Here is a 57,142-nt window from a genome sequence, read left to right on the forward strand (position 1 = left end):
CTCGGTCAGCAGCCGGTTGGTGTCCGGGCCGGCGGACGGGGCCGCGGACGAGACGGCGAGGAGGGTGCGCGCCGTGTCGAAGGGCTGGCCGACGGCGCGCGCCAGGGACAAGGCCTCCGCCGTCTCCGCCGGGGTGACCCGTACGCCGGGGAGCGGGCCGACACCGCTCGCGGCGACCGTGAGGGAGGTCCGCAGAAACAGCAGGCGGGCGCTCTCCGTGCCCAGGGTGGCGGCGGTCCGGCGCAGTTCGGTCAGGCTCTCCGCCGCCCCGTCGGGGCTGCGCCGCTCGGCCTCGACGGAGGCCAGGGCGGCCCACATGTGCTCGGTCCCGAACACGTTGCCCTGCTCCGCCGCGTCGGCCACACCCCGGCGCAGGGTGCGTGCCGCGAGTCTGGTGTCGCCGAGGAACTGGTGGACGGACGCCTCCTCGGCGTCGAGCAGATGCGGCATCGGCGCCGCGGAGGCGCGCGCCGCGTCGAGGACGGCCCGCGCGCGCAGCGGCCAGCCGCGGGCGCGCAGCATCGTGGCGACCCGGGCATGCGCCAGTACGCTGATCGGCGGCCGGGCGGTGGCCAGGCTGTTCAGCAGGAGCGAGCGAGCGGAGACCATGCCGTCCTGCCAGGAGCCGTTCAGGAACTGTGCGAGGACACGGTCGCGGGCCGGGAACTGCTCCATCGTCAGCCCTCGTTCCTTCATCACGTCGACGGCCAGGCGCAGTTCGCCGAGCGCGAGCAGGTACTCGCACTGCTGGAGCGACAGCGCGTACGCGAAGTGGGTGGCGATCTCCTCGCCCGGCCGGAGCGCCAGGGCCCGGTGCAGGGCGCCGGAGTCGCCCGCCATAAGCTGGGCCGCCGAGTCGAAGACCGACCCGAAGTACCGTGCCACGGGACCGAGTTCACGGCCCAGTACGGCGTCGGCGAGCAGGCTCCGGCCCTCCGTCCAGCGGCCCAGGAGGCACAGGGCGAGGGCGCCCGCGACGGCGGCGACACCGTCGGGCTCGTGCACCCGGGGCAGGTACTCGTCGGCGACCGCGTCGAGGCGGACCATGTCTCCGGCCGAGGCCAGTGCGGCCACCCGCGCCACGGCCACCTCCTGGCGGGTTCCCGCGTCCAGTTCGCGCACATGGACGCGGAGGATCTCGTCGGCGGCCTCGAACGCGGCCCGGTCCTCGCCGGCCACCAGCGCCATCGAGGTGTAGCGGGCCAACGCCCGCGCCCGGTCGGCGGGATCGGCCATCAGATCCGCCGCCGCGCGCAGCCAGCGGGAGGCCCGCCCGCTGTGCGTGAACCACAGCCGCTCCGCGATCACCGGCAGCTCGCGCACGGCCCGCTCCGGATCAACAAGCGCCCCGGCGTCCGCAATCCGATCCGCAAGACAGGCATCGGCTTCATCGGCGTCCGCCGCGAGTGCCTCCCCGGCGACAACACCGGGCACTCCGCCGGCCCGGGCCACCGTGCTGCGTGGAGCCACCCCGCCGGCCCCGGCCGCCGTGCCGTCCCGGAGCGCCCAGAGACGTCGTACCACCGCCGCCGAGATCTGGCGGCGCTCGTACGGTCCGAGTCTGGCTCGGGCCGCGGAGGCGACCAGGGGGATGCGGAAGGCCCAGCCCTGGGGGCCGGCGGCGGGGTGCGGGCCGGTGAGCCGGTCCACGGCGCCCGATGCCACCAGCTCCGCCAGCGCGGCCCGTACCTCGTTCTCCGGCATTCCGGTCGCCCCGGCGAGCACCTCGGGGACGCGGGCGCCGACGGGTTCCACGATGCCGAGGGCCTTCGCCACCCGCCAGGGCGACTCCCCCAGCTCCCGCAGCCCGCGTACGAAGCGGTCGTCGTCGGGGAGCACGGGCACCGGCGCCCGGGCGATCCGGTGGGCGCGGCCGAACAGCAGCCGGATCCCGCCGGTCTCCTCCCACCCGGTGACGGCGGCGGTCGCCGCGGCGGGATTGCCCCGGCTGAGCCGGTGCACCTCCTCGACCAGGTCCTCGTCGGGCGGCGCCCCCAGTCTGCGGGCGAGCAGGCGCCCGACGCCGGGTTTGTCCAGCGGCGGCAGATCGACGACGCCGACCATCAGCGACCGTCCGGAGGCGGCGGCTCGCGCGGCCGGCCCGGCCCCGCCGAGCCAGGTCCCGTCGGCGAGGACGTGCACACCGAGGACCAGCCGGGCCGACGGACGGGTCAGCGCCGGTACCCACGACAGCAGGAACTGCACCGACTCGGCGTCCGCGTACCGCAGGTCGTCGATCACCACGACCAGCGACGGATGGTCCCGCAGGGCCCGCCCGAGCGCGGCCGGCACCGACGCCGCCGAGAACCGTGCCTCGACCGCCGGGCCCGTGTCGCGTGCCGGGCCGGGCAGCTTGGCGAGCGCCGACAGCAGCCGGTAGGCGAGCAGTTGGGGAGGCTGGTCGTCCCCGGGCAGACAGTCCACCCGGCACACGGGTGTGCCGGCGGCCCGCAGCCGCTCCGTGACCGTGGCGAGGACGGTGCTGTGGCCCGCCCCCGTCTCCCCGCGAACCAGCAGGACGGCGGGGCCGGTCGGCCCGGTGACGGCGTGGGTCACCTCGCGCAGGACGTCGTCCCTGTCGACAAGCCCGGCCTGCGTACGGGAACCGGGTCCCTCTTCCGCGGTGGCCCCTGGTTTTGGCTCACTTCGGCCTGCCACCCGGCTCCTCACGCCTACCGTCACGGCCATCGCATGGTACCCAGTCACATGCCCAAAACGCCCACGCAACAAGAGAGTTGACCGGACAAGTCCGAAGATCCACGGGAAAGGGACCGAGGATGAAGACGTACCGCAGGACCATGCCAGGGCGGGAGGCGGAGGTCAGAGCCGTCGAGTCCGCACTCCGGCGGACCGGCGGCACCGCACCGCTCCTCGTCCTGCACGGCGAGCCGGGCATCGGCAAGACCGTGGTGCTGGAAGCGGCGCTCCGGGCGCCGATCGGCGAGGGGCTGCTGACGACCCGTCTGACCCCGGCGGCGGACGAGGCGTTGGGGCTGCACGCGGCCGCGGACGCCGTCTGCGACCTGCTGACGGCGGCCTCCGACGACGTGTCCGGCCGGGCCGCGGCGCTGCGGCGCGCGCAGTCCGCACTGGACCGGCAGGGCCCGCTGCCGCTGCTCCAGGAGGTGCAGATCGCCGTACGGCATCTCTCCTCCCACCGTCCGGTCGCGGTGGTGCTCGACGACGCCCATCTGGTGGCCGACGACGCCGTGGGGGTGTTCCGGGCGCTGCTGCGCGGCTTCTGCGCGGACGGTGTTCCGGTGCTCGTCGCCGGACGGATGCCGGAGCACCGGCCCGGGCCCGTCCGGACACTGGCGGAGATCGCCGACCGGGTGATCGGGCTGGCGCCGCTGGCACCGGCCGAGACCGGGAGTCTTCTCGGCCGGTATCTGAGCCTGCCGGCCGAGCCGGGGCTCGTGGCCGCGGTCCATCTCGCCCTGGGCACCCTGGCGGGCAATCCGGGCGCCGTGCTGTCCGTGATCGGCGCGCTGCGGGAGGACGGGCGGCTGCGGACGGTCGACGGGATGGTGTGTCTGCTCGATCCGGGAACGCCGCTGCGGCTGTCCCTCGGGCCGGACGGCTCCGCCTGGTTCCCGTGGCTGCGGCCGGCGTCGCCGCCGGAGCGGGACCGGCCGGGCGCCTTCGAACTGGCCGTGCTGCTGGCCCGGTTGACGGCGAGCGCCGAGCTCCGCGTCGACGATCTCGCCGTCCTCGCCCCGGCGCTGGGCCACTCCCTCGACGCCGTCGGCCGCGCCCTTGACCTGCTGGCCGAGCACGGTGTGGTGACCGTCGGCCCCGGCCAGCGGCTGGCGTTCGGGGTGCCCGCCCTCGGTACGGCGCTGCGGGACGCCCCCTCGCCGTACGACATCCCGGCCCTGCACGCCCATCTGGTGCGCGGCGCGGTGGAGCGGGCCGGCGGGGCGACCGGATGGCTCGATCCGCGGCTGTGCGACCACGCGCTGGCGGCGGGGCCGGCGCTCGCCGCGGACCTGCTGGACGAGGTGCTGCTGGCGGTGGCGGGCCGCGACACCGCCGGCGACGGCAAGGCGACGACCCGCGCCTGCGTCGCGGTGCTGCGCCGGCTGCCGCACGGTGACGCGCGCGTACCCGAACTCCTGCCGACGGCCGTGGACCTGATGCTGCGCCAGGGCGACACGGCCGGGCTGCTGGAACTAGGCAACCAGTTGCTCCCCCGGGTCGCCGGCGACGGCCCCGAGGACGCCGTACTCCTCGACACCCTGGCCCCCGCCTGGGCGTTCGCCGCGCTCCACGAACACTGGCTGAGCATCGAGCCCGACGGTGCGAGCCGCACCCCGGCCGTCCCGGTGGCCCGCCGGGTCCCCGCGGCAGCGGCCCTCCTGGACATCCCACCCCGCCTCATCGGCGCCGACACACCCCCACCGACACCCCCCGGGCAGACGACTCCCACGCCCCCCGGACCGTCGACCCCCACGGCCCCAGGGCCGATGCCTCCCACGGCCGCCGGGCCGCCAATGCCCACCGTTCCACGACCGATGCCTCCCACGGCCCCCGAGCCACCAATCCCCACCGCCCCACGACCGACGCCTCCCACAGCCGCCGAGCCACCAATCCCCACCGCCCCACGACCGACGCCTCCCACGACCGCCGAGCCCACGGCTCACACCGCCCCACGACCGATGCCTCCCACGACCGCCGAGCCCACGGCTCACACCGCCCCCGAGCCGACGGATTCGGCGCCCGCCGGGCCGGTACCCCCCACGCCCGCCCCAACGGCACACCCCGCGCCCCCCACCCCCCACTCACCTCCCGCCGCCCCGCGGTCCGACGGCCGGCACCACACCCCCGACCGGCAGCACGGTCGGAGCCCCACCCCCCTGCGCTTTCCCCTCGCCGCCGAGAGTCGGCTCGTGGCGTGTGCGGCGGGGACCGGGGTGGAGTTCGACGCCGCGCTCCGGGAGGTGCGGGCCGTCCGGTCGGCGCACGGACTCGAACCGCTCGCGGACCCGGACAAGTTGCGCGAGGCGGTGGCGTACGGGGACTGGGCGACGGCGTCCGAGGTGCTGCTCGGTGACCGGTACACCGCGCCGGAGGACAGCCCCAGCCAGCTGTACCAGGCGCTGATCCAGGAGTACCTGACGGGCTCGTGGCAGACCGCGCTGTCCCTGGCGAGGCAGATCGAGCTGCGCCCGCAGACCAACGGCCGCAGCTGTGTCCGCAACCTCGGCCGCAGCCTGGCGGCGGAGATCTGCCGCTGGAACGGCGATCTCGAACGGGCGACGGAGTGGCTGGACCGCATCCCCGGCTCCGCCGCCGACTGCCCCTGGGTGAGCTGGGCCCGCTGCGGTCTGCGCCACGACAGCGGCAACCGCGAGCTGGCGTGGGACGAGGCGTGGCGGGACTACCGCCGGCTGCGCGGAAGCGGCCGCCTCGTCGGGCTGGAACGCCTGCTGCTGCGGCTGGTGACGTACGCGACGCTGGACGGGCACCGTGACGCGGCCCTGGAGATCCTGCGCGAACTCGACGAACTGAACGCGCTCGTCGGCTCCCGGCAGACCCGCGAGGTCGCGCTGCTGGCCCGCGGCGGCGTGCACCGCGACATCCGTTCCGGTACGGCCGCACACGCGCTCATCTCCCAACGCGGCGACCAGTACCTCCTCTTCCGCACCTGCGAGTGGCTCGCGCGGATCACCGACGCCCCGGAGCAGTGGCTGCGCGCGGCGGGCGACCTGGCGAGCCGCCTGTCGTCGCCGCGCGCCCGCAGACAGGTGACCGAGACGGCCCAGCTGCTGGGATCGCCGCTGCCGCGCAGACGCGCGGAGAGTCCGCTGCTCAGCCCACTGGAGCTGAGTGTGGTCGACATGGTCAGCACGGGGGCGACGAACCGGCAGATCGCGACCGCGCTGACCCGCAGCGAGAAGAGCGTGGAGACCTACCTCAGCAAGATCTTCGAGCGGACCGGCTGCCGTTCCCGGCTCGCACTCGCCACGGCCTGGCTGGACGGCAGCCTCGCCTGGCTCGTACCCGATCGCCCCGACTCAGGAGACTGACACCGCACATGATCGCGTACACGGACACGGGACGCACGGGCCTCAACATGCTGGGCCCCCTGGAAGCGATGTACGAAGGGCGGCGGCTGGCCCTGGGAGGGGTCCGCCAGCGTTCCGTGCTGGGTTTTCTGCTGCTGCACGCCAACACCTCGGTCACCACGAGACGGCTCATCGGCGCCCTGTGGAACGACGACGAACCGGCCACCGCGCGCAAGGTGCTTCAGAACGCCGTCTCGGGCCTGCGCCGGGCGCTCTCGGACCGCGACGGACCGACGGACGCGCCGCCGTGGTCGCTGCTGGCCCGCCACGAGGGCTACGTCCTGCGGGTGCCGCCCGACCACATAGACCTCTCCCGCTACTCGCGCCTGGCCGGCCAGGGCCGGAGCCGGCTCGCGGCCGGGGCGTGGGAGGAGGCGTCCCGGTGTCTGGGCGACGCGCTGGATCTGTGGCACGGCCGGGCGCTGGCCGACCTGGTGGAGGCCGGGGTCGCCTGGCCGGAGCTGGCCGCGCTCGGCGAGGACCGGTGGGACGTGCTCGCGGACCGGATCACGGCCGATCTGATGCTCGGCCGCCGCGCGGAGGTGATGGCGGAACTGAACGTGGTGACGGCGGCGGAACCGGCCCGGGAGCGGCTGTGCGCGCAGCTGATGCTCGCCCTGTACCAGAGCGGCCGGCAGGCCGAAGCCCTGTCCCGCTACCGGCGTACCCGGGCGGCGATCGCCGAGGAGTACGGCGCCGCGCCCGGCCGGGAGCTGCGGGAACTCGAACAGGCCGTACTCACCCAGTCCCCCGCCCTGAGCTCCCCCGGCGCGGCGGCCCGGCTCTTCGCATGACGGTGACCGCGACCGTGATCCGCCCGCCGACACCCCTGCACGCCGGGAGGTTCAGGGTGCGCCCGCGCGGTGCGCCGAGGGGCTGACGCCCCGGGTGCGCTTGAAGGCCGAGCTGAAGGTGAACGCGTCCGTGTAGCCGACCTCCCGCGCGACGGCGGCGACCGTCACGCCGGGACGCCGCAGCCGGTCCGCGGCCAGGGCCATCCGCCACTGCGTGAGGTAGGCCAGCGGCGGGCGGCCCACCATCGCGGTGAATCGGCGGGCGAACGTGGTGCGGGACATCCCGGCCTCCGCGGCGAGCGAGGCGACGGTCCAGGGCCGGGCCGGCTCCTCGTGCAGCCGGCGCAGCACATGGCCGAGGTACGGGTCGGACAGGGCCCGGTAGCCGGGGGGCGGTTCGGCGTCCGGCCGGGCGAACCAGCAGCGCAGGGAGCGGACCAGGAGCAGGTCCAGCAGCCGGTCCAGGACGATCTGCTGCCCCGGGTTGTCGTCGGCGGTCTCGTCGGCGACCAGGTCGAGCAGCGGGGCGAGGCTGGTGTGGGCGGGGACCGGGGCGACGGGCGGCAGTGCGTCGAGCAGCGGCAGGGAGAGGTCGCCGCCGATCCGGTAGCCGGCCGTCACCAGGAGGTCGCCGTCGTCGCCCGCCGGACCGTCGTCGGGGCTGGAGGTGCGGCCGGTGACACGCCAGTTGCGCCGGGGCGCCTCGGGGTCGCCGGTGACGGTGCAGTGGTCGTCGCCGTCGACGAGGATCCGCGGACTGCTGGTGGGCCGGTCGGCGACGGTGTACGGCAGTTCGCTGCGGATCAGTACGATCTCGCCCTGGCGCAGCGCCACGGGCTCTCCGTCGGCCGGCACGATCCAGCCGTTGCCGCGCAGCATGACGGCGAGGGCCAGCGGCGCGGGTTCGACGAAGCACAGCCCCCACGGAGGGGCGCTGACCGTACGGCAGAAGACCGCCCCGTGGGCGCGTACGCCGGCGAGGTAGTCGTCGAGGATGTCCACGCCGATACGATCGCACATGCTTCCGGTCGTTTCGGCCATGGTTCGTGCCACGCCGACGGGGTTGGCTGGTCGCCATGACAGAGATCCTCGTAATCGGCGCCACCGGCAAGACCGGCGGCGCCCTGGTGCCCCGCCTCCGGGCGCTCGGGCACACCGTCCGTGCCGCCTCCCGCTCGGGCGAGACCCGTTTCGACTGGTCGGACATCTCCACCTGGACCCCCGCCCTCACCGGCGTGCGGGCCGTCTACCTCGTCCCGACCGAGACCCTCGGCCTGCGGGAACGCGCCGAGTTCGTGGCGAGCGCGAAGGTCGCCGGGGTGCGGCGCCTGGTCCAGTTGTCCGTGCGCGGCATCGACGAGGACGGCACCCATCCCACCGAGGCGGCGGTGCGGAACTCGGGCCTGGAGTGGACGATCCTGCGGCCGTGCTGGTTCGCGCAGGACTTCGCCGCGCCGGACTTCTTCCTGCCGGGCGTCCTCGACGGCGAGGTCCGCTCCCCCGCCGGTGACGGCCGCGAGCCGTTCGTCGACACCCGGGACATCGCCGACGTCGCCGCCGAGGTGCTCACCGCCGACGGCCACCACGGCCGGACGTACGACCTCTCGGGGCCGCGGGCCCTTACCTTCGCCGAGGCCGTCGCGCTGATCGGCAAAGCGACGGGCCGCGAGGTCACGTACCGCTACCAGACGCCGCGGGAGTACGTCGCCGAGCAGGTCGCGGCCGGGCACCCGAAGGCCGACGCGGAGGCTGTCGGCGGCTTCCTCGACCAGATCCGCCAAGGCGCGGACGACTACCTCAGTGACGGTGTCGAACAGGTCCTCGGCCGTGCGCCGCGCACGTTCGAGGAGTACGTCCGCACGGCCGCCGAGAGGGGCGACTGGGCGCGCTGACGCCCGGTCGCTCCCCTCAGCCGCGGGGCGGCGGTCAGTTCCGGAGTGAGGCCATCACTCGCTCCGGGGTCAGGGGCAGGGTGCGGATCCGTGCCCCGGTGGCGGCGAACACCGCGTTCACGATGGCGCCGGGGACGGTACCGACGGTCGGCTCGCCGGCGCCGAGCGGCGGCTTGTCCGGACGGTTGAGCAGGATCGTCTCGACGACGGGTATCTCGTCGAACCGCAGCACCTCGTACTGCGGACCCGGGTTGAAGGTGCTGGACTCCCACACCACCGACGTGACGCGGTCAGCGGTGTAGCGGACCTCCTCCTTGAGTGTCCGGCTCACCCCCTGCATGACGTTCCCCTCGATCTGGTTGCGGACCCCGTCCGGGTTGACGATCAGCCCGCAGTCGTGGGCGACGACCACCCGCCGCACCCGGACCCGCCCCGTGCCGGGGTCCACCTCCACCTCCGCGTAGGTGGCCGCGTACGCGTCGTGGACCTCGTACTGCTGGAAGGCCACGCCCGCGCCCACCCCCTCGGTGCCGCGCGGGCGGGCACGCCAGACGTCCCGCAGGGCGCGGCAGACGTCGGCCGCCCGTGGATCGGGCAGGGACGTGATCCGCAGCTCCAGGGGGTCGTGACCGCCGGCGTGGGCGAGTTCGTCGAAGAACGACTCGTTGGCGAAGTTGTTGGAGAAGCCGCCCAGCGAGCGGAGCGCGGAGGTCCGCGGGATCCGGTAGACGAGAGGGCTCGACGGAATGCCGGCCGGCGTGCCGGTGGTCTCGAACGTCTTCACGAGCCGGGCCTCGACCCGCTGCGGGAAGCCGTACACCACGGGCGCGTTGCGGCCCGAGTTGTTGACCGAGGACTGCGGCAGGTTGGCGGGCAGCCGGCCGGAGAGCGCGCCGGCCAGCAGGGTTCCGGAGTTGCTCTGCTGGGGGCGGCTGGTCGCCGGTGGTGCGTAGAACAGATGGGACCAGGCCGTGATGCCGTCGGGGCCCAGGGCTCCTCGCATGTCGTGGGCCTGGGCTGCGCCGAGGGGCTCCCACGCGTGCTCGTTCTGCCGGGTCCACTGGACGCGTACGGGGCGGCGGGTGGCACGGGAGAGCAGGACGGCGTCCGCCGCGCAGTCGTCGGCGCCGTTGTGGCCGTAGCAACCCGAGGCCTCCGTGAAGAGGACCCGCACCAGCTCCGGCGCGATGCCGAGCAGGTGGGCGAGGGAGCCGCGGAGGTTGGTCACGTTCTGCGAAGCGGCCCACACGGTCACCTGGATGCCGGTCTCCGGGTCGGGGCTCTCCCGCACGTCGGCGACCGCACTGGAGGCGCCCATCGCCCCGTGCATCTGGAAGGGCGTGAAGTACTCCGCGCTCAGCACGGTGTCCGCGGTGTCGAATATCGGGCCCACCCCGTCGTCCTGTTCGAGGATGGTCCGGTAGTGGTTGGCCGGGTCGCGCAGTGCGGCGGGGAGTTCGGCCTGCGGGATGAGCGGGGGTCCGGCCGTCCAGCCGACGGTGATGCCCGTCGAGGTCGACGCCGCGCGGGCCGCCGCCCACTCCGACCCGGCCACCACACCGACGAACCGGCCCTCCTGGACGGCGGTCACGAATCCGGGGATGGCCCGTGCACGCTCCAGCTGGCCCAGGACGGGTGCGGTGGCGTTGCGTCCCGGTGGCCTGACGACCCGCCCGTGGAGCATCCCGGGCAGCCGTACGTCCGAGAGGTAGCGGAAGCCCCCGTCCAGCTTGCCGGGGAGTTCGACCCGCCGGACCGACCTGCCCACCACTCGGTAGTCGGCGGGCGCGACCAGGGGCGCCGTGGAGTCGAGCGGGACGACGTCGACTCCGGACTCCAGGAGCCGCCGGTAGGAGACGCTCCTGGCGTCCCGGCCGGAGCCCACCCGGAACGCCCCGTTCTCGGCGGTCAGCCGTTCGGCGGGAACCCCGAGGTGTTCCGCGGCACGCCGCCGCAGCTCCCGGTACGCGGTGGCCGCCGCCGCCCGCAGCTCGATGCCGCCCTCCTGAAGGCTCTTGGAGCCGGTCGTGCCGTCCTGGCTCACGCTCAGCAGCGTGTCGCCCTGGACGTACGTCACGTCGGCGACGTCGAGCCGCAGTTCCTCGACGACCATCTGGCTCAGGGCCGTGCGGATGCCGGTGCCCAGTTCGACCTTGCCGCTGTACACCGTGATCCGGTCGGCCGTCAGCACGAGCCACGACTCGCGCGCCGCCGGTGTGGCTCCCTCGGCGTGGACACGGACCAGGCCGTCGCCCGCGGAGGCGGACGAGGCGGACGAGGACGCGGCCCTCGCCGACGGCTGGAGCGAGAAGGCGACCACGAGCGCCCCCGCTCCCGCGAGGAACCCGCGCCGGCTGGGCGTGCTCAGGGTGTCGGTCATCGGACCATCTCCTCGGCGGCGCTGCGGATCGCGGCGACGATCCGCTGATGTGCTCCGCACCGGCAGATGTAGTTCTCGGCGCCCTCCCGGCCGTCCGTCCCCGACAGGAACGCCTTGATCTCCGCCTCGTCGGGCACACTGCGGTCCCCTGCCGCGATGCGCTCCTCCATCCAGGCGAGGACACCCATGACGATCCCGCTGAGGCAGAACCCGCACTGCCCGGCCTGAAGGGACACCACGGCCCGCTGGAGCGGATGCGGCCGGCGACCGGCCAGGCCGTCCAGTGTGCGGACCTCGGCGCCCTCGGGCACGGTGTGCATCTGCCGTGTGCAGGAACGCACCGCCGCCCCGTCCACCAGAACCGTGCACGCGCCGCACTGCGAGACACCGCAGGCGTATTTGGGGCCGTACTGGTCGTGCTGTTCGCGAAGCCAGTACAGGAGTTGTTCCGAAGCCTCGGATTCTCCCGATCCCACCGACGCGTAATCGGCGGAGATCTCCGCGCCATTGAGCCGAACATTACGTAAGGGCACGTCAATTCCTCACGTTTCTCCCCCCAATTGCCGCCCCCAGCCGTTTCATCATCGGATGGCGGCGGCGGAGCCGTCCAGAATGGTTCGGGCCAATCGAATCGCGAAATCCCGCCGCGCGTTTGCGGGCGGCGACGCCATCAAGCAAGGTGACCGAAGCTACGTCCAGAACACGGAACGTCCGAAGGGCCCGAAATGCTCAAAGTAGGGATCATCGTCGGCAGCACCCGCCCGAACAGGGTCGGGCGGATCGTCGGCGACTGGGTCGCCACCGTGGCCGCCGGACGGGACGACGCCGAGTTCACACTCGTCGATCTGCTGGACGTGGACCTTCCCCTCCTCGACGAGGGAATGCCGCCACTCGCTGCCCAGTACACGCATCAGCACACCAAGGACTGGGCCGCCACCGTGGCCGACTTCGACGCCTTCCTGATCGTGAGCGGTGAATACAACCACTCAATCCCCGCGGCCCTGAAGAACGCCCTCGACTTCGTGTACGCCGAATGGAACAACAAGGCGGCGGGGTTCGTCACCTACGGCGCGGACAGCGGAATCCGGGCGGTGGAACATCTGCGCACCGTCCTGGCGGAATTGCAGGTCGCCACGGTCCGCGAGCAGGTCGCGCTCAACTCGTACACCGACTTCGAAAACTTCTACGAATTCCACCCGACGGCCCGTCACGAGGCGGCCCTGAACCGGGTGATCGACCAGGTTCTCGCGTGGGGCGGCGCGCTCAGGTCCCTGCGCTGACCACCGGCTGGGTCCGTGCCGCCCAGTGGCCGGTGAGGCCCGCGTACGCGGGTGACGCGGCGAGGAGTTCCTCGTGGGTGCCCAGGTGGGTCTCGGCGCCGTCCAGGAGAAGCGTGTGCCGGGCCCGCCGGGCCGACGCGAGACGGTGGGCTATCACGATCAGGGTGCCCGGGCGGGCTGCGAAGGCGCTCTCGGCGCGGGCTTCGGCCGGCGGGTCCAGGTGGCAGGTGGCCTCGTCGAGGATCACGACCTCGGCCGGGGACACGAAGGCCCGTGCCAGGACCAGGAGCTGGCGTTCTCCGGCGGAGAGCCGGGTCGCCGGGTCGGAGAGCTCGGCATCGAGGCCGCCCAGGCGATCGAGCAGCGTACCGGCGCCCACCTCCCCGGCCGCGCGGGTCAGTTCGGCGTCGGTCGCGCCGGCCGCCAGATACCGGAGGTTCTCCCGGACCGTGCCGTGGAAGACGTAGGCCTCCTGCGGGATCAGGGCGATGCTGCGGGCCCGGCGAGCCGGGTCCAGGCGGGTCAGGGCGGCCGTGCCGAGCCGGACCGTGCCCGAGTCGGGGGTTTCGAGGCCCGCGAGAAGGCCCGCCAGCGTCGACTTGCCGATGCCGCTGGCCCCGACGATCGCCAGGTGGTCACCTTCCGGGACCTCCAGGGACAGGCCTCGCAGGACGGGTTCGGCCTGTGGTCCGTAGCCGAACGTGAGGCGGTCGACGGTCAGGTGGAAGCCGTCCGGTGAGCAGGACGGCGGCTCGTCGGGCAGGGCCTCCTTCGGGGTCGTCACGACCTCCGCCAGGCGGGTCAGTGTGCTGCCCAGCTGGGTCCAGTAGCCGCCGACGGAGCCCGTGACCGAGGAGAGCGCGCCGATGAGTGAGCCCGTCACATAGGTGATCGCGCCGACCAGTTCGCCCGGGCTGATGCGGTCCGTCGACACCAGCCAGGGACCGGCGAGCAGCAGTGCCAGGAGCGGCAGATGGCCGCCGAGGAGGACGAGCAGCACCCGTATCGCCCCGAACCGGGCCGCCGCGACGCCGGCCCGGACGTAGGTGTCCGTCGCCGCCGCGACCTGCTGGACGGCGTGCTCCCGCGCGGCGAGGGCGAAGATGTCGCGGGCGGCGCCCAGGGACTCACCGGTCCGTACGGCGACCTGCTCCTCGGCCAGGATGAGCGCGCGGCGGCGGCGCATCATGGGGCGCAGCGTCAGCGGGAACACCAGCAGGGCGCCGACCAGGGGCGGCAGTACGACGGCCGCCGCGACCGGGTCGAGCAGCAGCAGACCCGTCACCGAGGCGACCAGGGAGATCGCGAGTGGGCGGGCCGTGCGCAGCAGCGTGGCGACCAGATTGCGCACCAGCTCCACCTGCCGGGTCAGCCGGGACACCACCGCCGCGTCCGCCCGGCCCCGCCCGGCGGCCTGCTCCACCGTGGCGCCGACGAGGACACGGACGAGGTGGTCGCGGAGCGGTTCGACCACGGCGGCGAAGTGCGGGAACATCGCCCGCTCCGCGCCGGCCCGCGCCCCGTAGAGGCCGGCCAGCAGCGCCAGCCAGGCGATGCCCACGAGGGGGCGGCCCGCGAGGAAGCCCCGGTCGATCGCGGCGGCCGTCACCCATCCGGAGGCGAGGGCGGGTGACGCCTCGACCAGCGACCACACCGCGAGGCGGGTCAGCGGGCCGCGGCTGCCGGCCAGGCCCGTTCTCAGCAGCCGCAGCCCGTCGTCGCTCACCACGCTAGACACCGGCCGTCTCCTGTCCGTCGAGTGCGGGTGTGCCGGCCGCGGCGAACACGGCCCGGTAGTTCTCGTCGCGCCACAGCCGCGCGTGCGGGGCGAGCGCCACGATCCGTCCGCCGTCCAGCCAGGCGACCAGGTCGCAGCGGGCCGCGGTCGCCGCCCGGTGGGCCACGATCAGCCGGGTGCGGCCGTGCAGCCTGGTGGTGAGCGCCTCGGTCACCTCGGCCTCGGTGACGGTGTCGAGGCCGGAGGTGGCGTCGTCGAGGACGTACACGCGGGCGGGACGGACCAGCGCGCGTGCCAGACCGATGCGCTGGCGTTCGCCACCGGACATGGGTGCCGCGTCCAGCGGGGTGTCGTAGCCCTGGGGAAGGCGGCGGACGAAGGCGTCGGCGTGTGCGGTCCGGGCGGCCTCGACGACGTCGGCGCGTTGTGTTCCGGGCCTGCCGTAGGCGATGGCCTCGTGGACGGTGGTGCCGGTGAGGGCGGGGCGGTCGAAGGCGTAGGTGACCTGGCGGCCGAGTTCGGTCAGGGGCAGTTCGTCGACCGGCACTCCGTCCAGCAGTACCTGTCCGCCGTCCGGGTCGCAGAGCCGCCCGACCAGGCCGGCGACCAGGCTCTTGCCCGCGCCGGACCGGCCCACCAGGGCGGTCGAGCGTCCGGCCGGCAGCACCAGGGACAGCCGGTCCAGTACGGGCAGTCCGTCCCTGGTGAGCGAGACCTCCCGGAACACCACCTCGCCCGCACCGGGCGGCAGGTCCCGCCGCGTGCCGTCGACGGGTCCCGGGCGGTCGAGGATGTCGGCGAGGCCGGCCGCTCCGGCGCGGACCTGGGCCACCTCAAGGAGCACGTCGACCTGGGCGAGGGCAGCGCAGGCCAGGCCCAGATAGCCGGAGATCGCGAGGAGTTGCGCCGGTCCGGTACGGCCCGACGCCACGCCGAGTCCGGCCACCGCCAGGACCAGGACCTGGGTCAGCGGGATCAGCAGCTTCAGCTGCCACACCGTGCCGCGCTGGAGGTTCCACAGGGCCATGCCCGCGCCGGCGAGAGCGGGCAGCGGGTCGAGGACCCGGTTGGTCTCGGCGCGTACCGTGCCGGCGGCCCGGATGCTTCTGGCGCCCGCGAGCGCCGAGAGGAGCCGTGCGGAGAGGGCGGACTGGGCGCGCATGTAGTCCGTCTGCGCCGCGGTCGCGCCGCCGACGAACCGCCGCGACACCACCACGACGAGCGGCACGGCGAGGGTGAACACCAGCCCCGCCCACGGGTCGATCCACCACAGCAGACCGAGCGCCACCACGGAGCCGGCCAGGGAGATCACGGAACTCGCGATCGTCACCATGAGCCCCGCCACGCCGGGTGCGGCCTGCACCACCCGGGCCGTGGCGTCGCCGGGCGGCAGCGACGGACGGGTGCCGAAGGTCAGGAGATGCCCCACCGCGCGGGACTGGAGCCGGGCGCCCGCCCGTCCGACCACCGAGGCGCTCAGCGGTGCCGTGGTGGCGTCCAGCAGTCCGGACGCCACCACGGCGGCACCTAGCAGGGCCACCGGGCGCACGGCCTCACCACCGTCCAGCGCGGCCTTCACCGACGCCGCGAGCAGCGCGGGCGTGGCCAGGCCCAGCAGCGTCCTGGTGACCATCAGGGTCACCAGGACGGCCAGCCGTCCACGAACCCGGACCGCCGTGCTCAGCAGCAGTGCGCGGCTTCCGTCCCGGGCCATGTCCGTGTCTCCTTCGGGTCGTTCGGTGGTGATGAGCCGGTCGGGCACACCCCCTAGGGGATGGAGAACCAGCAGGTGATCTTGCAGGAGGCGGTGCAGGGTTCCTGTTCCAGGTCGCCGACGTACAGCCGGTTCTCCTCGGCGAGCAGGAGCTGGAGCGCGTCCGTCTCGATCTCCATGGCGCAGATCTCCTTTCGTCCTGGGCTGATCGTCAGCCGGTGATCAGACAGGTCTGGGTGCAGGTCTGCGAGCAGGTCTGCGCGCAGGACTCCACGTCCCGGTCGCCGATGTGCAGCCGGGTCTCCTCGGCGGTGAGGAGCTGGAGCGCGTCCGCGTCGATGTCCATCACTGTGTGTGCCTTTCTTCTTCGCCGGGCGGGGTGGATGTTCGGCCGGGCGCGCCCGGTGTGCGCGCCCGGCCGGTGCGTCAGAAGACGTTGCTGACGTTGCACGTGATCTCGCAGCTGTAGCCGCAGCTCGCCGCGCAGGTGAACGTTCCGCAGTCGCCCGCGTCCCGTTCGCCGATGTAGAGCTGCGCCTCCTCGCTGCCGAGCAGCTGGAGGGCGTCGAGCCCGAGGTCGATGGTGGTGTCCATGTCCGTGGTCACCTCCTCTCCGATGCCGATGCCGTTGCCGTTTCCGTCGCTGTTCCTGCCCGGTCGGCCGGTCAGCCGGTCAGCCGGTGACGGTGCAGGAGATGCCGCAGGTGCCCTTGCAGGTGGAGCCGTCGCACGTGATGCCGCAGGCCTCGTCACCCAGGTCGCCGATGTACAGCGACGCGTCGGCGGCGCCGAGCAGCTGGAGCGCGTCGATCTCGAATTCCATGTCCATGAATTCACCCCCTTTCCAGCGGAGTTGTGGTCGTCAGTGGGCGATGGCCGCGAGAAGCGGCCGGTGTCCCTGACTCGCCGTCGCCGTGGGAGGTACGTCCGGGCGAGTCAGGAAGTCGGTGATTTCTTGCAGTTGGGGGGAGCCGGCCAGCGGGCTGAAGGCCATGTGGCCGCGGTCCGCGGGTTCCCGGTAGGTGACGTGGCCGTGGCCCGTGTCGACCAACCGGTATGCCAGGGCCCGTGAATGGGCGACCGGAATGGTCTCGTCGAGGCGCCCGTGGAGCAGCAGCACCCGGGTCCGGATGCGCTCGGCCAGCCGCAGCAGGTCGCGCGGTCCGAGGGCGTCGGCCACGTCACCGTGCCCCGCCAGCCGGTCGACGAGATTCCGGGTCGGCGTGGGAGCGTCCGCGTACAGCGCGGGTACGGAGGTGAACGGAGCCACCGCCGCACACGCCGACCATCCGTCCGGATCGGCCGCCGTCGCGAGCAGCGCCAGGAAGGCGCCGTAGCTGCTGCCGTACACCGCCGGCCGGGGTGCGCCCGGTCCGCGCGTCTCCTCGACGAAGGCGCGCAGCGAGCGGATGTCGGCGAGGTCGGGGCCTCCCCACGCACCCCGGATGGCGTCGGCGTGCTCCCGTCCGTAGCCGGTGCCGCCGCGTTGGTTGGGCGCGATGACGGTCAGGCCGGCGGCGGCGAACAGCTGGAACAGGGCGTCGAAACCCAGCGTCCAGTGCCGGTCCGGCCCACCGTGCAGCGCGACGACCACCGGCCCGTCACCACCCCGCCAGTCGGGCCCGTGCACAACGGCTTCGAGCAGACCGTCCGCACCGGGCAGCCGCTCCAGGCGGGCGGGGTGCCAGGCGGTCGTGTACGGGGCGGGACACCGGGCGGTGCGGTCCGCTGCGGGGTGCCGAGCGGTTCCCGCCGATCCGGGCTGCCAGGCGGCCCCGTCCGGTACGGGGTGCCAGGCGGCCTGATCCGGCCCCGCGTGCCAGGCGGCACCGTCCAGCTCGACCCCGTCCGGTCCGGCACGCAGAGCGTCCTGCTCCGGGCCGGCGTCCAGGGCGGCGCCCCCGTCCGGTCCGGCGTACAGGGCGTTCCCGCCTGCCGGGACCCATCCGAAGGACGTGGGTCGGGCCGGGTCCGAGTACGTCGACCACAACCCCCGGTGTGTCCACGCCGCCTCGGGCCCGACGACGCCCGACGCCCCCGTCACCCGCCGCAGCGTGCCGGACTCGAGCTCGTACACGGCGAGTTCGGACCGTGCGCCCCGGTTGACCGCCAGGGCGAGCCGGTCTCCCGTCGGGTCCAGGGCCAGCGGGGTGAGCGTCGAGCCCTCGGTCTCCGGAATGTCCAGGAGGCGTACGGCCGTGCCCGTGACCAGCGCCAGGCGCAGTCCGGCGCCGGTGTCCGCGGCGAGGAGCACCCGCCCGGCCCGGGACAGCAGGACATGGGCCCCGGCACCGGCGAGGTCGCCGGTCAGTGGAGCGGTTCGGGAGCCCTCGGGCGCGGCCGGGTCGATCCGCAGTGGGGTCGGTGTCCCGTCGACGACCGCCGTCACCGCCAGCGTGGCTCCGACGGCGGCCGCGCCGCCCAGTCGTCCGGGCAGCCGGGCGACGGGTGCGAGCCAGGGCCCGTCGCCGCCGATCCGGTGGACCGTGGAGTGTCCGTCGGCTCCGTACGCGACGGCCGTGGCGATCCAGCCCGGCAGGTCGAGGCCGGGCAGGAGCCGCAGCGGTGCCGCGGAGGGGCCGAGCGCCCGGCGCCCGCCGGCCGGGTCGAACAGCTCGAACCGCTGGCGGCCCCCCGGTTCGTGCCAGGAGAGCAGCGCGCGGCCGTCGTCGAGGGCGACGCTCTGGGTCAGCGGCAGGTCCCGGCCGAGGCCGACCCGCAGCCGTACGCGCGGACCGGTCTCGGTGAGTTCCCAGGTCTCCAGGTGGCGGGCGCCGATCTCGTCCTGTGCCACGCAGACCGCCCGCAGTCCGTTCGGTGAGAAGGCCCTGCTGCCGCGCTGAAGTGTCCGGTGGTTCATACGGGCACCTCGTCGCGCGCGACGGGCCGCCGGGCGCCGTCGAGGAGCGGGCGGGGGCCGCCGTGCCGCAGTCGCAGGAGGAAGGAGACGGTGCCGGCCAGGCCCACGCCGTAGTCGACCGTGACCCGGCTGCCGCTCTCGTCGGGCAGCAGCGCGAGGCCGTTGCGGAGCGTGTGCCGGGTGTGGAGGGTGGCGGCGAGATCCTCGGCCATGGCGTGGTACGGGCCGCCGAGGGCCTGGTCCATGTCGAGCAGGAAGTCGCCGTTGCCGGCCAGTCCGTGGCAGACGGCGGTGCCCGTGAACCAGCGGGCCCGGTGCACGGCGGTCGCCGCCTCCTCGGACAGCTTCCGCAGGGTGTCGTCGCCGGTGGCCTGCCACAACCGGAGCAGGAAGGTGCCGACTCCGGAGGCGCCGCTGCACAGGTGGTACAGCATCCCGGTGCCGTTCTCCGCCGTGCGGTCGGTGCGCCAGCGGGCGCCGCGTTCGTCGCGTTCCGCGGCCCGGGCCAGGGTGTCGCCCGCCTCCACGGCCAGTTCGAACAGGTCGGCACGGCCGGTGGCCAGGGCGGCTTCCAGGACGAAGGTGCCCACGCCCGCCACACCGTGGGCGTAGCCGAGGTGGGTGATGCCGGCGAGCGCGGAGTCGAAGTCCGCGGGGACGGGCCAGAACACCCCGTCGTCGCCGCGTACGGCCGCCGCGGCGAGGCCGTCGGCGCAGTCCGCCGCACGGTCCAGGAACTCCTCCCGGCCGGTGGCGTGCCACAGCTTCAGCTGGGCCAGACCGGCTCCGGCGGCGCCATGGAAGAGGTCCGGGTTGGGCCAGCGCAGCGGAAGGGTCAGCGCGAGCCGTTCCGCCCGCTCGGCGAGTGCGTCGTCGTCGAGCCGCCGGGCCGCGTCGTGGAGCGCCCAGGCGGTGCCGGCGCGGCCGAAGTGGAGGCCGGGCAGGGGCGGTGCGGCGGCGGTGAGGTCGAGGCGGGCGGTGAGCCAGGAAGCGGTGGTGGCCAGGGCGGTCCGCAGGTCGGGGCGGGCGAGTGCCGCGTCGGCCTGGGCGAGCGTGACGAGGACCCCCGCGGCGCCGTGCTGCACGTTGCACGGGTCCGTGCTGTCGCCGAACGGGGTGCTCTGCCAGAGCCGTTCGGTGCCGTCCTCGGCCAGGGTGGCGAGCGTGTGGGTCAGGCCGTCGTCCACGAGCCGCCGCACCGGGTCGCCACCGGCGTCGCGCGGGCCGGGCAGCGGGACGTGGGTCGAGCGCGGAGCCCGCACGTGCTCGTCCAGCCGGGTGAGCAGCCGTGCCGTGCGCCAACGGTCCTCCGGCGCCTGCGCGCACAGACCGCGCACGGCCGGGGCCAGTGTCCGGGCCGCCGCGTTGTGCGGGGTGGCGAGAGCGAGCACGCCGTCGAGCCGCTCGACGACGGAACGGAGGTCCGCCGGCTCGTCGGCCGCGAAGGCCGGGCCCGTGCCGGTGCACAGGAAGAAGAGGGTGGCGCCCAGGGCGAAGAGGTCGACGGCGATGTCGGGCACGGGACCGTACCGGGGGCCGTCGACGTACTCGGGCGCGCCGTAGCCCGGGGTGTAGGCGCGCGTTCCCCATGTGCCGGGGCGGGCCGCGAACTCGGGGTCGATGAGGCGGAGCGTTCCGTCCGTCGTGACCATCACGTTGTTGGGTGTGAAGTCGCGGTATACCAGGCCGCGTTCGTGGACCGCGCCGAGGAGGTGGGCGAGCCGGCGTGCCGTGGAGCGGACTTCGTCCACGGGCAGTCCGGTGCCGAAGTCGGGCAGTGCGGCGTACCGTTCGCTGATCCAGCGGGCGAGGGTGACTCCGGGCACCACGGTCTCGACGAGGAATGTACGGTCCTCGTGGTCGAAGATCTCGACGAGTTCGGGGCCGAGGCCGTCGAGGGTGGTCAGTGCCGCGGCCTCCGCGCGCAGCCCGTCGCGCGCGTCGAGTCCGGTGTACCAGCTGCCGACATGGGCGCGGGCCTCCTTGACGATGACCTCGTCGCCGGTGTGCTGGTCCAGCGCCCGGTAGACACCGCCGCGTGCGGAGTGCCGGATCGCGTTGTGGACGGCGTAGCGGTCGCGCAGCAGTACCTGCCGGGGTACGGCCGGTGCTTTGCCGGGCCTGCCGGGCGGGCCGGGGAAGGGCAGTTCCGCCCAGGTCGGCGGGGAGAACCACGGGTTGCGCAGGTCCTCGACCGCACGGCCGTCGGGTGCCTGGAGCCTGGCCTGGTGCACACCCTCGTTGCTGAGGTGGGGTACGCCGCGGAACGCGCCGTAGCGGTAGTGGACCAGGCTGCCGGGGCGGTAGGGGCGGTCGGACAGGATGCGGGGGCCGGGCAGTCCGGCCGTGGCCCGGTCCAGTTCTTCGGCGAGGGACCGCAGTTGGTCGTCGTCACGCGGATAGGCGGTGAGGAACTTCCCGCACTGCGCGCGGTCGAACCGGATGCCCGTCAGTTCCTCGACGTACTCGGCACGCGCGGCGAACTTGAACGGACACCGCTGCTGTACGAGCACCCGCGCCGCCCGCAGCAGCACCTCCGGCGCGGAGAGCGGCGTCGCGGAGACGTGGAGTTTCCAGCCCTGCACCCGGTGGTGCTGTGCCGTCGGCCCCACCCGGCACCAGAAACCGCCCTCTTCGGTCTTCCAGTCGGCGGCGCCCGCGTCGTCGATCACGGAACGCACCAATGCCTGGAAGGGAAAGCCGGTGCCTTCGGTCCGAGGGTGCCCCAGTGCCACGAGAACTCCAAGATCGCGCGAGCCAGTGATGCCGAGGGAGGGCCGGGGCAATCCGTCACCGGCCGCCCGTCCCCCTCAGCAAGATCGATTGTTCGCGCACCCGCCGTTCACAGCATTGGGGAGACCCCTAGGCGTGAGGACCTCGTGCGGAGTCCGAACTCGCGGCGGGGCCAGCCGGGTTGGGCCGGCCGGGCGGCCCGGGTTGGATTGAGTTGGGTTGGCCGGGCGAGGCCGTACCGGCCCGGCGTCGCGGTCTCGTCGCCGCAACCGATCGCCCCGGCCGGAAGGTGATGCGCCGGCCGCCCGGCCCGAAGGGCACGCGCCCGCCGGCCCGCCCGAAGGGCACGCGCCCGCCGGCCCGTCCGAAGGGGGCGCTACGAGTCGCGGCGCAAGGCGTCGGACAGGGCGACCCGGGACGAGACGCCGAGCTTGCGGTAGGCGCGGGCGATGTGGGTCTCCACCGTGCGCGGGCTGAGGAAGAGCCGTTCGGCGATCTCCCGGTTGCGCAGCCCGGCCGCGGCGAGGCCGGCGATCTCGCGCTCGCGGTCGCTGAGCAGGTCCAGGGCCTGCGCGCCGCGCTGGTCCGCGGAGAGTTCGGCCCGCAGGTCGGCCACGCGTTCCCGCACGAGCCGTGCCGCGTGGGTGCGGGCGACGAAGTCGGCGGTGTGCAGTTGGCGCAGGGCGGTGTCCGGGCGGTGCGCCTCATGGAAGGCGCGGGCGCCGGCCGCGAGGGTCCAGGCGTACTCGACGGGCATGGTGGCCGATCGGAAGGTCTCCGCGGCGAGTTCGAAGAGCTTGGCCGCGACGCCGTGCTCGCCCTCGGCCAGGTGGAGCTGGGCGCGGGCGCGGCGTACGTATGCCTCCTGGACCGCCAGGCCGAGCCGCTCCGACTCCGCCTCGGCGATCCGGAGCAGTCGGTCCGCCTCCGCGTGGTCGCCGCTCTCCAGGGTCGCCGTCACCAGCAGGGACAGCAGCAAGGGCCGGGAGAAGGGCCTGACCTGGGGCAGCCGCTGGACGCCGATGGCGTCGAGGAGCGTACGCCGGCACCCGGCCGCGTCACCGGCGAGCAGCTGGGCCTGGGCGAGCAGGCCGGTGGCCGACGCCGCCCACCAGCTGTGGCCGGGTGGGGCCGCGGCGCTGGTGGCCTCCTCGACGAGGGCGACGGCCTCGTCGACGGAGGCACGGCCGTGGGACCAGACATGGGCGGTCGCGCGGATCGCCTGCGCGAGGGTGACGGCGGGCCGCGCGCCCAGGGAGCGGGCCAGGGCCTCGGCCTCCAGGGCGTGCTGCCGCGAGGCGTCCAGGCGGCCGGTCCACTGTTCGGCCATGGCCAGCCCCAGCAGCCGGTGGAGCTGGATGGGCCGCTGGGGGCCCGACTCGGCGGCGGTCAGCCCCCGGTGCAGGTGACGGGCGGCGTCCGTGAACCGCTCCAGGTAGAGCTCGGCGCTGCCCAGCAGGGCGAGGGTCTCCGGGGTGCGGCCGGCGAGGGGATCGGGAAGGGCGTCCACGAGCCGGACACAGCGGTCGACCTCCGCGCCGGCCTCCGTGAGGTCACCGGCGTGCGTCGCGCACAGGGCACTGAGCACCCGTAGCACGGTACGGTCCGCCGCCTCGGTGTCACCGGTCGCCCCCGGTGTCCGTACGGCCTCCGCGAGGAGGTCCCGGGCCTGCTCGTGGGAGCCGCGCAACACGTGCACCAGCCCGAACTCGATGATCAGTTCCGACGCTTCGGGCGGAAGGGGGGCGGGCAGGGGCCGGGGCAGCAGGGCGAGGGCGGCGCCGACGATGGCGGTGGCCTCCGCGTAGCGGCCCAGCTGGCGTTCGGCCTCCGCGCACAGGGCGTGCGCCCGGAGCAGCTGCCGGTCGTCGAGTGTGCTCGGGCGGCGGCCCAGCAGTTCGTGCGCGCGGGTACGGGCCTCGTCCAGCCGTCCGGACGCGATCAGCGCGCGGCAGTAGGCGAGTTCGGTCTCCGTGCGGTCGACGGTGCCGGTCCCCCCGTCGGGCAGGGCCTCCAGGACGAGGTGGAGCCAGCGGGTCGCCGTCGTCGGTTCCTGCGGGGTGATCTCGACGGCCGCCTGGGCCAGGGTGCGGGTGGCGAGTGCCGCGTCGGTGCCCAGCAGCCGCTCGGCGTGTCTGGCCCGTTCCCTCACCCGGCCGCTGCCGGTAAGGAGTTCCAGGGCCCGGCGATGGGCACGCAACCGGAAGGAGACTCCCGCGAGTTCGTACGCGACCTGTCCGACGACGGGATGGCGGAAGACGAGGCCGCCCGTCCCGTCGCCCGCCCGCACCAGGTCGGCCCGTTCGAGTTCGGCGAGTGCGTCGAGCGCCCGGTCCATGTCCAGTCCGCAGATACGGGCGACGTCCTCGGGCCGGAAGGCGCCGCCGGCCACGGCCGCCGCCGACGCGGTGAGGGCCGCGGGCACCGACAGCGCGTCCAGCTCGGCGATCAGCGGCATCGCCGCACGCGGCAGTCCCGCGGTGTCCGTGCCCGGCGGGACCGTCCCGTTCCCGGGGTGCCCGTCGGCCGCGGCGAGCAGGCGTACGTACTGGGGGTTGCCCCCGGCCTCGGCCCACAACCGGTCGGCCAGCACCCGGAGTTCGGCCTCCGTGCACGGACTCGGGCCCGCGGCGGCGCGTTGGTCGGCCACCAGCGCGGCCACGGCATCGGGGCCGAGCGGACCGGGTTCGAGCCGCTGTACGTTCCCGGCCCGCACTCCTTCCTCGATGGCTCCCCGCAGTTCGCGCGACGTCTGCCGGGGACGGTGGACGAGGGCGAGCAGCAGAGGACGCGGCACGGCGGACCGCACCAGCTGGGCGAGGAGCGTCGCGGAGGCCGGATCGCAGTGGTGCAGGTCGTCCAGGACCACCACGTGACCGGCCATCCATGCGGCGGGCGGCTCGCCGGACGCGTCGAACCGCCACGCCCGCGCACCGGCCCCGTGCCGGGCCGCCCAGGCGTCGCCGATCAGCTGCCAGGGTGTGGTGTTCCCGCGGACGGCGTGGGCGCGGACCGCGGGGATGCCCCGTCGCTCGGCGAGCGCGAGGAGCGCGTGCGCGAGACGGGATTTCCCGATACCCGGTTCGCCGCGGATCTCCACGATCGAGCCCCGGCCGTGCTCCATCTCCTCCACGGCCCCCGCGAGCGAGGCGAGTTCGGCCCTCCGCCCGACGAGGCGCCCTTCGGCAGCCGGTTCAGGCACCGCGGCCATGAGCGCTGTTCCCCCTACTTCGCGCAGCGTTGACCCGGCAACCATACAGACGCCCAACGGCCCTCTCCGCTTCAGATTCTGAAGCACATGGCCGCCCGAGGCGGCAAACCCGAACGCCTCCCGCCCGAGGTGAGGTGGTTCAGTCGGGTATGTCCCAGGTGAACCTGTGCACATGGATGCCGAAGTACGGGAAGGACTCCACCGAACGCACGCCGGGGACCGCGCGAATCCTGGCGTCGATGATCGTGGACAGCTCCTCCATGCTCTGGCAGACGACCTCCGCGAACAGATCGCAGGAGCCCGCCGTGGACACCAGGTAGACGACGCTGTCGATACGTTCCAACTCGTCGACGACGTCCGCGAGCCGGCCGTCGATCCTGATGCCGAGCAGGGCCATGACGGGCAGCCCCAGTTTCATCGGGTTGGTGACCGCGGCGAACTCCAGCAGGCCGCGGTCCGTCAGCCGCTGCACCCGGGCCCGCACGGCCGGAGCGGACAGCCCCACCTCCCGGCCCAGGTCCGTGTACGAGGCGCGGCCGTCCTGCTGGAGGCGGCGGACCAGGGTCTTGTCGACCGCGTCCAGTTCGATACGGGCCGCCACGTGAACCTCTTCCTGTCCGAGATGTGTCGGACGCGACCGTAGCAACCCACCGCCACGGGCCGGCCTCCCCCTCGGACGCGCGTGCGGACGTGGGCTGCGCGCCGGGTACGTAGGGGGCTTACGTAGTTCCACCGACGTATTCGCAAAAAGGTTCGATGACGCTTGCCCTCGCAGTCGGCACCGTCGCAAGGGAGAAGCCGTTGAACACGCCCACGCACCACGTCCTCACCTCCGAGGAGGCTCCTGCCGTTAGTGAGGAGGGTGCTCCCAGCGGTCGTGAACGGGAGACGGGACGCCTGCGGCGTATCGCCACCGCGCGACCGCACCAGAGACCCTGGCTGCTGGAGATCACCGGAGATCCCGGCATGGGCAAGACCCGGCTCCTGGACGAGTGGGCCGCGCTGGCCGGGCAGTCGGGGCTGACCGTCCTGCGGGGACGGGCGTCGGCGGCGGACCACGGACGCCCGTTCGCCGCCTTCCGCGCACCGGTCGTACAGGCCCTGCACCTGGCGGGGGCCCGCGCCGCGCTCCAGGAGGAGGACCGGGCCTTCCTCCTGCGCCACTTCGCCGGACCGGCACCCGAGGTACGGCCGCGCACGACCCCGGACGGACCGGGGCCCGGAGCCGGCCCCGCGGACGTGGAAACGGACCGGCTGCGCCGATGTATCGCGGCCCTCCTGTGGGCGGTGGCACACGACCGCCAGGGTCTGACGCTCTGTCTCGACGACCTCCAGTGGGCCGACCCCGAGTCGGTCGCCCTCCTGGGGGATCTCCTGCGCCATCCCCGGCCGGGGGTTCCGCTGATCCTCGTGTGCTCCGTGCGGCCCCGGCAGAGCCCGACCTCGCTGACGGCGCATCTCGCCGACCCGGACGACGTGTTCCGAACGGAACGCTTCCGGCTGGGGCCGCTGCCCCGCGGCACGGCCGGCGCACTGCTCGACCCCCGGACCACCACCGAACGCCGGCGGTACCTGTACGAGGCCGCCGAGGGCAATCCGTTCTACCTCCGGGCCCTGTCCTCGTCACCGGGACCGTTCCCCACACCCGGCACGGTCCGTCCGTGGACCCTGTCCGACACCACACTCGCCACCGCGGGCGCGGCGCTGGCCCGCGAGTTCGTCCTGCTGGACCCGGCCGAGCGGGACGTGCTCCGGGCAGCCGCCGTCCTGGGCGACACGTTCGACCCCGCACACCTGCCCGAGGTCGCCGACCGGGATCCGGCGCACACCCAGCGGGCGCTGGACCGGCTGGTCGACCTGGACCTCGTGCGCGCCGACCACATCCAGGGGCGGCTGTGCCGGCTGCGCCATCCCGTGGTGCGTGCCGTCGTCTACCAGGACACACCCCGCGGTTGGCGTGTGGCCGCCCACGCGCGCGCGGGCCGCGTCCTGCGGGCGGCGGGCGCCGACCCGGCGCGGCGCGCCCCGCACGTCGCCCGGTCCGCCGAACCGGGCGACACGGAGGCGGTCCTGCTGCTGGCGGAGGCGGCGGACCACGTGAGTGACGTGGACCCGGCCGCCGCGGCGGCCTGGCTGGGCGCCGCGCTGGGTCTGATCCGCGGTGACGGGGACGGGCTCCGGACCCGGGTGACGACGTCCCTGGCCCGTGCGCTCGGGGCCCTCGGAAGGCTGCGGGAGTGCCGGGAGCTGCTGCGCGGTGTTCCCCGGCCCTCCGGCGGTCGCCCCACGCAGGCCGACGCCGACCTCGTGGCGTTCCGCGCCAGGGTCGAACGCCACCTGGGCGACTACGACCGGGCCGACTCCCTGCTGACGGCGGAACTCCGGCGGCTGGCCGAGGCCGGGACCGGCGACTCCGCCACCGACCGCGCCGAGTGGGGCGGCACACTCCGGCTGGAGCTGGCCACGGTCAGCACCCTGCGCCAGGCGTTCCCCCGCTCACGGGCACTGGCGGAGGAGGTACGCCGGCAGACCACCGGTACGCGGAACCGGTCCCTGCGCCTGGCGGCCGCCGTCGGACGTACCCACTGCGGCGCCTTCGCGGGCGACGTTCCCGCCCTGCTGGACGGGGCGCGGGAGGCCGACGCGCTCCTGGCCGCGATGAAGGACTCCGAGGTCACCGCACAGCTCGACACCGTCGCCCAGCTCGGCTGGGCCGAGACCCTGGCCGAACGGCATCACGACGCCCTGCGGCACACGGCCCGCGGCATCCGGCTCGCGCAGAGCGGCGGACAGCTCTTCGTCCTGCCCTACCTGCGTCTCGCCCACGCCTACGCCAGCGTCAACGTCGGGCGGCTGACGGATGCGCTGGGATCGGCCGACGGCGCCGAGGAGGAGGCCCGCAGCATGGAGCGGCCGGCTCTGCTCGGCTTCTCCCTGGCCCTTCGCGCGTGGGCCACCTCGCTGCTGGACGGCCCGGACGCCGCCGCCCCGGTCGCGGAGCGGGCGGTGCAGGAACTCGGTGCGGGCGGCAGGCTCTGGGCGGTCACCGCCGGAGTACTCGCCGACGTCCGGTTCGACCAGGGGAGACACGAGGAGAGCCTCGATCTGCTCCGGTCCGCCGTGGAACACGAGAGGCATCCCGGCACGGCCCGGTCCATCACCCCGATCTGGTACTTCATGGCGGCGCGGGCGGCGGCGGCACTCGGAGACACCGACCAGTCGGCGCGGTGGGCCCGGCGGGCGTCGTTCGACGCGGACCTGCTGGGCCTGCCCGGCCAGCGCGGCTACGCGGCGCTCGCCCGGTCCTGCGCCGCGCCCGATCCCGTGGGTCCGCTGCGGGAAGCGGTCTCCGGCTTCCGGGCCGGCGGGCTGATCCCGATGGAGTGCCGGGCGACCCTGTCGCTCGCCGCGGCACTCGCGTCGGGTGACGCGCGGGCCACCGACCGTGATCCGGGAGGCACCCTGGAGCAGGCGCTCGAACACGCCAACCGCGCGAAGACGCTCGCGGAGACGCTGGGAGCCCGCCGGCTCCGTCGTGAGGCGGTGGACATCCAGCGCCGCCTGGGAGCCCGCCGCCCCCGCGCTCCCCGCGAGACGACCACCGCGCTGTCGGACCTGTCGGACCGGGAACGGGAGATCACCCGCATGGTGGCCCTCGGCATGTCCAACAACGACATAGCCCGCACCCTCGTCGTCTCCCCGAAGACGGTGGAGGCCCACCTCACCCGTATCTTCCGCAAGGCGGGCGTCCGCACCCGGACCGCGCTGGTCGCCGCCCTCCCAAAGGGCGAACCCACCCCGGTGGTCTGAGTCCCGGACCGCCGACCAGGCCCCGAGCACGACTGAGGGCCGGTCCCGGACACCTCCGAAACCGGCCCTCATCTACGACTGTCTCCAGTCGGGACGACAGGATTTGAACCTGCGACCCCTTGACCCCCAGTCAAGTGCGCTACCAAGCTGCGCCACGTCCCGATGCCGTCTGACCTGGGGTTTCCCCGGGCCGAACACGCACAGAAACAATACCGCACTCGACCGGGTGGTCGCGCACCCGTTTAACCGGCCCCCGCGCGATCGACACCGCCCATCCACCGGCTCGGCCCGTCCGACCGCTCAGCTCTTCTCTTCTGCCGGCTCAGCTCTTCTGCCGGTCCGACTCCTGCCGTACGACCGGCCCGCCGCCGCCTCTGCCCACCGGCGCCGCGTCCACCCGCACGAGATCGCGCACCGCCGGTATCGCGAGCAGCGCGAACACCACGAAGAAGCTGGTCACGGCGGCGACCAGCAGGACACCGTCGGCGCCGAGCGCGGCGGCGGCCGGGCCCGCGAGCGCCTGGCCGACGGGCAGCATCGCGAGGGATCCGGCCACGTCGTAGGCGTGGATGCGGTTGAGGACGTCGGGCTTGACCTGTGTCTGGACGCTGGTCGTCCACATCACGCTCCAGAACGCCATTCCGGCACCGGCCACCCCGGCGCCGGCCGCCATGGCCGGGACGCCCAGACCAAGACCGACCGTCGCCGGGAACCCGGCGAAGCCGACGAGGCTGATCGCGCCGGCCCGGAGCATCCGGCGGGGGCGCAGCCGCAGGGCGATCAGCCCGCCCACGACCGTCCCGGCGCCGAGCGCGGAGTTGATCAGGCCGTAGGCGCCGGCGCCGTGCTCCCCCACGACCTCGGTCGCCACCAGTGGGGTGATCGGGCCCCACACGGCGATCATGTAGAGGCACCAGACGAGGATGACGCTCCACAGCCAAACGCGGGATGTGAACTCCCGCCAGCCCTCGACGAGATCGGCCCGGAAGGTGCTCGCCGAAGGGCCGTGCGCACGGCTGTCGTGGGGCGCGGCCGGCAGCCGGAGCAGCAGCAGACACACCGCGCTGATCGCGTACGTGGCCGCGTGGGCGACGAACACCCCGCCGGGCGCGGTCAGTCCGACCAGGACGCCCGCGGTGGCGGGACCGGCCAGCTGGGCGGCGGACTCGGCGATGCGGATCGCGCCGTTGGCGCCCTGGACGTCGGTGGCGAGCCGGGGCACCGTGCTGGCGACGCCGGGCTGGAAGACCGCGCCCGCGACGCCGTTGACGACGCCGATCAGACAGATCTCCCACAGCACCACGTGGCCGGTGAAGAACAGCACGGCGGTGAGGGACTGGGTGACCAGGCGGACCAAGTCGGCGCCGATCATCAGCCCGCGGGTGCCGAAGCGGTCGGCGATCACCCCGCCGAAGACGACGAGTCCCGCGAAGGAGGCGGCCGTCGACGCCATCGCGAGGCCCACCGCGCCCACGCCGTACCCGTGCTGGAGCAGACCGGCGGCGAGCGCCACCGGGAGGATGGTGTCACCGAGCCGGGCGGCGGCGCGGGCGACGAAGAACAGCCCGAAGTCCCGCGACCAGACCCGGGGTCCGGGCTCCCCGTCCCACGATCCCTTCCCCGCCGACGGCGACGACGTCCCCGGCATCCCGCGCACTCCCCTCACGACCGACCGACCCGTCACAACCCCGTCTCATGGACAACCGCGGCCCCCCGGACCACGGCCCCCACCCCTGCCTCGGATCATGCCACGGGCCACCGACAACGGCCTCGGCCGCTCCGGCCCCCGCGGCCCGGCGACTCCGGACCGCGCGCCCCGCCGACCCCGGACTCCGCGCCCCGCCGGCCCCAGACCCAGCCGCCCGTCACCTTTCGCCCATCACCCTCCGCCCATCACCTTCCGCCGGGCAGGCCCAACTCGGGGTGCTCCTCGAGGAGTCCGGTCGGGGCGGCCTGGCGCCAGGAGTCGGCGAGGATGTCCCGCAACTCGTCCTCGTCCTCCAGCGCGGAGAGACGAGCCCGCACCCAGGCGAACATGGCCTCGTGGTCCGCGATCCAGAACTTCCGCGGTTCGGCCAGCACCAGCTCGTCGCGCTCCTCCTTCGGGCAGCGCACGGCGATGGAGGTCTCTTCCTCGGGCAGCGTGGCGAACATCTTCCCCGCGACCCGGAACGTGGGCATACTCCAGGCGATCTTCTCCGTCGTGTCCGGCAACGACAGGGCGATACGGCGTACGTCTTCGGCATCCGGCATAAGACGCACGGTAGCCGGTCGCACTGACAATCACCTGGTGGGAGGGGCGGGTTCGCCCACGGCGGGGCACGGCGACGCCAGCCGCTTGAAGTAGATCGACGTCGGCCGCAGCACCCCGCCCGGGTCCGCCGCGTAGTCCGGTATCGCGCCGAGCCGGGTCCAGCCCGCGGAGTCGTAGAACCGCTCGGCGGGGCTGTCGGTCTCGGTGTCGAGGTGCAGGAGGCTGAGGCCGGACGCGGCGGCGGCCTCCTCGGCGGTGGCCAGCAGCCGGCGGCCGACGCCGCTGCCGCGCGTCTCGCGGTGCACCATCAGCTTGACCACCTCGGCGCGGTGCCGACTGTTGGGCTTGTCGGAGTGGGCGAGGCTCACGGTGCCGACCACACGGCCCGCGTCCAGGACCGCCCACACCACCAGCCGCCCCTCGGCCACCTGCCCGGCACGCTCCTGCCACCAGGCGAGCGCCTGCGCCGGATCGAGCGGAGCGAGAAAGCCGAGCGACGCTCCGGCATCCACGGAGTCGACCAGCAGTTCCGCCAACTCCCCCGCCAGGGCGGCGAGTCGGCCCGCGTCCAGTCGGACCACGGTCATGGCAGCACCACCGCCAGTACGTACCGCACACCCTCAGGACCCGGGCAGCGGAACCGCGTTGGCCCCCACACCCGCAGCCGCAGACAGTCCCCCGCCGCCAGCAGGTGCTCGACGTCCTGCGCGGTCACCTCCAACGTGCCGTCCAGGACCCAGATGTGCTGCTCAAGGCCGGGCACGGGCGGCCGGTCGTAGGCGAGGTCGGCGCCCGCGGTGAGCCGGCCCTCGACCAGTTCGCCGCGCAGCCCGGGGTGCGGCGGCGACACGGAGCGCCGGACGAACCCGGAGCCCGGGTCCTCCCACACCGGCTGCTCGCCGGCCCGCAGCAGCGGGGCGGGCTCGGCCTCCACCTCACTGAGCAGGCGGGACATGGTGCGGCCGTAGACATGGCACAGCCGGTTGAGGGTGGCGGCGGTGGGGCTGATCTCCGCGCGTTCGGCGCGGGAGAGGGTCGAGCGGCTCACCCCGCTGTGCGCGGCCAACTCGCCCAGCGACCAACCACGTTCGGCCCGCAGCTCGGCAAGCCGGGCGGCCAGCCGGGCGTCCACGGGATCGGAGTCATCGTGTCTCATATTCGAGAAACTATCCCGGATATGAGACAGGCAGGTTACGGAGAACTCACACCGGCGCGACCTCGCCGAGCGCCACAAGCACCGGCCGGATCAGCGGATGGTCCTCGGCTCCCCGGCGTACGGCGGCGAAGACCCGGCGGGTCGGGGCGACACCGTCGACCGGGCGGACCACAACACCGGTGAGGTCCATACCGCGCAGCGCCGAGCGCGGTACGAGCGCGACGCCGACGTCGGCCGACGCGAGCGCCACGACGGCACGGAAGTCGTCCGAGGAGTGCTCCAGGCGGGGCTGGAATCCGGCGTTCTCGCAGGCCAGCACCACGACGTCGTGGCAGGGGTTGCCGGGGTAGGGGCCGATCCACGGGTCCTTGGCCAGCTCGGCCAGCGGCACGACGTCCGCGTCGGCGAGGCGGTGGCTGACCGGGACCACCGCGTCGAACGGCTCGGCGTACAGCGGCACATGGGCGAGCCGGGGATCGTCGGCGGGCGGCGCCCCCCGGTACTCGACGGCAACAGCCACGTCGATCTGCCGGTCCAGCACCATCGGCAGACTGGCGTCGCCCTCGGCGTCCTGGACGCGGATCCGGATGCCGGGCGCGGTCCCGGCGAGCCGGGCCACGGCGGGGGCGACGACGAGTGCGATGCCGGTCGCGAAGGAGGCGACGGTCACCGTGCCGGCGGCGCCCGAGCTGTAGGCCGCCAGCTCGGCCTCGGCCCGCTCCAGCTGGGCCAGGACGGCGTTGGTGTGACCGAGCAGGATCTCACCGGCCGGCGTGAGCCGTACGCCCTTGGCGCCGCGCTCGACCAGCCGGTGCCCGGTCTCCTGCTCCAGAGCGGCAAGCTGCTGCGACACGGCGGACGGCGTCAGATACAGCGCGGCGGCGGCCGCGGTCACCGTGCGATGATCCGCCACCGCCCGAAGGATATGCAGCCGCCGAGCCTCAATCATGCCCCCATTGTCGCAGGCCACGCCACACCCCCCTCAGGAGCGCGAGCAACCGCCCGACCAGCCACACCCAACCACGAACCGCAACCCCCACCCCCCAGGGGCGCGGGGAACTGCGCGACAAGCCACAACCCACCCGCACCCGCCCTCAGCCCCGCACCACCCCCACCCCCCGCGCCGCTACCCCCTGCCCCCTACCCCCGCCCCCCATCCAACTCAGCCCGCGCAGCGACAAACGCCGCGACGGCCCGCTCGACATCCCCCAAAGAATGCGCCGCAGACAACTGCACCCGAATCCGCGCCTGCCCCTGCGGCACCACGGGATACGAGAACCCGATCACATACACCCCCCGCTCCAGCAGCAGCTCCGCCATCCGCCCAGCCCGGGACGCGTCCCCGATCATCACCGGAGCGATGGCGTGCTCGCCGGGAAGGATGTCGAACCCCTCCTCCCCCATCCGCCGCCGGAACAACGCCGTGTTCTCGGCAAGCCGCGTCCGCAGATCGTCCGCCGACTCCAGCAGATCGAGCACCTTCAGCGACGCCGCGGCGATCACCGGCGCGAGCGTGTTGGAGAAGAGATACGGCCGGGACCGCTGCCGCAGCAGCGCGACGATCTCCGCGCGGGCGGCGACATAACCGCCGGAGGCCCCACCGAGGGCCTTGCCCAGCGTGCCGGTGATGATGTCGACGCGGTCCATGACGCCGTGCAGCTCGGGGGTGCCCCGGCCGCCGGGACCGACGAAGCCGACGGCGTGCGAGTCGTCGACCATGACCATGGCGTCGTAGCGGTCGGCGAGGTCGCAGATCTCGGCGAGGGGGGCCAGGTAGCCGTCCATGGAGAAGACGCCGTCGGTGACGATCAGCCGGCGCCGCGCGTCGGACGCGTCCTTCAACTGCCGTTCCAGATCGGCGAGATCACGGTTGGCGTAGCGGAAACGGCGGGCCTTGGAGAGCCGGATGCCGTCGATGATCGAGGCGTGGTTGAGGGCGTCGGAGATCACCGCGTCCTCGGGGCCGAGCAGCGTCTCGAAGACACCGCCGTTGGCGTCGAAGCAGGAGGAGTAGAGGATCGTGTCCTCCTGGCCGAGGAACGCCGAGAGGCGCGCCTCCAGCTCCTTGTGCACCTCCTGCGTGCCGCAGATGAAGCGCACGGAGGCCATGCCGTAGCCCCAGCGGTCCAGCGCCTCGTGGGCGGCGGCGATCACCTCGGGGTGGTCGGCGAGGCCGAGGTAGTTGTTGGCGCAGAAGTTGAGGACCTCGCCGCGGCGCCCGCCCGCGGTCACGTTGACGGTCGCGGACTGCGGGGTGCCGATGACGCGCTCGGGCTTGTGCAGGCCGGCGGCGCGGATCTCGTCGAGGGTGGCGCGCACGTCGTCGCGCACGGAGTCGAACATCGAAGGGCTCCTAAAAGATCCGGATGACTTACGCGGTCCAGTCGAGGATGACCTTGCCGCCCCTGCCGCTCGCGGCGTCCTCGAACGCCGCCTCGAAGTCGCGGTGGCCGTAGCGGCCGGTGATCACGGGGGCGAGGTCGAGGCCGCCTTCGAGCAGCACCGACATCGCGTACCAGGTCTCGAACATCTCGCGGCCGTAGATGCCCTTGATGGTGATCATCGAGGTGACGACGCGGGCCCAGTCGACGGGGAACTCCTGGGCCGGCAGTCCGAGCATCGCGATGCGTCCGCCGTGTGTCATGTTCGCGAGCATGTCGCGCATGGCCTCGGGACGGCCGGACATCTCCAGGCCGATGTCGAAGCCCTCGCGCAGACCGAGGGTGCGCTGGCCGTCGGCGATGGTGCCCCGGGAGACGTTCAGGGCGAGGCTCACACCGATCTTGCGGGCCAGCTCCAGGCGTTCCTCGCTGACGTCGGTGATGACGACGTGCCGGGCGCCCGCGTGCCGGGCGACGGCGGCGGCCATCAGTCCGATCGGTCCGGCGCCGGTGATCAGTACGTCCTCGCCGACGAGCGGGAACGACAGCGCGGTGTGCACGGCGTTGCCGAACGGGTCGAAGATCGCGGCGACGTCGAGGTCCACGGGGACCCGGTGCACCCAGACGTTGGAGGCGGGCAGCGCCACGTACTCGGCGAAGGCGCCGTCGCGGCCGACGCCGAGACCGACCGTGGCCCGGCACAGATGGCGGCGGCCGGCCTGGCAGTTGCGGCACTTGCCGCACACCAGATGGCCCTCGCCGCTGACCCGGTCGCCGAGGGCGATGTCCGTGACGTCACGGCCGGTCCCGACGACCTCGCCGACGAACTCGTGCCCGACGACGAGCGGGGTGGTGATGGCCTGCTGGGCCCAGCCGTCCCAGTTCCGGATGTGCAGGTCGGTGCCGCAGATCCCGGTGCGCAGCACCTTGATGAGTACGTCGCCGGGTCCGATCTCCGGCTCGGGCACGTCCGCGAGCCACAGTCCGGGCTCGGCCTTCTGCTTGACCAATGCCTTCACGCCGCGGCTCCAGGGGTGAGGTCCCGGGTCCGGGCATGCCGACGGCGGCCCCGGCCGGGGGAAGAGGGGGATCACCGAGCAATCTGCCGTACGGCGAAGCCCTGGTCCATCGAGGATTTCTTAAGCGCTCCAGCAGCTTTCCTACACGCAGGCCGGTGGGGTGGCCGCCGGTGCCGGGACGGTCTCGCCCGCCCGGGTCGGCGATTCACCCCACCGGCCGCCGACGGCACACGGTCCGGATCCCGGCGTCACAAGGTCGTAAGGGGCGGCGCGGCCGTACGACGGCGGCGAGAATCTACGCTGGACCCCGGGTCCGAACGGACCGGCCCCGGGGAAGTCCCCGCCACTCGTCCTACTGACGTGGAGTCGCTCATGAACACCGCCCGGGATCTCGTGATCGTCGCCATGGACGTGGCACCCGACCGTCCGCTGGAGCGGGGCGATCTGTCGCTCGCGCTCGCCGGGGCGGAGCTGCTGGACCTGGCCGACGCGGGCGCCCTCGCCGTGGACGGCGAGCACATCGTGCCGGCCACCGCGTCCCGGACGGGCGACCGGCTCCTGGACCAGGCCGCCGACCAGCTCGTACGGGAGCAGCCGTACGAGGCGGTGGAGGAGTGGCTGTGGCGCCGGGGCCGCGAGCTGGCCTCGGCCTACGCGGACGCCCTGGAGAAGGACGGTGTGACGGCCCGGTCGCGGCGCACCCCGTTCCGGGCCCCGCAGACGGAACTGGTCGACTCGCCGGAGCGGGAGCGGGCCCGGGAGCGCTGGGTCTCCGACGAGCCGGTCCTCGTGGCCCTCGCCGCGGCCGCCGGGATCCGCGAGGAGTCGGAGGAGGACGCCGAGAAGCTCACCGACGACGTGGCCGCGACCGTACTGGCCGCGGTGGGCGACGCGGTGATGGAGCTGGAGGCCGTACGGCAGCGGCGGGCGATCGAGGACGCGGCGTTCGACAACGTGTGGCGCGGGTTCTAGCCGGCACCGCGGGTGTCGCGGATCTTCCCCCGGTGCGGCCCGCTCACAGGGCCGGGAATCCGTCGGCCTCCCGGCGCTCGATCCGTTCCACGAGTTCCGCCGCGGCCGACTTGATGGTCTCCAGGCCCGGCTTTCCCCAGGGCCGCGGGGTGACGTCGGAGACGCACACGGTGCCCAGCACCATGCCGGTGGTGTCGATCAGCGGGGCGCCCAGATAGGAGCGGACGCCGAACTCGTCGACGACCGGATTGCCGGCGAACCGCGGATAGTCCCGGACGTCCTCCAGCGCGAGCGCCTTGCGCCGGACCACCACGTGCGGGCAGAAGCCGTGGTCGCGCGGCAGGAACCGGCCGACCTCGGGCCGGCTGCCGTCGTCCCGGACCACCGGCACGGGGTCCGCGGTGTGCAGCCCGGCGTAGAACTGCCCCTGCTCACCTAGGAAGTTGACCATGGCGTACGGCGCCCCGGTGTGCTCGGCGAGCCGGACCGCGAAGGCGTCGAGGGCGGGCTCGGGGCGTTCGCCGAGGCCCAGCCCGCGCAGTCGGCGGGCGCGGGCTGGGGCCTCCTTGTCCTCGGGCGTGAGCAGCAGACGACCGGCCGGGCGTGGCGGGTCGTAGCTCATCGCCGGGCTCCGTCGCTGTGGGGGTGTGTCATATGCGGCTCCGGTCGGTGGTGTGCGGGGAGATGCGGTGATCACATGTGCGCGCCATGGCTCGGCGCGGGCGCCGGCGCGTGCGCGATCAGATGGCGTACGAGGGTGAGCAGGGTCTGGACACCGGAGGCGGAGATCCGGGCGTCGCAGCGGACGACGGGGACCCGGGGATCCAGGTCGAGCGCCGCGCGTACCTCCTCGGGGTCGTAGCGGTAGGAGCCGTCGAACTCGTTGACGGCGATGATGAATCCGAGGCCGCGTTCCTCGAAGAAGTCGACGGCGGCGAAGCACTCGGCGAGGCGGCGGGTGTCGGCGAGGATGACCGCGCCGAGGGCGCCCTCGGAGAGCTCGTCCCACATGAACCAGAACCGCTCCTGGCCGGGGGTGCCGAACAGGTAGAGCACGTGCTCCGGGTCGAGGGTGATCCGGCCGAAGTCCATGGCGACGGTCGTCTCGACCTTGTTCTCGATGCCGTCGAGGCTGTCGGTGGCGGCGCTGACCGTGGTGAGCAGCTCCTCGGTGCTGAGCGGGGCGATCTCGCTGACCGCGCCGACGAAGGTGGTCTTGCCGACGCCGAAGCCGCCCGCCACAAGGATCTTCAGCGCGGTGGGGAACGGGTCGCCGTCGTGGTCAGAGCTGTCGTCGTAGTCCATCGAGCACTGCCTCCAGAAGGGCCCGGTCGGTCGGGTTGTGGTGGAACGCGGGGGGCTTGGTGGTGAGCGCCCCGCAGTCGACGAGGTCCGAGAGCAGCACCTTGGTGACCACCGCCGGCAGCTTGAGCTGGGCGGCCACTTCGGCGACCGAGACGGGCGCGCGACACAGGTCGAGCGCCTGGGCGTGCTCCGGGCCGAGATAGCCGAGGGGGGTCGCCCCGGTGGCCATCACCTGGGACATCAGGTCCATCGCGACGGTGGGGCGGGTGCGGCCGTTGCTGACGGTGAAGGGCCGTACCAGTCGTCCGGCCGCCTCGTCGAGCCACGGCCCGTCGCCGGCCGCCGCCACGCTCAAGGCCTCATCGCCGTGGGTTCGACGGCATGCTGCCGGGGCGCGGTGGCCAGGTAGGGGCGGACGCTCTTGACCAGCATGGCCATCTCGTAGCCGAGCACCGCCGCGTCGGCCTCCCGGCCGGCCAGTACGGCGAGACAGGTGCCGGAGCCGGCCGTGGTGACGAAGAGCAGGGTGGAGTCGAGTTCGACGACGACCTGGCGGACCTCGCCGCCGTCGCCGAAGCGGACACCGGCGCTGCGGCCGAGGGAGTACAGGCCGGAGGCCAGCGCCGCCATGTGGTCGGCGCTGTCGGGGTCGAGACCGTGGACGGACTTCACCAGGCCGTCGCTGGACAGGAGGACCGCGCTGCTGGTGTGGGGTACGCGCTGCACGAGGCCGCTCATCAGCCAGTCGAGATCGGATACGTGGCCGGTCGGCGCGTCGCTCGCCATGGTGGATGGACTCCTTGGGGTACGAGGGTCTGCGGGAGCGGTGGGGGCGGGGGTGGTCATCCGGCGGAGGGGCTCCCGTCGTGCCGGGGGGTGTGGTGGTGCGCCGCGGCCGGCGGTACGGGTGCCGGTGGGGCGGGTGTTATGGACGACGGCGTGTGCGCGGCCGTGGGCCGTGCGTCGGTGCGCAGGGAGGACAGGGGTGTGGCCCGCGGGTCCTGGGGGTCGAGCAGCCGGTCCGGGTGGCCGGGTCCTGGCCCGACCCGTTCAGGTTCGATGCTCGGCTGGGACTCGGCGAGGCTCATGCCGCGCTGGAAGGCCGCCATGAGGCCGGGGTCGTGGCCTTCGACGTACTCGGGTTCCGGACGGGCGGCGGGCCGGTCGCGCAGCTGGGGCGCGAGGTGTTCCTGGGAGCGCCGGCGGGGCAGTTGGGGCTTGCCCATGGTGCCGCGCACGGCGCCGCCGCGTGGGGTGAGCGGCGTGGTCGTGTGTTCTTCCAGGAGCGAGCGGTCGTCCGGCCGGATGCCGGGGACGGCGTCGGCCGGGGTGAGCCGCTCGTCGTGGCCGCGTACCGGCAGGGGCGCGGGGGCGCCCTGGTGGGTGGCGGGGTTCTGCACGTCGGTCCGGGTGTACGGGGTCGCGTGGCGGCCGTGCCCTCCCCCGTCGGGTACGGCGGAGTGCTGCCCGCCCCGCGGTGCGGCCGTGCGCTGCTGGGCGGCGGCGACGGCCTGCGGGGTGCCGGGCTCGGCGCCCAGCAGGGCCTGCGGGACGACGAGGACGGCCTGGACACCGCCGTAGATGTTGGACTGGAGCCGTACGGTGATGCCGTGCCGGCGGGCGAGCTGGGAGACGACGAACAGGCCGATGCGGCCGTCGGCCAGCAGACTGGCCACGTTGACCTGGTCCGGGTCGGCGAGCAGGGCGTTCATCCTGGTCTGTTCGCCGACCGGCATGCCGAGTCCGCGGTCCTCGACCTCGACGGCGAGGCCGGAGGTGACGAGGTTGGCGCGGAGCAGGACCTGGGTGTGCGGGGCGGAGAACACCGTGGCGTTCTCGACGAGTTCGGCGAGCAGGTGGATGACGTCGGCGACGGCGTGGCCGCGCAGGGTGCCGTCGACGGGCGGCACCAGCTTGACGCGTGAGTACTGCTCGACCTCGGCGATGGCGGAGCGCAGCACCTCGGTCATGCAGACGGGGTTGCTCCACTGGCGGCGGGAGTTGGCGCCGCCGAGCACGGCGAGGTTCTCGGCGTGGCGGCGGATCCGGGTGGCGAGGTGGTCGACGTGGAAGAGGCCCTTGAGGAGTTCGGGGTCCTCGATCTCGTTCTCCAGGTCGTCCAGGATGGAGATCTCGCGGTGCACCAGGGACTGGAGGCGCCGGGCGAGGTTGACGAAGACCTCCAGCTTCTGTTCGCTGCCCGCCTGGCTGGAGAGCTGGGCGGCCTGGACGACCGCGGTGACGGCGCTGTCGTGTGCGCGGGAGAGTTCGGCGGCGAGCAGCTCGAAGCCGTCGGCGTCCTCGGGGGGTGCGCCGCGGTTCTTGCGGCGGGGTGGGTGTTCGCCGCGGCGCAGGGCCTCGACGAGGGTGCGCAGATCGGCTTCGCGGCGGGCGTTGCTGCGGCGCAGGGCGCCGACGCGCTCGTACACGGACTGGGCGGCGCGGCCCGCCGCGACGGCGGCGATGGCGATGGCCGCGAGGGTGACCGAGGCGGCTCCGGCGAGGACGGCCCACAGGACGATGCCGGGCCGGTGTTCGGTGGTGGAGCGGATCGTGAACAGGACGGCCGCGCAGCCGCTGAGGGCGACCGCGACGGGTGGCAGCACGGCCAGGCGCAGGAGCTGCGGCCGTATGTGGGCCTCGGTCAGCGCGGGGGCGGTACGGGCGACCGGCCGTCCGTGCCGGCCGCCCTCGCGGCGGTCTGCGCGTGGGGCCGGAGCGCGGAGGTGTGACATCGGTGTCCTCGTACTGGTCCGTCGGTGGGGGCCCGGGGCGCGGCCCGGCGGACACTCACAGTAGTCGGCTCCACATCATGTGCGGTGGGCAGTTGACAAACTCCTACGCCGAGCATCCCGCTCTGGTATGAGGCCTCGTACGACAGACCGATAAGTCGGCGGGACGGGTGTTCGGATGGGACAAAAGACCGATCAGAGCTGGTCAGTTGTGGTCATGAAAAAACGGCGGGGGCCGGGGAGCTTCTCGCTCCCCGGCCCCGCCGTCTGCTCGCCGCCGACCGTTCTCCGGCGGGCGGCGACCGTTTCCGACCTCCGGGCCTACTGCCCAGAACATCACCCAACGTGACTGACGAGGGGTGTCACGGCTTACGGGCGACCGCCCCGTACATCCCGATGTCCGCGTCGCGGATGTTCTGCTCGCCGGTGCCGTCCGGGCGCCACTTGTGCACCTGGACGATGCCGGGCTCGACGAGTTCGAGGCCGTCGAAGAACTCGTGCGCCTCGTCGATGGTCCGCAGCCGCATCGGCATGTTGCGGGCGGCGTACTCGCGGGCGACCCGGGCGATGTCCTCCGGCGCGAACTCCGCCGTACCGATGGACATCGCGAGGTAACTGCCCGACGGGAGCGGCTCCAGCAGGCGCCGGACGATGCCCACCGCGTCGTCCTCGTCGAGGATGAAGTGGACGATCGCGATCACCGTGAGGGCGACGGGCTGTGTGAGGTCGAGCGTCTCCCGCAGCTCGGGCGCGTCCAGGATGGAGCCCGGGTCGCGGAAGTCGGCCTCGATGTACGACGTCCTGCCCTCGGGCGTGCTGGCCAGCAGGCCCTGCGAGAGCGTGAGCACGATCGGGTCGTTGTCGACGTAGACGACCCGTGACTCGGGGGCCACCTCCTGGGCGATCTCGTGCAGGTTCGGCGAGGTGGGGATACCGGTGCCGATGTCCAGGAACTGGCGCATGCCCGCGTCCTCGGCGAGCCAGCGCACGGCGCGGTTCATCCAGTCGCGGTTGGCGCGCATGTGGATCGGGAGGGCGGGCCACTCCCGGGCCATGGCGTCACCCGCCTCCTGGTCGGCGGGGTAGTAGTCCTTGCCGCCCAGGATGTAGTCGTAGATCCGCGCGGAGTGCGCGTTCTCGGTGTCGATGCGGTCGGCCGGCCATCCGTTGTCGGGCAACGCCGTGTCTCCCATTCGGGTCGGGGTCGTACGGGCAGATTCAGAGATAACAGACAGGAGAACCAAGGACACTTCAGAGCAGGAAGTCGGCGTCCCCCGCCTTCACACCGGACAGGAAACGCGTCATCTCGCGCGGCGTGAAGACCAGCGCGGGGCCGTCGGGGTCGGTCGACTGCCGTACCGCCACCCGCCCGTCGGCGAGCTTCATCACCTCCACACAGGCACCGCCCGCGTCGTCGCTCCACGGCTTGGACCAGCCGGAGGCGTCCAGCTCCCGGGACGGCATGCCGTTGCGTATGTCGTCGTGCACGTCAGAACTCCTTGCGAATCGCACCCAGATGGGCCTCGGTCCTGCTGACGGGCGCCGCCTGGGCGCCCAGCCGGTCCAGGGCCTCCCGGTACACGACGACGTCGTCCCTCTTGTCGAGGTAGACAGCGCCGACCAGGCCGCTGAGGTAGACGATGTCGGGCAGTTCGGGCGCCCGGAACCGGAAGAGGTGGTACGCGCCGGCCCGCATGGCCGGGTGCGGTCCGTTGGCGAACCGCATGATCTGAAGGGTCACGTGCGGCAGCCGGTTCATCTCGATCAGATGGTCGACCTGCGCCCGCATCACGTCGGGCCCGCCGACCGGCCAGCGCAGCACCGTCTCGTCCATCACGACCCACAGCCGCGGCGGCACCGGGCGGAACAGCAGCTCCTGGCGCCGCATCCGCAGCGCCACCCGGCGCTCCGTCGCCTCCGCCGCGGCATGCGGATTGCCCGCGCCGAGCAGGGCGCGCGCGTACTGCTCGGTCTGCAACAGCCCGTGCACGAACTGGTTCTCGTACGCGCGGATCTGCAACGCCGCCTGCTCCAGGCTCAGATACGCGGCGAACCAGTCCGGCAGCACATCGCGGTAGGTGTGCCACCAGCCGCGCCGGTTGGCCTCGCGGACCGACTTGAGGAAGGTGTCGATCTCCTGCTGGTCCGTCACGCCGTAGACCTGGAGCAGCTTCTCGGCGTCCGCTAGCCGGAGCCGGGCCACCTTCGCGGCCTCCATCCGGCGGATCGTGGAATGGCTGACTCCGATCGCCGCGCCCGCCTGCTCGAAGGTCAGGCCGGCCCGGGTCCGCAGCTCCTCCAGCTGCCGGCCCAGGATCATACGCAGGACGGAAGGCGCGCCGCCCCAGTCGGTCTCCGAGGTCACGCCGTACCCCCTCAAGCCTCCGGGTTCCAGATCCACCGTCTCACGCGATCGATTCCAGCCGCTCATTCGATCACGTTCTGACGCGATCAGCATGCACGTGTCCATTTGCAATTTTCAACTTGCCTGTTGCGAAATGACGTTGCCGGATGACACATTGGTCTAACTGTTCCGGCTCGCTCAACATCGATGCGGCGCAGCCCAGTTGGGGTGGGCGGGGGCTGTGATCCACTGTCGTCGAACGCGGGTTGACCTCCGCGTTCAGGCGTGGCCGGGCCTACTGCGTAATCCGGTATGGCCATGGGCACATGGCAGACGAAAGGCGTACGGCGATGGCTTCGCCCTACCTCCCCCACCCGCTCGCACCACTGCCCGAGCCCGGCCTGCTCGTACCGCTCCAGCAGAGCAGGCGCTCCCACTGCGCGCAGGAACACGCGCGCGCCACTCAGCCACCCGGAGGCGAGCACCCCGGTCAACTCCCTGGGGACCCCTACCCCGACCGCCGGCTCGCCTCCGGGGACCATCCGTCCCCTCGGTCGCACAGCTTCGGGCTGCCGGCCCTGCCGACCTCGGTCGGCGCGGCCCGCAGACGGGTGTGCGACGTGCTCAGCGCATGGAACGTGCCCGAGGAAACGCGTGACAACGCTGTCATCGTCACGTCCGAACTCGTCACGAACGCCGTCACCCACTCGGCCAGCGACCATGTCGTGTGCCGACTGCTCCACACCGCGGACCGGCTCCGTATCGAGGTGGAGGACCAGAACCGGAGCGCCGAGCGCCCGACCCCCCGGCACGCGGACCCCGACGACCAGAGCGGCCGTGGGCTTCTGCTGGTCGCCGCGGTGAGCAGTGACTGGGGTGTCGGTGCGGTCGCGCACCGGCCCGGCCGGATCGTCTGGGCCGAGCTGGTGACCGCTCCGCAGGACGTGCTCCCCACCACACCGCCGCCGACCGCAGCCGCCCCCGGCCCCTCCCCCACCAGGCCGAAGGAATTACGCCATGCACCGAAGCCCCGGCTCTGACCCCCGTCCCCCGGCCGCCCACCAGGCGGACCCGTCCTGGACGCCGACCCGCCCGAAACCCGAGCAGCACGTTGCGGTCCGGACCGTCGGCGGGCACCGGCAGCACACCGTCCCCTTCCGTCTCGGGTCACCCCGGCCCCACTGACCCGGACGCAATTCCGGCCCCACTGCCCCGGGTCACCCCGGCCCGGGGCACCCCGGCCCCACCGACCCGGACGCCATTCCGGCACCGCTCACCCGGGCCCGCCCCGGACCACCGACTCGGGTCACCTCGGACCCACCGACCCGGGTCGCCCCGGACCGACTGAACCGGCGGACGCCACACCCACCGGAACGGCGACCGGTCCCTGTGCCCCAGAGGCAACGCCGCACTCGGCCCGACGCCCGGCACGGCACACCACCGGACGGGCGGTACGAGGCACCCGGGCGCCGATCCGGGCCCCGGCCCACTCGCGCACGTCAGGCATGCCCGCCCGCTTCCCGGCACGGACCTCGACGTCCCCCGCGCCTGCACGGCCGCCCGGTTCCTGGGCGCTTCCCGGAACCCGCTCACAGCCGCATGCCGGGAGCTCGGCCAACCAGTGCCAGTGCCGGGCACCGACGGCCGGCCGTCCAGCGGGACCCGGCCTGAGCCGGTCTCCGCCCTCACAGGTTCCGGCTGAAGCCGGTCTCCGTCCTCCACGTCCCGACCTCAGCCGGTCTCAGTCCAGGTCACGGCCTAAGCCGGTCCCCGTCCTCCAGGTCACGGCCTAAGCCGGTCCCCGTCCTCCAGGTCACGACCTAAGCCGGTCCCCGTCCTCCAAGTCCCGACCTCAGCCGGTCCCCGTCCAGGTCACGGTCTCAGCCCGTCTGTGTCCTCAGCGGTCCCCCGCGAGATCCATGTCCCCCTGCGGCGCGGGCGTCGGCTTCGAGGACTCACCCTCGCGCCACGGGCGGGCGATCGGCGTCGAGATCGCCTGCCACCACCGGTCCGCCGGGACCTTGCCCGCCGGTTCGAAGGGCTCGCCGGGGTGCGGGGACGCGAGTGCCTGGCCGGCGTCCGACGTGACGTCCGCCGTCCACTCCGCGGGCTCGGCCCAAGCGTGCGGCGCGAGATTGAACGTGCCCCAGTGGATCGGCAGCAGCACACCGTGCGGCCGGCCGCCCTGGAGGTCGAGGTGGGCGCGAAGGGCCTCCTCGGGGGTCATGTGGATGTCGGGCCAGAACTCGCTGTACGCGCCGAGCTGGATCATCGTGGCGTCGAAGGGGCCGTGCTCGGCGCCGATGTCCTTGAAGCCCTCGAAGTAGCCGGTGTCGCCGCTGTGGAAGATCCGGTGCCCGTCACCGGCGACGACCCAGGACGCCCACAGGGTGTGCTGGGTGTTGCGCAGGCCGCGCCCGCAGAAGTGCCGGGCCGGGGTCGCGGTCAGGGTGAGCCCGCCGACCTCGGTCGACTCGTGCCAGTCCAGCTCGCGCAGCCGGTCCGCGGGGACACCCCACTGTTCCAGGTGCGCGCCGACGCCGAGCGGCACGGCGAACACCGTGTCCATTCCGGCCAGTGCCTTGATCGTCGGCATGTCCAGATGGTCGTAGTGGTCGTGGGAGATCACGATCACGTCCACCGTGCCGATCGTCGCCAGCGGCACCGGCGCCGGGTGCAGCCGCTTGGGCCCGGCGAACGGGAACGGTGAGCAGCGCTCGCCCCACACCGGGTCGAAGAGCACCCGGTGGCCGTCGATCTCGGCGAGCACGGTGGAGTGCCCCATCCAGGTCAGCCGCAGGCCGGTCGCCGGCGGCCGGGCGATGTCGGCGAGGGTGGTGGCGTGCACCGGAATGGGTGCGGTCGGGGCGCGACGACTGCGCGACTCCTTGTCGAAGTAGTTCTTCGCGAAGCCGAGCGGCGAGCCCGAGGGCCGCGTGCGCGCGGCGCCTCCGGGGTTCTGGAAGACCCCGTCCTTGAAGTGGGGCGATCTACGGATGCGCGCCATGCGCTCGCCGCTCGGGTCCGCGCCGAAGGCGTCGGGCTGCAATGCACGGAGCCCGGCACTCGGGGAACGGAAACCGGCCACGTTACCTCCAGGTGGAGTCGCTGAGACCTCCATTATGGTCGCCTCCTCCGACAACCCCGATTGACGCTGCCCGAGCAGACCTTCGATACTGACCGCGCATTCAGTAGAACCCCCACAGAACCTCCGTCCCGAGGAGACCGCATGCCCGCTCCCCTGCTGTCGCTCACCTGGACCGATCACGTGACCGGGCGGCCGGGCTACCTCGTGGTGGACCGGCTGGTGCGGGGCGTGGCCAGCGGCGGACTGCGGATGCGCCAGGGCTGCACGCTCGACGAGGTGACGGGTCTGGCCCGGGGCATGACCATGAAGGAGGCGCTGCACTACGACCCGGCGGGACGGTACGTCCCGCTCGGCGGCGCCAAGGGCGGGATCGACTGCGATCCGCGGTCCCCGGAGGCGTACGGCCTGCTGGTGCGCTACCTGCGCGCGATGCGGCCGTACATCGAGAGCTGCTGGACGACCGGCGAGGATCTCGGGCTCACCCAGGACCTGGTCGACCGGGCCGCCGCCGAGGCGGGGCTGGTCTCGTCCGTGCAGGCCGTCTATCCGCTGCTCGACGACGAGGCCAGCGCGCGCAAGCGGCTCGCGGACGCGTTCTGCGTGGACGTGGACGGCATCGGGCTCGACGAGCTGGTCGGCGGGTACGGGGTCGCCGAGTCGGTGCTCGCGGCACTGGACCGCGCGGGCACGCCGTACGCGGGCACGCGCGTGGCGGTGCAGGGCCTCGGCACGATGGGCGGCGCCACGGCCCGCTTCCTCGCGCGCGCCGGCCTCACCGTCACCGCCGTCGCCGACGTCGGGGGCACCATCGCCAACGCGGCCGGGCTGGACGTGGAGGCACTGCTCGCCGCGCGGGACGCGTACGGGACGGTGGACCGCGCGGTGCTGCGGGCGGACGACCGCGAACTCCCCGGGGACGCCTGGCTGGCCTCGGGCGCGGAGGTGCTGGTGCCCGCGGCCGTGTCGTACGCGATCGACACCACGAACCAGCACCGCGTCACCGGCCGCTGGATCGTCGAGGCGGCCAACATGCCGGTGACCGCCGCGGCCGAGGAACTGCTCGCCGCGCGGGGCATCACCGTGCTGCCGGACGTGGTCGTGAACTCCGGGACCAACGCATGGTGGTGGTGGACCCTGTTCGGCGACATCGGCGCGGACGCGGACGAGGCGTTCGCGCACACGCGGCGGTCGATGCGTGCGCTGATCGAGCTGATGCTCTCCCGCGCGGAGGCCGACGGGACGACCCCGCGGGCCGCCGCCCACGCCATCGTCGCGGACCGCCTCCCGGTGATCGCGGACCGCTACGGCTGGTACCGCTGAGACGCTCGCAGCGCAGGCGGGAACGTACGACAGCCCGCGCCGGCACGCGGCAGACACTGTCCAGGCCTGCGCCGGCACGCAGCACATACCGTCCAGCCCCGCGCGGGCACGCGAGACGTACGGCTGGGGCACGCGCGTGCCGCGGCCTACGGGCACCCGCCCGCCCGGTGGCGAGCCGTACCCGACCCGCTGCCCCCGGTGACCACTGGCTATAGGGTGGCCGCCGTGGCGAGAGTGCGGTTGAGCGTGGAAGAGCGGCGCGAGGAATTGCTGCGGGCCGCCATCGAGCAGATCGAGGCGCGCGGGGTCGCGGCGGTCCGCATCGCCGACGTGGCCGCGGCACTCGGCGTGAGCAACGCGCTGGTGCTGTACCACTTCTCCACCAAGGAGAAGCTCGTCGCCGCCGCGTTCACCCACGCCGCCGCGGACGATCTCGCCCATCTGCGCAAGCTGTTGGGCCGCCGGACCACTGCCCTGCGCCGGCTGCGCTCCGCCGTCCGCTGGTACGCCCCCACCGGCCAGGCCAAGGGCTGGCGGCTGTGGATCGAGGGCTGGGCCGTGGCGCTGCGCGAACCCACCCTCAAGGAGGTCACCCTGGATCTCGACCGCCAGTGGAAGGCGGCGATCACCGAGGTGATAGCGGAGGGTGTGGCCGCCGGCGAGTTCCGCTGCCCGGACCCGACCGGAACGGCCCTGCGCCTGACCGCCCTGCTCGACGGACTCGCCGTACAGATGACGTCCTACGCGGGCGCCGGCGCCGTGTCCCGCACGCGCGCGCAGCAGTGGGTGGACGAGGCGGTGGGCCGGGAACTGGGCCTGTCACCAACGGCCTTCTGATCCCCCGGCCCACCAGAGCCCCTTCCGGCACCGCGCATCCGCACAGCCACGCGCCCCCGGCCTACGCCACCGAATCGATCCGCAGCCTGATGTCCTGCGGCGACAGCGCGCCCTTGGCCGTCACATGGTCCCCCGACGACTCGCCGCGCAGCCGGCGTCCGATCCACGGCACGAGGTACTGCCGCGCCCAGTGCACGTCGTCGCGGCGGACCTCCAGCGTGCCGCGCGGCGGCAGGGCGGGCCAGGACTGTTCGGGGTCGGCCGGTACGTCGACGCCGAGGGCGAGTCCGGCCCGCAGCGCCACGCGCGTGTGCCCCTCGGGGGAGAGATGGAGCCGGTCGCCGTCCCAGGCCCGGCGGTCCTGGACGGACTTCAGGGACCACAGGTCGAGGACGGGACAGCCGTACCGGTCGGCGACGGCCCGCACATGTCCGTTGTAGGTGGCGATCTTGCCGCGCAGATGCCGGAGCACCGGCACACCACGGGTGTCGAAGCCGGTCGTCACCATCACCGTGCCGGCCGCCTCGGCCAGCAGGGCGACCGCGCGTTCGAACCGTTCGGCAACGTCGTCGGGGTCGGTGCCGGGGCGCAGGATGTCGTTGCCGCCGGCACTGAAGGAGACCAGGTCGGGCGCGAGTCGCGCGACCCGCGGCACCTGGTCCGTCACGATCTGGTCGAGGAGTTTCCCGCGTACGGCGAGGTTCGTGTAGGTGAAGTCGCCCTCCGGGCACCGGTCCGCGAGCAGTACCGCGAACCTGTCGGCCCAGCCGACGAGCGCCCCGTCGGGGCCGGGATCGCCCACACCCTCGGTGAAGCTGTCCCCCAGCGCCACGTACGACCCGATCTCTGCTCTGCTGTCACTCTTCGAATCGTCTGCCACGTCGCACCATGATTCCCCTTCGAATGTGACTTACGCGACCGTAGGGCGGGGTTGACGGGCGGTGAGATAAGCCACGGACCAAGCCTTGGTCAAATGCGGAATAGTCCACGGGTCCCGCAACACATCCCGATATCCACCGGTACGCACCGAAGGCCGGACCCGGGGATCGTGGGTCCGGCCTTCGGAGGTGGTCGCGCGACGGGGGTCTCAGCCGACGGAGAGACCGTGCGAGCGCAGGTAGGCGACGGGGTCGACGTCGGAGCCGTAGTCCGGCGTGGTGCGGATCTCGAAGTGCAGGTGGGGGCCGGTCACGTTGCCGGTCGCGCCCGAGAGGCCGACCTGTGTGCCGGCGGACACGGACTGGCCCTGCGAGACGGACAGCGAGGACAGGTGGGCGTACTGGGCGTAGAAGCCGTCGGCGAGCTTGATGACGACCTGGTTGCCGTACGCACCGCCCCAGCCGGCGGAGACGACGGTGCCGCTGCCGACGGACTTGAGGGAGGTGCCGGTCGGGACGACGAAGTCGACACCGGTGTGGTAGCCGCTGGACCACATGCTGCCCGCCATGCGGTACGGCGTGCCGACGGCGGCACCGGCCACCGGGAGGCTGAAGCCCGAGGCGTTGGCGGTGGTCGTGGACTGGTCGCCGGAGGACGACGCATCACCCTGCGCCTGGCTGGAGTTGGACTCCTCGGACTTCTGCGTCTTCTGCGACGCGGTGGAGTCGGAGGACTCGGCCGGCTTCGAAGCCTGTGTGTCGGTGCCGGCGGGCCTGTCGGCCGCCTTCTTGCCGATGGAGAGCTTCAGACCGGGGTGGATGAGCGACGGATCGCTGCCCACGGCCTCGCGGTTGTCGTCGTAGATCCGCTGCCAGCCGCCGGTGACGTCCTGCTCCTCGGCGATCTTCGCGAGGTAGTCGCCGACCTTCACCGAGTAGGTGTGCGCACCGGACTTCGGGGTGGCGGTCTTGGTCGCGGTCTGCTGCGCGACGGGCTGCTCGGTGACCGTGCGCGGCAGCGACTCCTGCGTGGCGGTGAGAGTTCCGGCGGCCTTCTCCGTGACGGACTGGCCGGTGGCGGCGTGGGCGCCGGCGGCCCCCATCAGCGGCAGTGCGAGTGCGGCGCCACCGGTTCCGGCGACGGCGATCGAGCGGGTGAAACGCTTGCTCTTGGGACGGCGGTGCTTACCCTTCGCGGGCATGGCGAATTCCTCTCCGGCGCCTGCGAGGTGAGCTGTCGGGTGCGGGCTGGAGATGCCCGGCCGCGCGGGGAACGCGGCTGAACCCCTAGCCGTTCCGGAGACCGGAACAGGCGGTAAGTCCTGTGGGTCCCCCGCTCCTGCCGAGGCACGGGTGAGTGGGCGGCTTCCGGGCGGCGGCAGGATTCGGCGTTCCGTCCGGATTCGGTGGTGAACGTAAGCGACCAAGACGCAAAGGGACAAGCAAGAGGTTCCACTCGAAGGTCCCCTTCTTGATCCGTACGGGGAATTCCCGGTCACCCTCCGTCGAAGCGGTACACGCCGAATTCCCAAAACCCCTTGAAAAGCGGCCTGATTACGTGAACATGACGGGCGACACACGGTCACGAATATGACGCTGCTCACGTGACAGTGCTCCAGGTCCCTTTATTCCAGAGCGAGTTGGAATCCACGCATCAATTCGGACAGAACTCCCAGATGTGACGCAGGAGGAGAAGTGTCGCATTGAGTGGCACAGTGAAATCACAGACTTCTTTACGGGGGTTTCGTCCGTTTCGCGACACCGTTCCGCAGGAGGCCTCGACAGGAGGCCTCGACACCGTTCCGCGCGAGGCCTTGTCGTATCGTCGAGGTGCCCCACGCCGGCCGGCACCCGAGCCGGGCCGGCGGTCCGACCGGGAGGAGCCCCCCGTGACGCAGCAGGTCCCGTCGACCGAGCCACAGCTGGAAGCCGTGCGCAACTTCCGGGACGTGGGCGGGCTGCCGACGGTGGACGGCCGCCGGGTGCGTCGGGGAGTGCTGTTCCGCAGCGGGCATCTCGCGCACGCGACCGCGGCGGACGCCGTGTTCCTGTCCTCCCTCGGACTGCACACGGTCTTCGACTTCCGCAACGCCGCCGACCAGCGCCTTGAGGGCCCGGACATCGAACTGCCCGGCGTCCGCAACGTGAACCTGCCGCTGACCGACCCGGCACACGGCGCCGAGTTCTGGACGATGATCCGCGAGGGCGACCTGGACCAGCTGCGCACCCTGCTCGCCGACGGCAGGGCGGCGAACCGGATGGTCGAGTCGTACCGCACGATCGTCCTGGAGCGCACCGCCGAGCACTCCCGGGTGCTGCACGCGCTCACCGAGGACAGCGTCCCGGCCCTGATGCACTGCGCGGCCGGCAAGGACCGCGCGGGCATCTCGGTCGCGGTGACCCTGCTCGCCCTGGGCGTGGAACGCGAGGCGATCCTCGCCGACTATCTGGAGTCCAACGCCAAGCACCGCCGCTACCAGGTGCGGCGCAGCAGCAAGGCCCCCTCCGCCCACTCCCCCGAGGTCATGGAGCTGATCAGCCCGCTCTTCGACGCGCGCGCCGAGTATCTGACGACGGCCTTCGACACCATCGAGGCGACCTGGGGCGGCGTCGACGGCTATCTGGAGCAGGGTCTGAAGCTGACGCCGGAACTCCGCGACCGGCTGCGGCAGCGCATGCTCGACTGAGCCCGCGCCGCCACCGCTACTTCGCGCCGACCTCGAACAGCAGGTACAGGAACGCGGCGAAGACATGCCCGGCGGCGACGTAGATGAACAGCCGCACCCAGACTCCGCGGTTGCGCTTCGCGGTCTCGCTCATGGTGTTTCTCCCGTCGTCGGGCCGAGACAGAGCGCGGCCGTGGGGCTCTGAAGCAGGGTGTGTACAAAGAGCAGCTCGACGCCGGCCGGGTCGCGGGCGGCGATGCGGTGCGGGGTCAGGGAGTCGAAGTGCGCGCTGTCCCCGGGACCGAGCTGGTGCACGGCGTCCCCGAGGCGCAGCCGCAGCCGGCCCCGCAGGACGTACAGCCACTCCTCGCCGGGATGCACCCGCACGATGTCGCCCTGGGAGCCGTGCGGTACGTGGACGCGCAGTGCCTGCATCCCGCGGCCGGAGGCGCCGGCCTGCCAGTACGTCCAGCCGCCGGCCTCGGTCGGTTCCATGTCGGCGGCGCGCAGCACGGCGTCGCGTTCGGCGACCGTCTCGCCGAGGAGTTCGGAGACGGTCGTACCGTAGATACGGGCGAGCGCGAGGAGCATCGGCAGTGAGGGCTGCCGCCCGCCGGTCTCCAGCCGGGAGAGGTGGGCGGGCGAAAGACCGGCGGCGCGGGCCGCGGCCTCCAGGGTGAGCGAGGCCCGGCGGCGCAGGGCGCGCAGCTGCGGGGCGACGGCCGGCAACTGACCGGCGGCGGGCTCGGGGCCGGGCTCCGGTGCCGCGTCGGGAGAGGGGCTCATACCCTCCATTCAGCCGGAGTCTTACCTCCAAGGCAAATCTCTTGCCTCAGAGACAAGCTCCGGCGTTCACCCCCGCGGGTGCCAGGATCTCACCGGTTGGCCACCGCCTGCTTGACCAGGGTCTTCCCAAAGTCCCAGATCAGTCCGCCGCCGCCGTGCGCGTCGTCCATGATCTCGGTGAAGGCGTCCACGAACCGGTCGACCTCCTTCTCACCGACGATCAGCGGCGGGATCAGCTTGATGACCTCCAGGTGGTCGCCGGAGACCTGGGTGAGGATCCGGTGCCGCTGAAGCAGCGGGACGACCACCATCTGCGCGAACAGGCCCTTGCGCGCGGCCTGGAGCATCGTCCAGCGGCTGCGCAGCCCCAGTGATGTGGGCCGGCCGAACTCGATGCCGATCATCAGGCCCCGGCCGCGCACGTCGGCGAGCAGTTCGTACTTGTCGACCAGTGCCGCGAGCCGGGTCCGCAGCAGGTCGCCGGTCGCACGGGCGTTGGCGACGATCTGCTCGTTCTCCATGACGGAGAGGACCGCGAGGCCGGCCGCCATGGCCTGGGCGTTGCCGCCGAAGCTCGCCGAGTGCACCAGCACCCGGTCGATCGACGAGTAGACCTTCTTGAAGATCCAGTCCTTGCCGAGGGTGGCGCTCACCGGCACATAGCCGCCGGACAGCGCCTTCGCCACACAGACCAGGTCGGGTTCGACGCCGTCCTCGTGCTGGTAGGCGTAGAAGTCGCCGGTGCGGCCGAGGCCGGTCTGCACCTCGTCGGCGATCAGCAGCGCCTTGTGCCTGTGCAGCAGTTCCTGGGCGGCGCGCAGATAGCCGGGCGGTGCCTCGTGCACCCCCTTGCCCTGGATCGGCTCGACGATCAGGGCGGCCACGTCGCCCTTCTTCAACTCCCGTGCCAGGGCGTCGAGATCACCGAGCGGTACGGCCGTGTCGGGCAGCAGCGGGTCGAAGCCGGCCCGGAAGCCGTCCTCGCCGTTGACGGACAGTGAGCCGGTGGTCAGTCCGTGGAAGGCGTGCTCGCAGTAGAGGGTCCGCGGTCTGCCGGTGGCCCGGCGGGCGAACTTCAGGGCGGTCTCCACCGCCTCGGTGCCGCTGTTGCCGAAGAACACCCGGTCGAGGTGCGGGCTGTGCGCGAGCAGCCGCTCGGCCAGCAGTCCGGGCAGCGGCGGGCAGTCGAAGCGGGTGAGGTCGGCGAGGTCGGCGTCGACCACGTCGTGCAGCGCCTTGCGGACCACGGGGTGGTGGCGGCCCAGGCCCATCACCCCGAACCCGGCGAGCATGTCGAGGTAGTCGGCGCCGTCGGTGTCCCAGAAGTAGGCGCCCTCGGCCCGCTCGTAGACCTTGTCGAAGCCGATGGTGTGCAGCATGCGCGGGAGCTGGTGGTTGAGGTACCGGGTGTGCAGCTCGTAGCGCTCGGCGCCGCGCTCGGCCAGCAGTGCGGCGAGGTCGAACTCCCCGGTCCCGGCTGCGCGTTCCGCGGTGGTCATTCCTGGTTCTCCTTGGAGAGCTCTTCCTTGGTGGCCAGACTCGCGCTGATCCGCCCGGCGACCTCCACCGGAGTCAGCCCGATGTCCGCGAGGAGTTCGCCCCGCTTGCCGTGCGCGAGGAACTGCTCCGGGATGCCGAACCGCCGTACGGGCACGTCCACGTCGGCGTCGCCCAGGGCGAGCGCGACCGCCGAACCGACCCCGGCGGCACGGCTGTTGTCCTCGACCACGGCGACCAGCCTGTGCTCGGCGGCGAGGCCGGGCAGCGCCGGGTCGACGGGTTTGACCCAGCGCGGGTCGACGACCGTGCAGCCGATGCCGCGCGCTTCCAGCAGCTCGGCGGCCTGGAGACACACGGGTGCCATCACGCCGACGGCGACCAGCAGCACCTCGGGCCGCTCGGCGCGGTGCAGCACGTCGAGACCGCCGATCCGGTCGAGCGCGGGGATGCGCGGGCCGACGGACTCCTTCGGGAAGCGGACCAGGGTGGGCGCGTCGTCCACGGCGACCGCCTCGCGCAGCTGGGCGCGGAGCTGGTCGGCGTCGCGCGGCGCGGCGATCCGGAGGCCGGGCACGACCTGGAGGACGGACATGTCCCACATGCCGTTGTGGGAGGCGCCGTCGGCGCCGGTGACGCCGGCCCGGTCCAGGACGAAGGTGACCCCGCAGTGGTGCAGCGCGACGTCCATCAGGAGCTGGTCGAAGGCGCGGTTGAGGAAGGTGGCGTAGACGGCGACGACGGGGTGCAGTCCGCCGGTGGCGAGCCCGGCCGCGGAGACGGCGGCGTGCTGCTCGGCGATGCCGACGTCCCAGACCCGGTCGGGGAAGCGCTCGGCGAACCGGCCGAGTCCGACCGGGTGCAGCATGGCCGCCGTGATCGCCACGACGTCCTCGCGCTCCTCCCCGATCGCCACGATCTCCTCGCCGAACACCGAGGTCCACGAGGGACCGTTGGCGGGGGCGAGCGGCTCGCAGGTGAGCGGGTTCATCACCCCGACGGTGTGGAAGTGGTCCTCCTCGTGCGCGAGCGCCGGTTCGTAGCCGCGGCCCTTCTCGGTGAGGCAGTGCACGAGGACCGGCCCGTGGAAGCGCTTGGCGCGGCGCAGCGCGGACTCGACGGCGCCGATGTCGTGTCCGTCGATGGGGCCGACGTACTTCAGGCCCAGGTCCTCGAACATGCCCTGCGGCGCGAACGCGTCCTTGAAGCCCTTCTTCGCGCCGTGCAGGGCCTCGTAGACGGTGTTGCCGACGACCGGGGTGCGCTGGAGCACCTCCTTGCCCCAGGCCAGGACCTGTTCGTAGCCGTCGGTGGTGCGCAGGGTCGCGAGGTGGTTGGCGAGGCCGCCGATGGTGGGCGCGTAGGAGCGCTCGTTGTCGTTGACGACGATGATCAGCGGCCGGTCCTTGGCCGCCGCGATGTTGTTGAGCGCCTCCCAGGCCATGCCGCCGGTCAGGGCCCCGTCGCCGATGACCGCGACGACGTGTCCCCGCTCGCCCTGCACCTGGCGGGCCTTGGCGAGGCCGTCGGCCCAGCCGAGTGCCGTGGAGGCATGGCTGTTCTCGACGATGTCGTGCTCGGACTCCTCGCGCGACGGGTAGCCGGACAGGCCGCCCTTGCCGCGCAGTTTGGAGAAGTCCTGCCGGCCGGTCAGGAGTTTGTGTACGTAGCTCTGGTGGCCGGTGTCCCACACGAGGCGGTCGAGCGGCGACTCGAAGACCCGGTGGAGCGCGACGGTCAGCTCGACCACGCCCAGGTTGGGCCCCAGATGGCCGCCGGTCCTGGCGACCGCGTGCACCAGGAACTCACGGATCTCTTCGGACAGTTCACCAAGTTGCGCCTCGGACAGCGCCTTCAGGTCACGTGGTCCCCGGATGCTCTCCAGAATCGTCACGCTCGGGCCCCCTTCGGTCCGTGCAGTTCAGCTCACGGTGACGGCCGGCTCCCCGGACCCGGCGCCGTCCTTCTCCATCTGCTCGGCGATCTTCATCGCCTCTTCGATCAGCGTCTCCACGATCTTCGACTCGGGGACGGTCTTGATGACCTCGCCCTTGACGAAGATCTGCCCCTTGCCGTTGCCGGAGGCGACACCGAGGTCGGCCTCGCGGGCCTCGCCCGGACCGTTCACCACACAGCCCATGACGGCCACGCGCAGCGGTACCTCCATGCCCTCAAGTCCCGCGGTGACCTCGTCGGCCAGCTTGTAGACGTCGACCTGGGCGCGCCCGCAGGACGGGCAGGAGACGATCTCCAGGCGCCGCTGGCGCAGGTTCAGCGACTCCAGGATCTGGATGCCGACCTTGACCTCCTCGGCCGGCGGGGCCGACAGGGAGACGCGGATGGTGTCGCCAATGCCCTGGGAGAGGAGCGCACCGAAGGCGACGGCCGACTTGATCGTGCCCTGGAACGCCGGACCGGCCTCGGTCACCCCGAGGTGGAGCGGATAGTCGGACTGCGCGGCGAGCTGCCGGTACGCCTCGACCATCACCACCGGGTCGTTGTGCTTCACCGAGATCTTGATGTCCCGGAACCCGTGCTCCTCGAAGAGCGAGGCCTCCCACAACGCGCTCTCCACCAGCGCCTCGGGCGTGGCCCTGCCGTACTTCTGGAGCAGCCGCCGGTCCAGCGACCCGGCGTTGACCCCGATCCGGATCGGCGTGCCGTGGTCCTTCGCGGCCGCCGCGATCTCCTTGACCTTGTCGTCGAACTGCTTGATGTTGCCCGGGTTCACCCGGACCGCCGCACAGCCCGCCTCGATCGCCGCGAACACGTACTTCGGCTGGAAGTGAATGTCCGCGATCACCGGGATCTGCGACTTACGGGCGATGGTCGAAAGGGCGTCCGCGTCGTCCTGCGTCGGACAGGCCACCCGCACGATCTGGCAGCCGGACGCCGTGAGCTCGGCGATCTGCTGGAGCGTGGAGCCGATGTCGGACGTACGGGTCGTCGTCATCGACTGCACCGACACCGGGGCACCGCCCCCGACCGCCACCGGTCCGACCTCGATACGGCGGGAGACCCGCCGTACCGCGATCGGCCGGACCGGTACCTCGGGGATGCCCAAGGGGATGGCGGTCATGGCGTCAGGCCCGGTTCCCGTTGACCGTCTCGCGCATGGCCCGCAGCGACTCCTTCAGGGAGCCCATGGTGGCGAGGACGGCGGTGGGCTCGTAGCCGCAGTGCGCCATGCAGTTGGCGCAGCGCGGGTCCTTGCCGCGGCCGTACTTGTCCCAGTCGGTCTTCTCGATGAGTTCGCGGTACGTCGGGACGTAGCCGTCACTCATCAGGTAGCAGGGCTTCTGCCAGCCGAAGAGCGAGTAGTTCGGGATCGCCCAGGCCGTGCACGGGAAGTCGACCTTGCCCTCCAGGAAGTCCAGGAAGAGCGGGGAGTGGTTGAGCCGCCACTTCCTGCGGTTGCCGCCCGAGA

48 protein-coding genes, 1 tRNA gene and 1 riboswitch (2 of these 50 cut by a window edge) are annotated in these 57,142 nt (G+C 72.9%); of the genes, 10 read left to right on the forward strand and 39 right to left on the reverse strand.

The genetic code is table 11. From position 1 onward, the window contains the following. Positions 1–2,658: the 5' portion of an AAA family ATPase gene (locus ACIQAC_RS06685; protein WP_402187684.1), read on the reverse strand. The gene continues 288 nt to the left of window position 1, outside the view; 2,658 of the gene's 2,946 nt are visible here — the first part of the coding sequence; its start codon is at positions 2,656–2,658; its stop codon lies beyond the left edge, outside the window. A gap of 140 nt (positions 2,659–2,798) precedes the next feature. Between ACIQAC_RS06685 and ACIQAC_RS06690 the strand changes: the two genes are divergently transcribed. Both ACIQAC_RS06690 and ACIQAC_RS06695 read left to right on the forward strand, forming a co-directional pair. Beyond that, positions 2,799–6,029 carry an AAA family ATPase gene (locus ACIQAC_RS06690; RefSeq protein WP_402187685.1) on the forward strand — a complete coding sequence of 1,077 codons (3,231 nt, stop codon included), beginning with the start codon at positions 2,799–2,801 and terminating at the stop codon, positions 6,027–6,029. Positions 6,030–6,037: 8 nt separating this feature from the next. Continuing rightward, positions 6,038–6,862: a BTAD domain-containing putative transcriptional regulator gene (locus ACIQAC_RS06695; RefSeq protein ID WP_402187687.1), complete on the forward strand. Its 825-nt coding sequence runs from the start codon at positions 6,038–6,040 to the stop codon at positions 6,860–6,862. Between the two features lie 51 nt (positions 6,863–6,913). Here ACIQAC_RS06695 and ACIQAC_RS06700 read toward each other — a convergent pair whose 3' ends face one another. Beyond that, complete coding sequence (locus tag ACIQAC_RS06700; RefSeq protein ID WP_402187689.1) at positions 6,914–7,882, reverse strand: AraC family transcriptional regulator; 969 nt, start codon at positions 7,880–7,882, stop codon at positions 6,914–6,916. Between the two features lie 56 nt (positions 7,883–7,938). Here ACIQAC_RS06700 and ACIQAC_RS06705 point away from each other — a divergent pair, with 56 nt between their 5' ends. Next, entirely contained in the window at positions 7,939–8,754 is an 816-nt protein-coding gene (locus ACIQAC_RS06705) for an NAD(P)H-binding protein (protein ID WP_402187691.1), read from the forward strand. A 34-nt stretch (positions 8,755–8,788) separates the two neighbouring features. Here ACIQAC_RS06705 and ACIQAC_RS06710 read toward each other — a convergent pair whose 3' ends face one another. Both ACIQAC_RS06710 and ACIQAC_RS06715 read right to left on the reverse strand, forming a co-directional pair. Beyond that, positions 8,789–11,134: a molybdopterin cofactor-binding domain-containing protein gene (locus ACIQAC_RS06710; RefSeq protein ID WP_402187692.1), complete on the reverse strand. Its 2,346-nt coding sequence runs from the start codon at positions 11,132–11,134 to the stop codon at positions 8,789–8,791. Beyond that, the gene (locus ACIQAC_RS06715; RefSeq protein WP_402187694.1) at positions 11,131–11,667 is read right to left on the reverse strand and encodes a (2Fe-2S)-binding protein; all 537 of its coding nucleotides are present in this window, start codon (positions 11,665–11,667) and stop codon (positions 11,131–11,133) included. The genes ACIQAC_RS06710 and ACIQAC_RS06715 overlap by 4 nt, the downstream gene beginning before the upstream one ends. Positions 11,668–11,859: 192 nt before the next feature. Between ACIQAC_RS06715 and ACIQAC_RS06720 the strand changes: the two genes are divergently transcribed. Beyond that, positions 11,860–12,414, forward strand: a complete 555-nt coding sequence (locus ACIQAC_RS06720; RefSeq protein WP_402187696.1) for an NADPH-dependent FMN reductase — start codon at positions 11,860–11,862, stop codon at positions 12,412–12,414. On the opposite strand, the gene ACIQAC_RS06725 is transcribed toward ACIQAC_RS06720, so the two are convergent. The 10 genes from ACIQAC_RS06725 to ACIQAC_RS06770 all read right to left on the reverse strand — a co-directional run bounded on the left by ACIQAC_RS06725 (position 12,398) and on the right by ACIQAC_RS06770 (position 25,271). Next, positions 12,398–14,152: an ABC transporter ATP-binding protein gene (locus ACIQAC_RS06725; protein ID WP_402187697.1), complete on the reverse strand. Its 1,755-nt coding sequence runs from the start codon at positions 14,150–14,152 to the stop codon at positions 12,398–12,400. The two genes, ACIQAC_RS06720 and ACIQAC_RS06725, sit on opposite strands and share 17 nt — an antisense overlap. Further along, the gene (locus tag ACIQAC_RS06730; RefSeq protein WP_402187699.1) at positions 14,145–15,866 is read right to left on the reverse strand and encodes an ABC transporter ATP-binding protein; all 1,722 of its coding nucleotides are present in this window, start codon (positions 15,864–15,866) and stop codon (positions 14,145–14,147) included. The genes ACIQAC_RS06725 and ACIQAC_RS06730 overlap by 8 nt, the downstream gene beginning before the upstream one ends. A gap of 53 nt (positions 15,867–15,919) precedes the next feature. Next, positions 15,920–16,045 (reverse strand): hypothetical protein, encoded by a 126-nt coding sequence (locus ACIQAC_RS06735; RefSeq protein ID WP_402187701.1) that lies wholly within the window; start codon positions 16,043–16,045, stop codon positions 15,920–15,922. A gap of 32 nt (positions 16,046–16,077) precedes the next feature. Next, a complete protein-coding gene (locus ACIQAC_RS06740) occupies positions 16,078–16,212 on the reverse strand; it encodes a hypothetical protein (protein ID WP_402187702.1) in 135 nt (44 codons plus the stop codon). A gap of 80 nt (positions 16,213–16,292) precedes the next feature. Next, positions 16,293–16,460 (reverse strand): hypothetical protein, encoded by a 168-nt coding sequence (locus tag ACIQAC_RS06745; RefSeq protein ID WP_402187703.1) that lies wholly within the window; start codon positions 16,458–16,460, stop codon positions 16,293–16,295. A gap of 79 nt (positions 16,461–16,539) precedes the next feature. Further along, the gene (locus ACIQAC_RS06750) at positions 16,540–16,695 is read right to left on the reverse strand and encodes a hypothetical protein (protein WP_402187705.1); all 156 of its coding nucleotides are present in this window, start codon (positions 16,693–16,695) and stop codon (positions 16,540–16,542) included. A gap of 33 nt (positions 16,696–16,728) precedes the next feature. Continuing rightward, positions 16,729–18,726, reverse strand: coding sequence for an alpha/beta hydrolase family protein (locus ACIQAC_RS06755; protein ID WP_402187706.1), 1,998 nt, complete (start codon positions 18,724–18,726; stop codon positions 16,729–16,731). After that, complete coding sequence (gene lanL / locus ACIQAC_RS06760) at positions 18,723–21,398, reverse strand: class IV lanthionine synthetase LanL (RefSeq protein WP_402187708.1); 2,676 nt, start codon at positions 21,396–21,398, stop codon at positions 18,723–18,725. Before lanL ends, ACIQAC_RS06755 begins: the two co-directional genes overlap by 4 nt. Positions 21,399–21,835: 437 nt before the next feature. Further along, positions 21,836–24,670: a LuxR C-terminal-related transcriptional regulator gene (locus tag ACIQAC_RS06765; RefSeq protein WP_402187710.1), complete on the reverse strand. Its 2,835-nt coding sequence runs from the start codon at positions 24,668–24,670 to the stop codon at positions 21,836–21,838. Positions 24,671–24,809: 139 nt separating this feature from the next. Next, on the reverse strand, positions 24,810–25,271 hold the full coding sequence (locus ACIQAC_RS06770) for an Lrp/AsnC family transcriptional regulator (protein WP_402187712.1): 462 nt from the start codon (positions 25,269–25,271) through the stop codon (positions 24,810–24,812). Between the two features lie 200 nt (positions 25,272–25,471). On the opposite strand from ACIQAC_RS06770, the gene ACIQAC_RS06775 reads away from it, so the two are divergent. Further along, positions 25,472–28,480: an AAA family ATPase gene (locus tag ACIQAC_RS06775; protein ID WP_402187713.1), complete on the forward strand. Its 3,009-nt coding sequence runs from the start codon at positions 25,472–25,474 to the stop codon at positions 28,478–28,480. Positions 28,481–28,568: 88 nt separating this feature from the next. On the opposite strand, the gene ACIQAC_RS06780 is transcribed toward ACIQAC_RS06775, so the two are convergent. From ACIQAC_RS06780 to tdh, 8 genes are all read right to left on the reverse strand, one after another. Further along, a tRNA-Pro gene (locus ACIQAC_RS06780) sits at positions 28,569–28,642 on the reverse strand. A gap of 160 nt (positions 28,643–28,802) precedes the next feature. Next, complete coding sequence (locus tag ACIQAC_RS06785) at positions 28,803–30,128, reverse strand: MFS transporter (protein WP_402187714.1); 1,326 nt, start codon at positions 30,126–30,128, stop codon at positions 28,803–28,805. Positions 30,129–30,373: 245 nt separating this feature from the next. Further along, on the reverse strand, positions 30,374–30,733 hold the full coding sequence (locus ACIQAC_RS06790) for an MmcQ/YjbR family DNA-binding protein (RefSeq protein WP_402187716.1): 360 nt from the start codon (positions 30,731–30,733) through the stop codon (positions 30,374–30,376). A gap of 30 nt (positions 30,734–30,763) precedes the next feature. Further along, positions 30,764–31,321 carry a GNAT family N-acetyltransferase gene (locus tag ACIQAC_RS06795; RefSeq protein ID WP_402187718.1) on the reverse strand — a complete coding sequence of 186 codons (558 nt, stop codon included), beginning with the start codon at positions 31,319–31,321 and terminating at the stop codon, positions 30,764–30,766. Then, a complete protein-coding gene (locus ACIQAC_RS06800; RefSeq protein WP_402187720.1) occupies positions 31,318–31,890 on the reverse strand; it encodes a helix-turn-helix domain-containing protein in 573 nt (190 codons plus the stop codon). Before ACIQAC_RS06800 ends, ACIQAC_RS06795 begins: the two co-directional genes overlap by 4 nt. 46 nt (positions 31,891–31,936) lie before the next feature. Then, complete coding sequence (locus ACIQAC_RS06805) at positions 31,937–32,839, reverse strand: LysR family transcriptional regulator (protein ID WP_402187721.1); 903 nt, start codon at positions 32,837–32,839, stop codon at positions 31,937–31,939. A gap of 191 nt (positions 32,840–33,030) precedes the next feature. After that, the gene (locus tag ACIQAC_RS06810) at positions 33,031–34,233 is read right to left on the reverse strand and encodes a glycine C-acetyltransferase (RefSeq protein WP_402187723.1); all 1,203 of its coding nucleotides are present in this window, start codon (positions 34,231–34,233) and stop codon (positions 33,031–33,033) included. Between the two features lie 28 nt (positions 34,234–34,261). Beyond that, positions 34,262–35,290, reverse strand: coding sequence for an L-threonine 3-dehydrogenase (tdh, locus tag ACIQAC_RS06815; RefSeq protein ID WP_402187725.1), 1,029 nt, complete (start codon positions 35,288–35,290; stop codon positions 34,262–34,264). Between the two features lie 372 nt (positions 35,291–35,662). Between tdh and ACIQAC_RS06820 the strand changes: the two genes are divergently transcribed. Then, positions 35,663–36,262, forward strand: coding sequence for a GPP34 family phosphoprotein (locus tag ACIQAC_RS06820; protein WP_402187727.1), 600 nt, complete (start codon positions 35,663–35,665; stop codon positions 36,260–36,262). Between the two features lie 43 nt (positions 36,263–36,305). Here ACIQAC_RS06820 and ACIQAC_RS06825 read toward each other — a convergent pair whose 3' ends face one another. The 8 genes from ACIQAC_RS06825 to ACIQAC_RS06860 form a co-directional block, all read right to left on the reverse strand. Beyond that, entirely contained in the window at positions 36,306–36,884 is a 579-nt protein-coding gene (locus ACIQAC_RS06825; protein ID WP_402187729.1) for a GAF domain-containing protein, read from the reverse strand. A 71-nt stretch (positions 36,885–36,955) separates the two neighbouring features. After that, a complete protein-coding gene (locus tag ACIQAC_RS06830; RefSeq protein ID WP_402187731.1) occupies positions 36,956–37,567 on the reverse strand; it encodes a GTP-binding protein in 612 nt (203 codons plus the stop codon). Further along, positions 37,545–37,916: a DUF742 domain-containing protein gene (locus ACIQAC_RS06835; protein ID WP_402187732.1), complete on the reverse strand. Its 372-nt coding sequence runs from the start codon at positions 37,914–37,916 to the stop codon at positions 37,545–37,547. Before ACIQAC_RS06835 ends, ACIQAC_RS06830 begins: the two co-directional genes overlap by 23 nt. Positions 37,917–37,918: 2 nt before the next feature. Continuing rightward, entirely contained in the window at positions 37,919–38,353 is a 435-nt protein-coding gene (locus tag ACIQAC_RS06840; RefSeq protein WP_402187733.1) for a roadblock/LC7 domain-containing protein, read from the reverse strand. A 56-nt stretch (positions 38,354–38,409) separates the two neighbouring features. Then, on the reverse strand, positions 38,410–40,302 hold the full coding sequence (locus tag ACIQAC_RS06845) for a sensor histidine kinase (protein ID WP_402187735.1): 1,893 nt from the start codon (positions 40,300–40,302) through the stop codon (positions 38,410–38,412). A 359-nt stretch (positions 40,303–40,661) separates the two neighbouring features. Continuing rightward, the gene (locus ACIQAC_RS06850; RefSeq protein ID WP_402187736.1) at positions 40,662–41,477 is read right to left on the reverse strand and encodes an SAM-dependent methyltransferase; all 816 of its coding nucleotides are present in this window, start codon (positions 41,475–41,477) and stop codon (positions 40,662–40,664) included. A gap of 73 nt (positions 41,478–41,550) precedes the next feature. Continuing rightward, positions 41,551–41,763 (reverse strand): DUF397 domain-containing protein, encoded by a 213-nt coding sequence (locus ACIQAC_RS06855; RefSeq protein WP_402188198.1) that lies wholly within the window; start codon positions 41,761–41,763, stop codon positions 41,551–41,553. A 25-nt stretch (positions 41,764–41,788) separates the two neighbouring features. After that, positions 41,789–42,664: a helix-turn-helix domain-containing protein gene (locus ACIQAC_RS06860; RefSeq protein WP_402187738.1), complete on the reverse strand. Its 876-nt coding sequence runs from the start codon at positions 42,662–42,664 to the stop codon at positions 41,789–41,791. A 305-nt stretch (positions 42,665–42,969) separates the two neighbouring features. Between ACIQAC_RS06860 and ACIQAC_RS06865 the strand changes: the two genes are divergently transcribed. Further along, positions 42,970–43,683, forward strand: coding sequence for an ATP-binding protein (locus ACIQAC_RS06865; protein WP_402187740.1), 714 nt, complete (start codon positions 42,970–42,972; stop codon positions 43,681–43,683). Positions 43,684–44,540: 857 nt separating this feature from the next. Here the strand turns inward: ACIQAC_RS06865 and ACIQAC_RS06870 are convergent. Next, entirely contained in the window at positions 44,541–45,731 is a 1,191-nt protein-coding gene (locus ACIQAC_RS06870; RefSeq protein WP_402187741.1) for an MBL fold metallo-hydrolase, read from the reverse strand. A 141-nt stretch (positions 45,732–45,872) separates the two neighbouring features. Here ACIQAC_RS06870 and ACIQAC_RS06875 point away from each other — a divergent pair, with 141 nt between their 5' ends. Both ACIQAC_RS06875 and ACIQAC_RS06880 read left to right on the forward strand, forming a co-directional pair. Then, the gene (locus tag ACIQAC_RS06875; RefSeq protein WP_402187743.1) at positions 45,873–47,051 is read left to right on the forward strand and encodes a Glu/Leu/Phe/Val dehydrogenase dimerization domain-containing protein; all 1,179 of its coding nucleotides are present in this window, start codon (positions 45,873–45,875) and stop codon (positions 47,049–47,051) included. 225 nt (positions 47,052–47,276) lie between these two features. Further along, on the forward strand, positions 47,277–47,888 hold the full coding sequence (locus ACIQAC_RS06880; protein WP_402187745.1) for a TetR/AcrR family transcriptional regulator: 612 nt from the start codon (positions 47,277–47,279) through the stop codon (positions 47,886–47,888). A 61-nt stretch (positions 47,889–47,949) separates the two neighbouring features. Here the strand turns inward: ACIQAC_RS06880 and ACIQAC_RS06885 are convergent, their stop codons facing one another. Continuing rightward, positions 47,950–48,768 (reverse strand): SGNH/GDSL hydrolase family protein, encoded by an 819-nt coding sequence (locus ACIQAC_RS06885; protein ID WP_402187746.1) that lies wholly within the window; start codon positions 48,766–48,768, stop codon positions 47,950–47,952. Positions 48,769–48,975: 207 nt separating this feature from the next. Then, entirely contained in the window at positions 48,976–49,968 is a 993-nt protein-coding gene (locus ACIQAC_RS06890; protein WP_402187748.1) for a peptidoglycan DD-metalloendopeptidase family protein, read from the reverse strand. Positions 49,969–49,972: 4 nt separating this feature from the next. Next, positions 49,973–50,140: riboswitch (cyclic di-AMP (ydaO/yuaA leader) on the reverse strand. A 515-nt stretch (positions 50,141–50,655) separates the two neighbouring features. Between ACIQAC_RS06890 and ACIQAC_RS06895 the strand changes: the two genes are divergently transcribed. Then, positions 50,656–51,453, forward strand: coding sequence for a tyrosine-protein phosphatase (locus ACIQAC_RS06895; protein ID WP_402187749.1), 798 nt, complete (start codon positions 50,656–50,658; stop codon positions 51,451–51,453). Positions 51,454–51,469: 16 nt separating this feature from the next. Here ACIQAC_RS06895 and ACIQAC_RS06900 read toward each other — a convergent pair whose 3' ends face one another. From ACIQAC_RS06900 to hpnH, 6 genes are all read right to left on the reverse strand, one after another. Next, positions 51,470–51,586: a DUF6126 family protein gene (locus tag ACIQAC_RS06900; protein WP_402187751.1), complete on the reverse strand. Its 117-nt coding sequence runs from the start codon at positions 51,584–51,586 to the stop codon at positions 51,470–51,472. Continuing rightward, positions 51,583–52,218 carry a helix-turn-helix domain-containing protein gene (locus ACIQAC_RS06905; RefSeq protein WP_402187753.1) on the reverse strand — a complete coding sequence of 212 codons (636 nt, stop codon included), beginning with the start codon at positions 52,216–52,218 and terminating at the stop codon, positions 51,583–51,585. The genes ACIQAC_RS06900 and ACIQAC_RS06905 overlap by 4 nt, the downstream gene beginning before the upstream one ends. Before the next feature lie 89 nt (positions 52,219–52,307). Further along, complete coding sequence (locus tag ACIQAC_RS06910) at positions 52,308–53,717, reverse strand: aspartate aminotransferase family protein (protein WP_402187755.1); 1,410 nt, start codon at positions 53,715–53,717, stop codon at positions 52,308–52,310. Continuing rightward, positions 53,714–55,609, reverse strand: a complete 1,896-nt coding sequence (gene dxs / locus ACIQAC_RS06915; RefSeq protein WP_402187756.1) for a 1-deoxy-D-xylulose-5-phosphate synthase — start codon at positions 55,607–55,609, stop codon at positions 53,714–53,716. The genes ACIQAC_RS06910 and dxs overlap by 4 nt, the downstream gene beginning before the upstream one ends. A gap of 27 nt (positions 55,610–55,636) precedes the next feature. Beyond that, a complete protein-coding gene (gene ispG / locus ACIQAC_RS06920; protein WP_402187758.1) occupies positions 55,637–56,794 on the reverse strand; it encodes a flavodoxin-dependent (E)-4-hydroxy-3-methylbut-2-enyl-diphosphate synthase in 1,158 nt (385 codons plus the stop codon). A 4-nt stretch (positions 56,795–56,798) separates the two neighbouring features. Then, positions 56,799–57,142, reverse strand: partial view of an adenosyl-hopene transferase HpnH gene (gene hpnH, locus ACIQAC_RS06925; RefSeq protein ID WP_402187760.1) — the 3' end only. Its footprint extends 679 nt past the window's final position; only the last 344 of its 1,023 coding nucleotides appear in the window; its start codon lies off the right edge, out of view — the gene reads right to left on this strand; its stop codon occupies positions 56,799–56,801.

Origin of the sequence: Streptomyces sp. NPDC088387, assembly GCF_044753385.1 — a bacterium.
In the GTDB taxonomy this organism is placed as follows: Bacteria; Actinomycetota; Actinomycetes; order Streptomycetales; family Streptomycetaceae; genus Streptomyces.

Bases quoted from the DNA above. Each gene is read 5' to 3' on its own strand.
- ACIQAC_RS06865 (WP_402187740.1), top strand. From the start codon at position 42,970: ATGGCAGACGAAAGGCGTACGGCGATGGCTTCGCCCTACCTCCCCCAC.
- ACIQAC_RS06740 (WP_402187702.1), bottom strand. From the start codon at position 16,212: ATGGACATCGACGCGGACGCGCTCCAGCTCCTCACCGCCGAGGAGACC.
- ACIQAC_RS06890 (WP_402187748.1), bottom strand. From the start codon at position 49,968: ATGCCCGCGAAGGGTAAGCACCGCCGTCCCAAGAGCAAGCGTTTCACC.
- ACIQAC_RS06830 (WP_402187731.1), bottom strand. From the start codon at position 37,567: ATGGACTACGACGACAGCTCTGACCACGACGGCGACCCGTTCCCCACC.
- ACIQAC_RS06800 (WP_402187720.1), bottom strand. From the start codon at position 31,890: ATGAGACACGATGACTCCGATCCCGTGGACGCCCGGCTGGCCGCCCGG.
- ACIQAC_RS06910 (WP_402187755.1), bottom strand. From the start codon at position 53,717: ATGACCACCGCGGAACGCGCAGCCGGGACCGGGGAGTTCGACCTCGCC.
- ACIQAC_RS06700 (WP_402187689.1), bottom strand. From the start codon at position 7,882: ATGTGCGATCGTATCGGCGTGGACATCCTCGACGACTACCTCGCCGGC.
- ACIQAC_RS06900 (WP_402187751.1), bottom strand. From the start codon at position 51,586: ATGAGCGAGACCGCGAAGCGCAACCGCGGAGTCTGGGTGCGGCTGTTC.
- ACIQAC_RS06745 (WP_402187703.1), bottom strand. From the start codon at position 16,460: ATGGACACCACCATCGACCTCGGGCTCGACGCCCTCCAGCTGCTCGGC.
- ACIQAC_RS06710 (WP_402187692.1), bottom strand. From the start codon at position 11,134: ATGACCGACACCCTGAGCACGCCCAGCCGGCGCGGGTTCCTCGCGGGA.
- ACIQAC_RS06690 (WP_402187685.1), top strand. From the start codon at position 2,799: ATGCCAGGGCGGGAGGCGGAGGTCAGAGCCGTCGAGTCCGCACTCCGG.
- ACIQAC_RS06845 (WP_402187735.1), bottom strand. From the start codon at position 40,302: ATGTCACACCTCCGCGCTCCGGCCCCACGCGCAGACCGCCGCGAGGGC.
- ACIQAC_RS06905 (WP_402187753.1), bottom strand. From the start codon at position 52,218: ATGAGCCCCTCTCCCGACGCGGCACCGGAGCCCGGCCCCGAGCCCGCC.
- ispG (WP_402187758.1), bottom strand. From the start codon at position 56,794: ATGACCGCCATCCCCTTGGGCATCCCCGAGGTACCGGTCCGGCCGATC.
- ACIQAC_RS06875 (WP_402187743.1), top strand. From the start codon at position 45,873: ATGCCCGCTCCCCTGCTGTCGCTCACCTGGACCGATCACGTGACCGGG.
- ACIQAC_RS06795 (WP_402187718.1), bottom strand. From the start codon at position 31,321: ATGACCGTGGTCCGACTGGACGCGGGCCGACTCGCCGCCCTGGCGGGG.
- ACIQAC_RS06730 (WP_402187699.1), bottom strand. From the start codon at position 15,866: ATGGCCCGGGACGGAAGCCGCGCACTGCTGCTGAGCACGGCGGTCCGG.
- ACIQAC_RS06790 (WP_402187716.1), bottom strand. From the start codon at position 30,733: ATGCCGGATGCCGAAGACGTACGCCGTATCGCCCTGTCGTTGCCGGAC.
- ACIQAC_RS06805 (WP_402187721.1), bottom strand. From the start codon at position 32,839: ATGATTGAGGCTCGGCGGCTGCATATCCTTCGGGCGGTGGCGGATCAT.
- ACIQAC_RS06755 (WP_402187706.1), bottom strand. From the start codon at position 18,726: ATGAACCACCGGACACTTCAGCGCGGCAGCAGGGCCTTCTCACCGAAC.
- ACIQAC_RS06785 (WP_402187714.1), bottom strand. From the start codon at position 30,128: ATGCCGGGGACGTCGTCGCCGTCGGCGGGGAAGGGATCGTGGGACGGG.
- ACIQAC_RS06695 (WP_402187687.1), top strand. From the start codon at position 6,038: ATGATCGCGTACACGGACACGGGACGCACGGGCCTCAACATGCTGGGC.
- ACIQAC_RS06825 (WP_402187729.1), bottom strand. From the start codon at position 36,884: ATGAGCTACGACCCGCCACGCCCGGCCGGTCGTCTGCTGCTCACGCCC.
- ACIQAC_RS06820 (WP_402187727.1), top strand. From the start codon at position 35,663: ATGAACACCGCCCGGGATCTCGTGATCGTCGCCATGGACGTGGCACCC.
- ACIQAC_RS06750 (WP_402187705.1), bottom strand. From the start codon at position 16,695: ATGGACATGGAATTCGAGATCGACGCGCTCCAGCTGCTCGGCGCCGCC.
- ACIQAC_RS06735 (WP_402187701.1), bottom strand. From the start codon at position 16,045: ATGGAGATCGAGACGGACGCGCTCCAGCTCCTGCTCGCCGAGGAGAAC.
- ACIQAC_RS06810 (WP_402187723.1), bottom strand. From the start codon at position 34,233: ATGTTCGACTCCGTGCGCGACGACGTGCGCGCCACCCTCGACGAGATC.
- ACIQAC_RS06840 (WP_402187733.1), bottom strand. From the start codon at position 38,353: ATGGCGAGCGACGCGCCGACCGGCCACGTATCCGATCTCGACTGGCTG.
- ACIQAC_RS06855 (WP_402188198.1), bottom strand. From the start codon at position 41,763: ATGCCGTCCCGGGAGCTGGACGCCTCCGGCTGGTCCAAGCCGTGGAGC.
- ACIQAC_RS06765 (WP_402187710.1), bottom strand. From the start codon at position 24,670: ATGGCCGCGGTGCCTGAACCGGCTGCCGAAGGGCGCCTCGTCGGGCGG.
- ACIQAC_RS06705 (WP_402187691.1), top strand. From the start codon at position 7,939: ATGACAGAGATCCTCGTAATCGGCGCCACCGGCAAGACCGGCGGCGCC.
- ACIQAC_RS06720 (WP_402187696.1), top strand. From the start codon at position 11,860: ATGCTCAAAGTAGGGATCATCGTCGGCAGCACCCGCCCGAACAGGGTC.